A 56,378-nucleotide genomic window follows, 5' to 3' on the forward strand; every position below is an offset into this window, starting at 1 on the left:
TTCTGGATCGGATTGCCGGGCAACTTGGAAAAGCCGTAAGGCCGGGAAAGCGAGGCAGGCGGCGAAAAGAAAATAGTGCACTGTCACCGTAATTCCCGTCGCCAAGGCGGCGCGCGCCGGCGGCATAGAACTGATGCGCAAGCCGCTGAAGCCGGCGCAACTGCGCGCCCTGCTGGCGCATTTGCTGGCATAGCTTGATACCCTCCCACAACTGGGAATGTCAGCCTCAAAACCCTGCCTGATCCCGAAACAGCTCCGCATTGTCCAGCTTCGAAACCTCGATCACCGCTTGCGTCCGGCTGTAGACATTGAGCTTGCGCAGGATTTCCGAGACATGCGCCTTCACGGTGGTCTCCCCCACCTGCAGCTCGTAGGCGATCTGCTTGTTGAGCAGGCCCTGGCGCAGCATCTGCAGCACGCGCAGCTGTTGCGGCGTCAGCGTCGACAGGCGCTGCACCATGTCGGCGCGGTCGACGCTTTCGGCGTCGGGCGTGCGGCCTTCATAGGTTTCCGGCACATAGATCGCGCCTTCCATCACCGAGCGTATGGCGGCGGCCAGGTCGCTCTTGCGCGCCGATTTCGGAATGAAGCCGGCAGCGCCATAGGACAGCGCCTCGGAAATGATCTTCGGCTCCTCATGGCCCGAGACGATCACCACCGGCAGGCGCGGATAGCGGGTTCGCAGCTGCAGCAGTCCTTCGAAGCCGTGCACGTCGGGCATCGAGAGGTCGAGCAGCGCAAGGTCGAACGGCTTGGCGCCGGCTAGCAGATCGAGCGCCTCGGTGATCGAGCGCGCCTCCACTGTGTCGACTTCCGGATAGGCCATCTGCACCGCGCTGTGCAGCGCCTCGCGAAACAGCGGGTGGTCGTCGATGATCAGGAACCGGGCGCGATCGTGGATTGCGGTCATGGGGTTCATTTCAGTTCGTGGGCGATTAGAATAACCTCGCCACCATGGCCAGATTATTGCCAAATAGTATATCGCCATCTCCGGCGGAAAGTGCGGCCGGCACTTTCTCGACCAAATCGCCTTGTCCGGGCGCCCAAATCGGTCGAATGTTCCGGCAACCAAGCAGAGACCCACATGACAGACTTCGTCCTTCCCTCGCCCGCGATCGCATCGGTGGCCGTTGCGGGCTCGCCCGAGCGTTTCGCGGTGCGCCGCATCTTCTGCGTCGGCCGCAACTACGCGGCGCATGCCCGCGAATTCGGCAATGACGAGCGCGATCCGCCCTTCTTCTTCACCAAGCCGGCCGACGCGGTGGTCGATTCCGGCGCGACGATTCCCTACCCGCCGCTGACGGCCAATCTGCATCACGAGATCGAACTGGTCGCGGCGATCGGCAAGCCCGGTTTTCGCATTCCCCGCGACAAGGCGCTGGACCATGTCTGGGGTTATGGCGTCGGCATTGATCTCACCCGCCGCGATCTGCAGGACGAGGCCAAGAAGGCCGCCCGGCCGTGGGACTGGTCGAAGGCGTTCGACCGGTCCGCGCCTTGCGGCCCGCTGACCCCCGCGGCGAAATCCGGCCACCCGCAAAAGGGCCGCATCTGGCTCGCCGTCAATGGCCAGGTCAGGCAGGACGCCGACCTCGCCGAGCTGATCTGGCCGATATCCGATATCGTGTCGATCTGCAGCGAGGCGATGGAACTGGAAGCCGGCGACTTGATCTTCACCGGCACGCCGGCCGGTGTCGGTGCGGTTCGTGCCGGCGACACGATGACGGGCGGCGTCGACGGCATCGGCACGATCGAAGTGACCATCGGCCAACCGAAGTGAGCGCATGAGCGAACTCGTCCTGCACAACTACTATCGCTCCTCCACCTCCTATCGGGTGCGGATCGCGCTGGAGATGAAGGGGCTGAGCTATGACTATGTCCCGCATCATTTGCGCCATGGCGAGCATCTGGAACCAGCCTATCTCGCGGTCAATCCGCAAGGGCTGGTGCCGGCGCTGATCCTCGGCGACGGCACGCTGCTGACGCAATCGCTGGCGATCATCGAATTCCTCGACGAGACAAGACCGGAACCACCGCTGTTGCCGAAGGATGCGGCCGGCCGGGCACGGGTCAGAATGCTGGCGCAGATGATCGCCTGCGACATCCATCCGGTGAACAATCTGCGCGTGCTGACCTCGCTGCGCACCCTGTTCGGCGCCGGCGATCAGGACATCACCAACTGGTTCCGCCACTGGGTGAACGAAGGCTTTCAGCCGCTTGAAAAGATCCTGGCTTCGTCATCCGAGACCGGAACATTCTGCCATGGCGACGCGCCGGGGTTGGCTGACATCTGCCTGGCCGCGCAGATTGCCAGCAACGCCCGCTTCGGCGTCGACCTGACGCCCTACCCAACAATCGCGCGCATCAATGCTGCCTGCATGGCGCTGCCGGCCTTCCTTAAGGCGGCGCCTCAGAACCAAATCGATGCCGAGTAGGTTTCATCGGCCCACATGTGGCGTCGGCGCCGGAACAGCGTGGTTGGCGGAATCGATTTCCGCTTGAGCGGACAGGGAATCGGCTATCGTTTCCTCAGGTGCAGCAGGGTGGAGTGACCTATGAGAGCCGTCGTCTTCGAGAAATTCGGCGAAGCGCCGACAATCCAAACCGTTCCCGATCCGAAGCCGGCCGCCGACGGCGTCGTCATCAAGGTCGAGGCGACCGGCCTGTGCCGCAGCGACTGGCATGGCTGGATGGGTCATGACGACAGCATTACGCTGCCGCACGTGCCGGGCCACGAACTGGCCGGCATCGTGGTCGCCGCCGGCAGGCAGGTCACCCGCTGGAAGGCCGGCGAGCGCGTCACCGTGCCGTTCGCCGTCGGCTGTGGCCGCTGCTTCGAGTGCAATTCGGGCAATCACCAGGTCTGCGAGCACCAGACCCAGCCTGGCTTCACCGGCTGGGGCTCGTTTGCCGAATATGTCGCCATCGAACACGCCGACACCAATCTCGTGCGCTTGCCCGACGAGATGGAATTCGCCACCGCCGCCAGCCTCGGCTGCCGGTTCGTCACCTCGTTTCGCGCCATTGTCGATCAGGGCCGGGTGAAACCGGGCGAGTGGGTGGCGGTGCATGGTTGCGGCGGCGTCGGCCTGTCGGCGATCATGATCGCCAGTTCCATGGGTGCCAATGTCATCGCCATCGATCTCACCGACGAGAAGCTGGATTTCGCCAAAAAGATCGGTGCCGTCGCCACCATCAATGCGTCCAAGACGCCGAATGTGGTCAAAGCGGTCAAGCAGATCACCAATGGCGGCGCGCACATGTCGATGGACGCGCTCGGCCACCCCACTACCTCGTTCAACTCGATCGCTAATCTGCGCCGGCGCGGTCGTCACGTGCAGGTCGGCCTGATGCTGGGCGAGCATGCCCGGCCGCAGGTGCCGATGGACAAGGTGATCGCCTTCGAGCTCGAGATCCTCGGCAGCCACGGCATGCAGGCGTACCGCTACCAGGCGATGATGGACATGATCCGCAATGGCAAGCTCAAGCCCGAATTGCTCGTCGGCAAGAAGATCAGCCTCGACGAGGCGCCGGCGGCCTTGATGGCGATGGGCGGCTTCGAAGGCATCGGCATCGGGGTGGTGACGAAGTTTTAGCCGGGAGCCGGCCTCCGCCCGCTGGATCTACCGCGCAAACTTCTTCGCCCCGAACACGCACGCCACCACGCCGAGCGTGACGACGACCATGAGCGAGCTGACCTGCTCGTGCAGCAGCGTCGCCGCCAGGGCGAGGCCGAAGAACGGCTGCAGCAGCTGCAGTTGCCCGACTGCCGCAATACCGCCTTGCGCAAGGCCGCGGTACCAGAACACGAAGCCGATCAGCATGCTGAACAGCGAGACATAGGCAAGCCCGATCCATGCATTGGAGCCGACGCCGGCAAAGGACGACGGCTGCGTCGCAAAGGTCAGCACCAGCATGATCGGCAACGACAGTACCAGCGCCCAGCAGATCACCTGCCAGCCGCCGAGCCTACGCGACAGCGCGGCGCCCTCGGCGTAGCCCAGGCCGCAGGCGATGATGGCAGCCAGCATCAGACCATCGCCCACCGGCGAGGCGGTCACGCCCTGCGCCAGGGCAAAACCCGCGACCAGCGCGCTGCCTATGCATGAAAACAGCCAGAATGCCGGCCTTGGCCGGTCGCCGCCGCGCAATACGCCGAAGATCGCGGTCGCCAGCGGCAGCAGGCCGACAAAGATAATGGAATGGGCCGTGGTGACGTGTTTCAGCGCCAGAGCGGTCAGCAAGGGAAAGCCGACCACCACGCCCAGGGCAACGATCACCAGCGACAGCATATCGCCGCGCTCCGGGCGCTTCTGCCGGAACAGGAGCAGCAGCGCCAGGCCAAGCAGCCCGGCAATCGCCGCTCGGGCCGACGTCAGGAATGTCGGATCGAAATCCTTCACCGCCACACGCGTCGCCGGCAGCGAGCCACTGAAGATCAACACCCCGATGAACCCGTTCACCCAGCCGCTCGCGATCTTGTCCATTTTATGCTCCGTTTGTCGGCTCTGTATCGAGCGGAACCCGTTGGCGTCGCCAGAGACAATGCGGTACAGTTAGACAAAACTGTCATGGGCAAGCGAGCAGTACGGATGGACAAGCAGGTCCCTGGAAGCGAGAGCAGCGGAACGCTGGTCGAAGGCGTCATGGCGACGATCCGCCAGCGGATCGCGGCGCGCAGCCTGACGCCGGGAGCACGACTGCCCTCGATCCGCGCCTTCGCCAAATCCATGCAGGTGTCCAAATCCACCGTGGTCGAAGCCTATGAGCGGCTCGCCGCCGAAGGCGCGATCCGCTCGCGGCCGGGCTCCGGTTTCTATGCCGCCGGCTCGCTGGCGCCACTGTCGCTGGCGCAGATTGGGCCTCGCCTCGACCGCGCCGTCGATCCGCTCTGGATCTCGCGCCAGTCTCTGGAAGCCGGCGACGACATGCTGAAGCCCGGCTGCGGCTGGCTGCCGGCCCCGTGGATGCCTCAGACAGGATTGCGCCGGGCGCTGCGCACGGCGGCGCGTGCCGACGATATCGCGCTAGCCGACTATGGCACGCCGCTCGGGCTGCCGCCGCTGCGGCAATTGCTGGCGCGACGCATGGCTGGGCACGGCATCGAAGCCTCGCCCGAGCAGATCATACTGACGGAATCGGGCACGCAGGCCATCGACCTGTTGTGCCGGTTCCTGATCGAACCCGGCGATACGGTGCTGGTCGACGACCCCTGCTATTTCAATTTCCATGCTCTGCTGCGCGCCCACCGGGCCAAGGTCGTCAGCGTCCCCTACACGCCGTCGGGGCCGGATATCGAGCTGTTCGCGCAGGCGCTGGCCGAGCATCGGCCGCGCCTCTACATCACCAACTCCGCCATCCACAACCCGACCGGCGCGGTCCTGTCGCCGGTCACCGCGCACCGGCTGCTGAAACTCGCCGACCAATCGGAATTGACCATCGTCGAGGACGACATCTTCGCCGATTTCGAGCATGCGCCCGCCCCCAGGCTGGCGGCGTTCGATGGTCTCAACCGCGTCGTCCATATCGGCAGCTTCTCCAAGACGCTGTCGGCTTCGGTTCGCTGCGGCTTCATCGCGGCACCGCGCGACTGGATCGAGCCGCTGACCGACCTCAAGATCGCCACGACCTTCGGCGGCGGACGGCTGGCGGCCGAACTGGTGCTGACCCTGCTGAAGGACGGCAGCTACCGCAAGCATATGGATTTGCTGCGCGCGAAGCTTGCGCGCGCCATGGGCGAAACGAGCACCCGCCTGAAGGCAATCGGCGTCACGCCCTGGATCGACCAGCCGGCCGGCCTGTTCCTGTGGTGCAGCCTGCCGGACGGGGTGGATGCGGCCGAAGTGGCCCGCCGCGCGCTGGCCGACAACATCGTGCTGGCGCCCGGCAACGCATTCAGCCTGTCCGGAACGGCCAGCCGCTTCCTGCGCTTCAACGTTGCCCAATGCGCGGACGAGCGGATTTTCAAGGTGCTCGAGGCGGCGATGGCACGTTGATTTCCGGTCGCCGGGCCGCACAGACCTCTCGCACGCAGTCGCGCAGCCAGCATTGCGCCGGATCAGCATCGAGGCGCGGGTGCCACAGCATGGAGATGGTGACCTCCGCGGTGACGACCGGCAGGGGAAAACTGTGCATGCGGGCGCGTGCGCCTTCGGTATGCCGCTCGGGCACGCTGGCGATCAGGTCTGATGTGCGGGCCATGGCAAGGGCTGCCGAGAAACCGGAAACCATGCACACCACTGTCCGCTGCAGCCCCAGCCCGCTCAAAGCCTCGTCGATCGGCCCTTTCTCGCGGCCACGCCGTGAAACGCTGATGTGCCGGCCTGCCGCATAGCGCTCCGGCGTCACCGCGCCCCCACTCAAGGGATGGCCCGTTCGCACGGCGCCGATGAAACGGTCGCGAAGCAATGCCTGAATGCGCACCTCCGGTCCGGTCTCGCCAGCGACGCCTATGTCTAGGTCGATCGCCGCGTCGCGCAGCGACATGACATCCTTGTCGGACTTCGGTGCAAAGCGCAGCCGCACGCCGGGCGCATCGGCCTGGATACGGGCGACGAGACGAGGCGCGAATTCTTCGACGAAACTTTCATTGGTGCGCAGCGTGAAGACCCTGTCCAGGCTCCGGAGATCAAGCAGGGTGGCAGGACGCAGCAAAGCTTCCGCGTCCTGAACGACACGACCAACCTGCCGTCGCAGTTCTTCCGCACGCGGCGTCGCCACCAGGCCGCGACCGGCGCGAACCAGCAGCGGATCGCCCGTCGCCTCGCGCAGCCGCGCCAGCGTCCGGCTCATCGCCGAGGGACTGAGGCGCAGACGGCTGGCGGCGCGCGCCACGCTGCCTTCGGTCAGCAGGACGTCGAGAGCGAACAGCAAGTTGAGATCGGGCGATGTCATCGGCGGATCATGGCATGGTATGGCGCCAAACGCACGAATAAGATGCAAATGCTGCGCCTTCCGCCACGTCAGCCAAGGGGCTAGATCTCCGATAACTCCGGTTCTGGAGCCGATGGAAGGAGATCGCCGTGGCAATCACAGAGCAAAATCGGGACGGGCGCGCATCGGCGCTGCCACGGATGCAATCCGCCCGCTGGGCGCTGGCAAGCCTATCGCTCGCCACGCTGCTGTCGTCGCTTGGAACCAGCATTGCCAGCGTCGGCCTGCCGTCGCTGATGCAGAATTTCGGCGCGTCGTTCCAGTCCGTGCAATGGGTTGTGCTGGCCTATCTGCTCGCCATCACCACACTGATTGTCAGCGCCGGACGGCTGGCCGACATGTTCGGGCGCCGACCGCTGCTGCTTGGCGGCATCGCGCTGTTCACATCGGCATCGGTGCTCTGCGGCCTGGCGCCGACGCTCTGGCTGCTGATCGCCGCGCGGGCCGTGCAGGGACTTGGCGCGGCACTGATGATGGCGCTGACGCTGGCCTTTGTTGCGGAAACGGTGAGCAAGGACCGGACCGGCAGCGCCATGGGCCTGCTCGGCGCCATGTCCGCGATCGGCACGACGCTTGGTCCCTCGCTCGGCGGCCTGTTGATCGCCAGCTTCGGCTGGCGCGCGATCTTCCTCGTCAATGTCCCGCTGGGCGTGCTCACCTTCGCCCTCGCCTGGCGTGCCTTGCCGGCACGCAACAAAACCGCGCAGGTCGACCGAGGCACGTTCGATGTCATGGGCACTGCCCTGCTGGCCCTGACGCTGGCCGCCTATGCGCTGGCCATGACGCTTGGCAGAGGCAATTTCGGCGCACTCAACATCAGCCTGCTGGTCGCCGCAGGCATCGGCGTTTTTCTTTTCGCCGCCGTGCAGGCGAGAGTAAAAAACCCGTTGATCCAGCTAGCCAGCTTCCGTGATCTCCAGCTCAGCGCCAGCCTCGTCATGAGCCTGATCGTCGCCACGGTGATGATGGCGACCCTGGTGGTGGCCCCGTTCTACCTGTCCCGCGGGCTCGGGCTGGATGCCGCAATGGTTGGCGCAGTGCTGTCGACCGGGCCGCTTGTCTCGACCCTGTCGGCGCTGGTGGCCGGACGCCTGACCGATCGCTTCGGCGCCCACAGGATGGTGATCGCCGGCCTGCTCGGCCTTGCCACGGGCACGTTCCTGCTGTCGCTCGCCATGTTGAGGCTCGGCATTGCCGGCTATGTCGTTCCGATCACCGTCACATGCATCGGCTACGCGCTGTTCCAGACGTCGAACAATGCAGCCGTCATGACCGGTGTTGACGCCGGCCAGCGCGGCGTCGTTTCCGGCCTTCTCAATCTTGCGCGCAATCTCGGCCTCATCACCGGCGCATCGTTGATGGGCGCCATCTTCGCCGTTGCATCGGCCGAAGGGCACTTAGGCATTGGTCTTCTGAGTTCCGAGGCGGCCGCCCGGGGAATGCAGGTCACCTTTCAGACGGCGACCGTGCTGGCGCTGGTCGCGCTGCTCCTCGCACTGGTCTCGACCCGCGCCGTAGGCCGCGCAGAATCCAGGGTTTCGTGACGCGCCACCTGTTTGGCGGCAGGCGATCCTGTCGCACACCGCTTAGAGACTGTCTCGAAATTCGCTCTGGCGATTCATATGGTGGTGGTTTCGAGAACCGGAGCGGAGCGGACATTACGTCCGAGAGCACCGGAAGCGCAGAAAACGCCATCAGATGGCCGCCGGAGTAGAATTTCCAAATAGTCTCTCAGGCGCCTGCCCGCTTGCGACGTTCATAGAGCATGACCAGCGTTTCAGCCATCAGAGCAGGCTTTTCCTCGCCTTCGATCTCGACCGTGTTGGCCGCCTTCATCAGATACTGGCCGGGGCCCCTGTCCTCCATGGACAACAGCGTGGTGCGCAGCCTGATGCGCGCGCCGACCCTGACCGGCGCCAGGAAGCGCACCTTGTCGAAGCCATAGTTGAATGCGGCCTGCGTGTTCTCCGGCACGATTCCCATGCCGAGCGCCAGCGCACCGATGATCGACAGCGTCAGATAGCCATGCGCGATCGTCGTGCGGAACGGGCTTTGCCGCCGCGCCCTTTCAGGATCGACATGAATCCATTGATGGTCGCCGGTGCATTCGGCGAACTGGTCGATGCGGTTCTGGTCGACCGTCGTCCATTCCGACACACCGAGCTCTTGCCCGGCCATCGTCCTCAACTGGTCGAAGGTCGGCGGCGTTTTAGGCCGTATTTCAGTCATTCCTGCTTTCCCGATCGCTTGCAAAGCCTCCGGACCACGAACTGACGGCCTCTGTCAATTCGCCCTGCGCGAATCCGTTCCGCCGAATCCGGCCTCAATCGCGCCATGCCGCGACCGCAGTCGCAGGTTAAATCGGGATTTCCAGGCTTCAGCGCAGCCGGCAGCAAAGAGCTGGCCTCGGCCACATCTGCTACTTCTTCTCGTAGCCGGCGCGGATTTCCTCCATCGCCTCCTTGATGCGCGTGCGCAGGATGTCGACCGATTCGGTGCCCGATTTCTTGACCAGTTCAGCCACTTCGCCGGCATTCTTCAATGCGACTTCGAAGGACTTTCTGGCAAACTCCGTCTGTTTGGCCATCAGTTCCTGCGGATTGCCCGGCGCCCTGTAGCTTTGCGCCATCTCGGTGACCTCGCGCAGCGTGTCCTGCAGCATCTCGCGCTGCCTGGACAACAGCGAGGACGCGCCGGCCGCACCGGCCCGTGCCGATTTCTCCAGCGCTTCGAGGTTCTTGCGATGATGGGCGAGGATCGCCTCGACATCGACATTGGGCACCTTCAGGTCGCGGCCGAACCTGCCGAACATGTCCATGAAGGAATCGGATTCCGGTTGTTTTGCCATGCTCGTTTGCTCCCTTTGCCGCGGATGCGGGCGCCCTCGGCAGGAGAATAGCACTCGCGTGCCGTGAGTCCATTCGGACGCGGTGGAATGAGCGCCAGCCTCGCCAGGCCTCAATTCACGAGGAACAGCCGCTCAACCACATAGAGCACGATACCGGCAAGCCCCCCGATGATCATGCCGTTGAAGCGGATGTACTGCAGGTCCCGGCCGATATTCATCTCGATCAGCCGCGTCAGCTGCGCAAGGTCCCAGCGCTTGACCTGGTCGGCGATGAATGTCGACACGCCGCTCTTCTGGCTCTCCACGAAGGACGCGAGCGCCACCACGAACCCCTGGTTCATGTCGGCCCGGATCTGCGCATCGCCGGCAAGATGGCGGCCGACCTCGACGAACATGTTGGCAAGATGCGCGCGGATAACCGAATTCGGCGCCTTGGCGTCCTGCTCGATGAACTGGCTGAGGCTTGTCCACATGTCGCCGGCCAATCCCCTGACCTCCGGCCGAGCCAGGAAATCGCGCTTCAGCTTCTCGGCGCGTTTGGCATATTGCTTCGATGTCCTCAGCTTCTCGATGAAGCCTTGAGCAAAACGGTCGAACTCGGCGCGCATCGGGTGGTCAGGATCGGCCCTCACCTCATCGAGCAGCGAGCCGGCCGAGGCGACGATCTTCTTCAGGAGATAGGCGTCGGCTCTGAACAGGTTGAACAGCGACGGCAGTTCCTCGCGGATTTTCTCGCGCATCGTTGCCAGCGCCTGTTCGTCGTTGAGGAACCGTCCGATCACTTTGGTGAATTCGTCGAACAGTTTCTGGTGGCGGCGGTCGTCGGTCAGGGCTGAGAGCAGCTCGGCGGCCAGCGGCGCGAGCGGGACCTTTTCGATCTGTTCGAGCATGCGGCTGGTGACGAAGCCACGCAGGCCGGATTGCTCTATCGCCGCAAGTGTCTGCGGCACCAGCCGCACGACAAAGCGCGACAGGCCGGCGGCACGCTCGGTATCGGCCAGCCAGTCGGCGACCAGCGCCGAGAAATCGACCTCGGCAAGCTTTTCACGCACCGGTTCAGGGGCCAGGAAGTTGACCTCGATGAAGCGGCCGAGATTGTCGGCGATGCGGTTCTGGTTCTCGGGGATGATGCCGGTGTGCGGGATCGGCAGCCCCAGAGGTCGCCTGAACAGCGCCACCACCGCGTACCAGTCGGCCAGGCCGCCGATGGTCGCGGCCTCGGCAAAGGCAGCGACGAAGCCGAGCCACGGATAGCTGTGCTCGAACGACTTGGCCACGGCGAACACGAGAACGCACATCGCCAGCGCGGCTGTTGCCGCGAATTTGGTACGCCGCAGCGCCGAAAGCTTGGCGTCCGCATCGGTATCGATTCGCGAGGTCATGGCGTCGGCCGATTGTCCCAATGGTTGAGCTGCTCCTCGTCGGTCTTGCGGGCTAATCTAGTATCTCGCTTGCCCGAATGCCCGCGCCATCCCGCGCGGTCAGGTTTTCCCTGGCCTTGCACATAAAGTTGACGAGAATATTCACCTATTGTGTCGCGCTAGTCTGGAATTATTCCAAGGTATGGGCCATATTCGATTCAACCTATTGCTTTGCGAGGACAAAATGCGGTTAACGCGCCAGACCAATTATGCCATGCGCATCTTGATGTATTGCGCGGCAAACGACGACCGGTTGAGTCGCATCCCCGAGATCGCGGCTGCCTATTCGGTGTCGGAACTGTTCCTGTTCAAGATCCTGCAACCGCTGGTCGAGCACGGCCTTGTCCAGACCGTGCGTGGCAGGAATGGCGGCGTCAAGCTTGGCCGCGCGGCCGAAGCCATCAGCCTATTCGATGTCGTGCGCGTGACGGAAGAAAGCTTCGCAATGGCTGAGTGTTTCGAGAACGACGCCGCCGAGTGCCCGCTGATCGACAGTTGTGCGCTGAATTCGGCGTTGCGTGAGGCACTGAACGCGTTCTTCGCGGTGCTGGCTCGTTACACCATCGCCGATCTCGTGGCGGCACGCCCGAATGTGCGCAACTTGCTCGGCATCGACATGCTGATGGAGCGTCGCGCCCCGGCTGCCTGAACTTGGCCACGTCTTGGTCTGGCTAGACCTACTGCAATAACCTAAGCCGCTGACTGCGGCAGCACGAACGGCATGTTTCTGGCCGGCAGCACACCGACCCTGAGCCGGCAGTCGAACACTTTTTCGATCAGATCATCGCTCAGCACGTCCTGCGGCGACCCGGTTGCGGCCAGCTTGCCACGATGCATGACGAAGATCCGGTCGGCATACATGGCCGTCAGATTGAGGTCATGCAGGATGGCAACCACGCCGCCGCCCCTTCTGGCGAAGTCGCGGGCAATGTTCATGATGATCAGTTGGTGCTTGATGTCGAGGCTGGAAACCGGCTCATCGAGGAAGAGATAGCGCGGCTTGCCGTCGTGCACCGGTGCCCAGACCTGGCACAGCACGCGCGCAAGCTGGACGCGCTGTTGCTCGCCGCCCGAAAGCTCCTGGTAGAAACGTCCGGCAAAGCCGTCGAGATCGACGCGCGCCAGCGCCCGTTCCGGCAGCCGCGTATCATCGCCCGGCAAGACGCCCGAGCGGCCGCCGACAAGGCCAAGCTTGACCACTTCTCGCACCGTGAACGGGAACGACAGCGTCGTCGCCTGCGGCAGTACTGCCCTATGGACCGCGATCTCGGCCGGATTCATCGCCGAGAGATCGCGGCCGTTGAGCGCGACGCGCCCGGTGTAGGCGAGTTCGCCGGAAAGCGCCTTGAGGAAGGTCGTCTTGCCCGAACCATTGGGGCCGACGATGGCGGCGATCTCGCCGGGGCGTGCGTGGAAATCGACATCGGCGACAATAGGCTTGCCGGCAATATCAACCGAAACGTCCCTTGCCTCGATCATCCAGGCCTCACAGGTCGACTATGCCGCGTTTGCACAGCAGGATCCAAAGGAAGAACGGCGCGCCTGATATCGCGGTGACGATGCCGATCGGCAATTCGGCCGGCGCCACGATGGTGCGTGCGACCGCATCGGCCAGCAACAGCAGCGAGGCGCCGAGCAACGCCGACGCCGGCAGAAGATAGCGATTGTCCGGACCGATCAGCAGGCGCAGCAGATGCGGCACCACGATGCCGACGAAGCCGATGCCGCCACTGACGGCGACGGACGCGCCGACCGCCGCCGAGACGCCGATGATGGCCGTGTATTTCAGCCGCTGCACCGGAATGCCGAGATGGCCGGCGGTCGCCTCGCCCAGCGCCAGCGCGTTGAGGCCGCGTGCCAGGAACGGCATCGCCGCCAGCGCCAGCACGATGATCGGCCCGACGGAAGCAATCTTCGCCCAGGTCGCGCCACCGAGCGATCCGAGCTGCCAGAAGGTCAGGTCGCGCAACTGGCGATCATCGGCCATGAAGATGAGGATGCCGGTCAGCGCCATGGCGAGCGCGGCCAGCGCGATGCCGGCGAGGAGCATGATGGCAACCGAGGTTTGCCCCCGCCGCGTCGCAACCTGGTAAAGCACCAGCGTGGTGGCGAGCCCGCCACAGAAGGCCGCCAGCGGCAGTGCAAGCGTGCCGAGTGAGGCTGTCACCGGAGCCAATATTGTGGCGCCGAGCACGATAACGGCAACCGCGCCGAGGCTCGACCCGGCCGAAACGCCGATCAGGCCGGGGTCGGCCAGCGGATTGCGGAACAGCCCCTGCATGACCGCGCCGGAGACCGCGAGCGCCGCGCCGACCAGCATGCCGAGGATGATGCGCGGCAAACGGATGTCGTAGACGATCAGGCTGTCGCGGGCGCTCAACGCGGCGTTGTCAGGCACTGTGCCGAACAGCCAGCCGCCGATGACGTTGACGGTCGATGCGTCCGACGCCCCCGATGTCAGCGCCAGAAAAACGGCAGCCGCGAGCCCCAGGCACAGCAGAAGAATGACGATGCGGGCGCGGCCCGACCGGTCGCCCTCGGATGCGCTCGCCATCACCGGACCTGCGATCGATTGATCGATCATGATCTGCCTGCTCAGTCTGTGACCTGCCCGCCATAAAGCGAGACGGCGAGGTCGTGGATGGCATCAGCCGTGCGTGGCCCGAAGCCGAGCAGATAGCCACCATCGATGCGGATCAGCTTGCGCGCGCTTCCGGCCGGCGTCGAGGCGATCGACGGATTGCCGAACAATTCGTCGTCCGATACCGGAGGCCCGGCATTGCTCATCATCAGGATCACATCCGGCCTGGCGGTGATAACAGCCTCGTCGGACATTTGCTTGTAGCCAGAGAAGCCCTCGACTGCGTTGACGCCGCCAGCCAGCTTGACCATGCCGTCGGCGGCGGTCTCGCTGCCGGCCGCCAGGATCTTGCCGCCCTGTATCGACAGCACGAACAGGATGCGCTTGCGCTCCTTGATCGACGCCGTCTGCTGTTCGGCGGCCGTGAGCTTGGCATCGAGCTCCTTGGCCAGCACCTCGGCCTCGGCGTCGACGCCGAGCGCCTTGCCAACGATGCGGACCTTCTCGAGGATGCCTTCGTGGCTATAGTGCTCGGGCACCTCGATGAACGGGACGCTCGTCTTCTTCAAGACATCGACGGCTTCCTTGAGACCGCTGCCATGCAGCGCCAGGATGCCGGTCGGGTTGACCGAGAGCACGCCTTCCGGCGACAGCGCGCGCATGTAGCCGACATCAGGGAGCTCAAGCGCCGCCTTTGGGTACCGGCTGGTGGAATCGCGCGCCACCAGATGCTTCTCCTGGCCGAGCGCGTAGACGATCTCGGTGATCGAGCCGCCAATGGCGGCAATCTTCGAGGGATCGGCAAATACGGCCCTGTCTTCGGTGGCGCCAGCAGGTTGCAGCGCCACAAAAGCCAGGGAAAGACCGATCGCCGGCCTCATTGCCGCCCTTAGAACGGGCGCCAAGCTGAGGACAGGCGGCAGTCTCGAAAAAGAAACCATTTCTATAGTCCTCAGGCTGCTGTCGGGCTTGGGATGCGCGGCAGGTTTTCCGCCAGGAATCGCCAGTCGCCACGCTCGCTTTCGCCTTCATGACGCTTGCCGAAGAACTGGATGATCATCTTGCCGTCGACGTCATAGATCTCGAGCGAGGTGACATGACCGTCCTTGGTCGGCTTACGCACGGCCCATACCTCGTGGGTGTGGTCGGTTCGCAGGTGCAGGTGGAAGGTTTCGTCCAGCACGTTGATCCATGATCCCATCGACTTGATGGATTTGATCGGACCGGAATGGATCTGGATGCAGCCGCGGTTTCCCACAAAGCACATGATCGGCATCTCGCCCTCCGCGGCGTGATGGAACATGGCCCGGACGGCATCATTGTCGAGCAGCCAGGCATAGTCCTGGCCGACCATGCGCACCGCCTGCCGGCGGCTGAGCTTCAGCGTCTTCAGCATGCCGAAGAACTGGTGCACGTCGGTCAGCCGGCTCCAGCGGTCGCGCAGATCGTCGAGATTGGCGTTCGCTTCGTCACCATGGGTGTCGTCATCGGGGAGCGGCCCTGAAATGTCGACCGTCGGCTCCTGATTGGACGATTCGAGCGCGGCGACCAGCTTCTGATAGGCATAGAGACTGGAGGCCGGCCGCAGGTGCACCTTGTGCACGGCCTCGCCTGCCGCGTCGAAGAACTGCAGGCTGCGACGGATCTCTTCGCCTTCGCGCTTTTCCACGGCAAAGCCGTGTGCCCACACCTTCGGGAAGATGCGCAAATCGATGTTTTCGCCAAGCACCACGGCATTGTGGTTGCCGGTGACGACCTTGTCATAGACGCCGATCTTTTCGTGCACCGCGCTTTCATTGCGGGTCAGCGCCATGACCTCGCCGACGGCTTCGAGGCCGGTCAAAAGATCGTTGACGCGTGGCTCGATGCGGACGACGCCGTCGCCGCAATGCGCCGCGACCATCTCGGCCTCCGAAATGCCGAGCTGAGCAGCCAGATCACGCTCGCGCGTTTTCGGATTTTCTGCCCGTGCCCGCCGGATTTCATGCGGGGCGGGTTTTACGCGCTGGTCCATGTCTCGTCCCTCCTGCCTTGCCTTACTTGTTGAGAATGAGCTTGCCCTGGCGGGTGATCTTCAGCCGGTAGAGCGCGCCGTGATGCTCGATGCCGATCTCGTGCTCGCCCTGGAACAACGTGTTGCTGGACAGGGTCCGCACCGCCAGCGGAACCCGATCGAAACGGACGGAGGCATCGTCGGAACGGCGGACGCGATAGAGAAAATCGTTGGGATTGTGGGTGTTCATCTGGATCGATCCCTTTTCTGTGCCGGGCGTCTGGATAGGCGTTGCGTAATCCGATTCATTCTTGACTTGAATAATCATGTTTATTAGTCAGTGCAATACTGGATTAAATGAGTCAAGATTTAAGACGTCGGACACGATCAAAAATGCCAGCCAGCCCCGGGCCAGCCAGCATGAAACCTGGACTTTGGAGTTGGGGCATGGGGTTGGTGAATTGGGAATGGCGCGGCCGGTCGGCCGCGAACGGCGCGGCGGCTTTGCTGGCAACCGTGGCGGCGATCGCCTTGTCGGCGCAACTGGCCAACGCTCAGCAGGCGGCGGACCAGCAGACAGATCAAACGAAGAAGGCTGACGAAGAGAAGGCCGCACCAGCGGGCGCAACGCTGCTCGACAAGATCCTCGTCATCAGCCGCACCGGCGAGACGGCGATCGAATCGCTCGCCTCTGCCAGCCATGTCGATCAGGAACAGCTCGATCACCGCATGGCGACGACGCCGAACGAGATGCTGCTCGGCGTGCCCGGTGTCGCCGCGCAGGCCGACGCCAGGCGCGTCAGCACCAGCATCAACATCCGCGGTTTGCAGGATTTCGGTCGCGTCGCGGTCATCGTCGACGGCGCCCGTCAGAATTTCCAGCGTTCCGACCACGGCACCCAGTCGACCTTCTATCTCGACCCCGAGCTCGTCAAATCCGTCGACGTGATCCGCGGTCCTGTCGCCAACACCTACGGCTCGGGTGCCATCGGCGGCGTCGTCTTCTTCGACACCAAGGACGCCGAGGATTTCCTCAAGCCGAACGAGACATGGGCCGGTTCCGTCACGGGACGTTATGAGAGCAACGGCAAGGGCTGGACATCAAGCGCATCCGGCGCCTACCGCTTCAACGAGAACTGGGATGCGCTGGGCAACATCGTCTACCGCAACTACGACGACTACAAGGATGGCGGTGGCGACACGGTCAAGGGCACCGGCTTCGATGTGCTCAGCGGCCTGCTCAAGACCACCATCCGCCCAACTGACAACAGCGAACTGAAGCTCGGATGGGTCGGCTCAAGCGACGGTTGGAACGAGATCAGCGGCGGCGTGCCGGTCAATGACGTCGACCTGAAGTCGAACACCTTCACGGCCCGCTACAACATCACGGATGAGGACAAGAGCTGGCTCGATCTCCACATCAACACCTCTTACAACAAGACCAACCTCTATCTGGCCAGCCTCGTCCCTCTTAGCCGGTTCGATCCAACCACCGGCCTTCCGATCGTGCAGCCGGCAGGCTCGACGTCGACCTTCGACATCGGCACGACCAGCATCGACATCTGGAACACGTCCCGGTTCGAGACTGCCGGCATCGCGCACGAACTGACCTATGGCGGCGACTGGGTTGGCGACAACGTCAAGACCGGCGGCACCGCCGGCGGCGACAGCTTCTACACGCCGTCCGGCAAGCGCAACGTCTCCGGCGCCTATGTCCAGGACAAGCTCACCTGGGAGTGGCTCGAAGTCATCGCCGGGCTGCGCTACGACAATTACAGCCTCAAGGATGACACACACGAAACATCGGGCGACCGGTTGTCGCCGCGCATCACCGTCGGCGTCTCGCCGTTCGAATCGGCAGGCCTTGCCGGCCTTCAGTTCTACGGTACCTATGCGGAAGGCTATCGCTCGCCGTCGATTACCGAGACGCTGATCAGCGGCAATCACCCGGCAGGCGTGAGTTTCCCGTTCCTGCCCAATCCCAATCTGCGGCCTGAGACCGGCAAGACGACCGAATTCGGCTTCAACTACAAGCAGAACGACATTATCGAGGCTGGCGACGCGTTTCGTCTCAAAGCAGCGTATTTCAACAACGATGTCGACGACTATATCGAAGGCGTGACGCTGTCGGCATTCGATCCGACCAGCGGCTGCCCGTTCGGCCCAGGGATCCCGATCTGCTTCCAGTATCAGAACTTCGCCAAGGCCAAGATCAACGGCTTCGAAATGGAAGGCGTTTACGACGCGGCGTGGGGGTATGCCGGACTTTCGGCCTCCATCATCAATGGTCACACCATATCGTATGAAGGCGACCGCGCAGATCTCGCCACCATCCCCTCCTCCCAGGTCACGGCGCAGCTCGGCTTGCGCTTCCTCAAGGACAAACTGACTGTCGGCGGCGAAGTGCAGTACAACGGCAAGCCGAAGGGCAATGCGGTGGCCAAGGACTACACGCTGGTCAATGCCTTCGCGAGCTATCAGGCGACCGATAATCTCAAGATCGATTTCCGCGCCGAGAATCTGTTCGATGTCAAATACGCCAACCCGCTGAACGGCAGCACGACAGTTGCGGTCTATGAGCCGGGCACAACGCTCAAGCTGGCGGCAACGATGCGGTTTGGAGGCTGATGACCATGACGAGCTTGACGACATCCCTTCGTCTGCTGACCTCGACGCTGGCGATGTCGCTTGCGATGGTTCCGGCGTGGGCGCAAGAGTCCGCGCCGGTCCCCGCGCTCACCCTTGAACTCAACGGTGCGCAACCCTCAGACAAGGGTTGCCGGCTGACGTTCGTGGTCAACAACAATCTCGGCGCCGACCTGTCCAAGGCTGCATTCGAGATCGCCCTGTTCAACGAGGCCGGCGTCGTCGACCGGCTGACCGTGCTCGATTTCAAGGAATTGCCTGCAGGCAAGACCAAGGTGACGCGTTTCGATCTGGCCGGCACCGAATGTGCGAAAGTCAGCCGCGTGCTGATCAACAGCGCAACGGAGTGCGCCGGCACCGGCATCGAACCGAATGCCTGCATGCGCAAGCTGAAGACGGACACCAAAACCGGTATCGCTTTCGGCGCCTGAGGTGGGACTGCATCCCGCACTCCGGGAAAACTCCGTGGCGTGGCCGCCGGCCGGTTCTATGCGCTGTCGTTTGGACCAAGCGATCTTGATTTGACAATTCTGCTCTTGTCGCTGCAGGTCTCGCGGCGAGACATGCAGGATATCAACCCCCTCCCGGACGCCAGCGCCGAGCTGGCCATAGAACCAACCGAGCCGCTTGCGCTGCCGCGGCCGTCGGCCTGGAACCGCAAATGGACGGCAGCGATCGTCGTCTCCTGTCTGCTCCATGCCGCGGTGGCAGCGGCTTTTCTGATCTCGCCTTCAGGGACATCCAGTTTGGAGGATGCAATGCAGTCGGAAGGCAGTGATCAGTCGGGCACCAACGTGGTCGGCAGCGCGCTGGATAAGGATCCGGCAGCAATAAATGTTGCTCTGGTGCCGAACCCGCAACCGGCCAAACCACAGCCGGCAACGCCGCCCAAGCCGTCGCCGCCAATGGAGCCTTCTCAGCCAGCCGAGCAAGCGGCAAAGCCCCCGCTCATGCCTTTGCCGGAACCTGTCAGACAGCAGACGGTCACCCCAGACATATTGGTGGCCGGCGCGCCACGATCCGATGACCAGAGCGTGGCTCCCAAGAGCGAAACGCCGGCGCAGCCGACCGTTCAGGCCGAGAGCGCCGAAGTGCCTGTCGCCGTTCCAGAGCAGCCGCCGATCCCCAGCGCCAGGCCAATTCCGGCAGCTGCCCCTTCGAAGGCGGCGGATGAGAAACGCGGCACGGCGGATGGTCAGGACCGGTTGGCGCAGGCCGCCAGCAAGGGCAAAAAACAGAAAGAGGCAGGCAGTGCCGCGGAAGACAGCTACCGCGGCGACGTCATCAGAAAGCTCAGCCGTGTCAATCGCGCCGTCCCGCCTTCTGTGCAATTGACCGCCCGCAACAATGCCGTTGTGACATTCGTCATCGGCAGCCGTGGCGGTATCGATGAGCTGCGCATTCTGCAAAGCTCCGGATCGCCAGATTTCGATCAGGTCGTGCTCGGCATCGTGCGCAAGGCGGCACCCTTCCCACCCATTCCGCCAAAGGTCGGCGACAGTCTTGTCTTCACCGGCGCAATCGGTCCGTTTTAAGAACCTCGGCCGTCCAAGCCAACAATCAATCATAATTCATCAACGCTGAAAGGAACCACCATGTACATCGCCATGAACCGCTTCAAGGTGCAGACTGGCTCGGAGAGCGACTTCGAAGCCGTCTGGAAGAACCGCGACTCCAGCCTCGCGGGGATGAAAGGGTTCCGGGAATTCCACCTGCTGCGCGGCCCGGTCAACGAGACCGAAGGCTACACGCTGTTTGCGTCGCACACGGTGTGGGCGAGCCACGATGATTTCATCGCCTGGACCAAGTCGGAGAATTTCCGTGCCGCCCATAGAAATGTCGGCACGACAAAGGTCCACTATCTCGGCCACCCCCAGTTCGAGGGTTTTTCGGTTGTAGAAGGCGCCTGAAATGCCAACGCCGGCCGAGGACCCTGCGCGCAGCGTCCCGATCCTGCCCTCGCCCGACTTTACGGCGACACGCGATTTCTATCGCGATGAACTCGGCTTCGGTGTCGTCGGACCGGAGATGGACGACTATCTGATCGTGCGTCGCGGCGAGATCGAGATCCATTTCTGGAAGAGCGACGACCGCAAGCTGCCCGAGGTTTCATCCTGTTACATCAGGGGCGGCGAGGTTCCGTCGCTGCACGCCGAATTTTCCGCGCGCGGCGTCACGGCGCTCGGTCCGTTCACCGTCCGGCCCTGGAACATGAAGGAATTCTATATCCGGGATCCGCACGGCAATTCGCTGAAGTTCGGCTGCGCACCCGAAGAGGTGTGAAGACAACGCGAGTTCAGCGCAGGACGGACCCCGAGCTGCTGCTCCCCAACCCACAGGCGACGAAGGCCGACCAGAAGCGTCGCCGGCTGGCTGGCCGGCGACGCTTGCGCCATATCAGTTGTCCTGGAACTGGTTCTGTTCGGTGAATACCACCGTACGGTCGGTCACGCCCTGGAAGACCACTTGGTAGGCGTTGGACGAGGTGGCCGTGTCGATAACCTGGCCCTGAACGTACGAGCCGGCAATGATGTAGTAGGTCGGCTTCGGCGTGAACTGGTACAGCAGGTTGGGCAGCGCCTGCACAGCAATCGTCGGCTTGGCATTCATCGCGATACCGACATTGACGCTGACAGACTGGCTCGCCTGAACGATTGCCGTCGGGATTGTGGTATCCGACTGCACGCTGATCAGCCCCGCCTTGCCGTTCGTCGGGCCGACCGGAAAGGCCGGCGCACCATAGGGGAACGGTCCGAGATACGTAACGCCAATCGAATTCTGGGTGTTGATCATCACGTCGGCGTTGGACGCCGTAGTGAAGCGTCGGGGGTTGGTAGTTGTTCCCTGATCCTGGATGTAGCCAGTGTTGACCTGGTAGTTGATTTCCCAGGAAAATACTGACTGGCTCGGGTTGCTGATGCTGCCGGGCGCTGCCCCGCCGAGCATCCACGCCAAAGATACCGGATTGACCGAGGGACCGACGATGTCCGGGATCGTCTGGAAAAGGGCAAACTGCTGGAATTTGCTGTTCTGGTTAAGGACGGTCAGCGAATAAGGCTGTCCAGCCTCTACCTTGGCATTGACCATGGTGCCCATCAAGAATCTCATTCTGGTAGCTCCTCGTTGTTGGGTTTGACCGCGGTGTCACCGGTGGCCGATGCAGCCAGTCCGGTCACTTTGGGTGCAATCCGCCGCAATCAAAGATTGCGCAATATGGCCTGCACAAGAACAAGGTATTCAAATTTATATTATTTAGCTGTATCCTAGGTGACACCAAAATATTCTTTTTCAACACTAAAATTCCTATGTATATTTATGTTGTCTAAAGTTAAGTTTCGCTGACATAGGCCGAGCATACATGTCGAATAGTGCGAAGAATGCGGTTCGGATCTCAGGGCTTCTATCGGCCAATATCTTTGGGGACTTCAATCAGAGCCAGCTAACGGAAATCGCGCAAACGGCTCACGAATACCGCTATGAATCGGGCCAGGTGATTTTCCAGCCGGGCGACCCATGTAACCAGCTCTCGATCATCACATCCGGAAGCGTCAATGTTTCCTTCAATTCGGAAGACGGCAAGGAAGTGATAGTTGCCGAATTGCGGGTCGGCGACACGATCGGCGAAATGGAGTTGCTTTCGAATTCGAAGCGGCTGACCAACTGTGTTGCCAGCCGCAAGACGCATCTCCTTGCACTCGACAAGCCGATCTTCGAAGGGCTGCTGACCAATCCGGCCTTTACCAAGGGGCTTCTCGAAACGATCTGCCGCCGACTTCAGCAATCGCTGTTGTTCGCCGAGGGCCTGTCAATCCATTCCCTGGAGACGAGGCTCGCTCGCTTGCTGGTTTCCATGAGCGAAACACATGGCCGACGTGTCGGGGATGGCGTTGTCATCGACCGCGCTATATCTCAAAGCCTGATCGGTCAGATGATCAACGCCAGCCGGCCGAGGATCAACGTTCAACTTCAATCCTGGAAACACGAAAAGCTTATCCGGCTCAGCGGCAACCGTATCACCATTCTCGATGAAGGGGCGATACGAAACATTTCGCGATCGCCGCTGGCCGACAGCTAGAACCTCACTCAGTTGCACCCACCCTTCACGAAGGCGATCATCGCCTCTGTGGTCGCGGTAAGGGCCGGGCCAGTCATCGCCAGCGTCTTGCCCTGCATGATCTGCGCGGACACCACGCTGACGAGGCTGTTGTCAGGCGCGAACCATGCCCCGCCACTGGCCCCCGTTCCGAATTCAGTTGGCGCGGCTAGATAGGTGCCGCCAACCTGCGCTAGTTTCGTCGAGTCCTGCTTGTACATATACTTGCCGTCACCAAAATTGCCGGGGTACCCCATCATGCTGACGGCGGTGAAACTGCCATCCTGGCTGAGCACGAACTTTCCGGCATCTGAATTTGCCGTGGTGCGCAGCGCAGCATAGTCGAGAGCGCTTTTCTCCGCGCTTGGCGGATTGGGACTGACTGGAATCCAATCCGTCAGCACCGCGGCCTGGTCAACGATAAACCTCGTCCCGGCGCCATCTTCATAAGCAGGGTAAAACACGACGTTCACCGCATGCTTATCGCCGCGCCACATGCTGTGCGCCGCGGCCAGCAGAACGTTGTCTTCCGAGACGAATTGCGCGCTGGCCGTATAGTCGACTCCGTCGCGGGTGTAGAAGAGCTTGCCGCCATATTCATAAGGCGGCTGAGTCACGTCGACTCGTGCGGTGGCCGCAAGCCCCTCAGGCTTGGGTGCGGTCACGTTGCCGCCGTCGTTTTCGGAAACGGCCCGGTCACGCCGCTCCTTGGTCCAGTAGCCTTCACCCGCCTCATCGGCGGCCAAGACAGTCTTGTTGGGTTGCCAGCAAGCGAAATCGGCGGCGTCGGCGCCGCTGCAAGAAATCAGCCCGCTCAGCAACGCCAATGAGCCTGATACGATCGATCTTGAAGCCATCTTCGTCTCCTCGTCCTTGCCTCAATCGGATTGGCGCCACCACCACGATTTGGCGATGAGAAAACCCGGTTGGTGTCGGACCATCCGACATCGGCAAGACTACGTGGCACCGAGACGATCGGCAGTTCCGCAGGCTACAGTGGAAACGAATTTCTGATCTTGTGCCCGAATTCACCAAGCCGGCAACGCCTTACGTTTGCCGGCTTCTCCCCTTGCGGCGCCGAATACCCGCCAGCTCTCTAGGCAGCGGCCAGCAGGCTCGCATTGCCGCCAGCGGCCGTGGTGTCGACGCAGACAGCCCGTTCATGTGCATAGGCCGCCGGGTTCAGCACCTCGCTGACCAGCGGCACGATCGGGCCGGAGCGCTCAGCGATAACCTTGCGCACGATGCGCGCGGCCTCGGGCGTGCCCGAGAAGGCAACGACATCGACGCGCAGCGAGCGCGCTTCGACCGGATCCGGCCGGCCGTCTATGGCGGCCAGCGGTAGACCCTTGCCGGTGAGCGCCGAGAGTGCCGACGGCGCACCGGGCGCCACGGCCAGCACCGCATTGCCGGCGGCGAGTGCCTGGATCGTCTGCGCGAGCAGCGTGTCGCCATCAGGACCAAGGCACAGCACCCGTCCGCGCGGCGACAGCGACAGCGTGTTGGCCTCGCCGGTCGGCCCGGGCAGGTCGACCTGGCCGAAGTCGATGCCGGCGGCGGCGCCTATGGCCGCGGCACCCTTGCCGCGCAGATGCTTCCTCAGAATGGCGATCCGGTCCGGACGCGTCGACCAGCCGCCAAGTGTGGGATCAGGCAGATTGTCGGCAAGTTCGGTCGCCGTCACCTTATGGCCATCCTGCAAATGGGTACCGGCCTCCGGCCCCTTGCGGAAGCGCCTGAGATAGTGCGGACCGCCGGCCTTCGGTCCAGTGCCCGACAGCCCCTCGCCGCCAAAGGGCTGCGAACCAACGACGGCGCCGATCTGGTTGCGGTTGACATAGATGTTGCCGGCATGGATGCCGTCGACGAAATGCTGTACGCGGCCCTCGATGCGGGTGTGCAGGCCGAAGGTCAGGCCATAGCCCTTGCGGTTGATGGCGGCGATGACCGCATCGATCTCGTCGGCGTCGAAGGTGGCGACATGCAGCACCGGCCCGAACACTTCGCGCTCCATGTCCTCGATACCCTTGACCCGGAAGACGTGCGGCGCGACGAAGCGACCCTCCTTGGGTGCCTCGAGCTTGGCGATCAGCCGGCCCTGCAGGCCCATCTTCGTGCAGTACTCGCGGATCGAGCTTTGCGCCTCGTCGTCGATGACAGGGCCGACATCGGTCGAAATCCGCCAGGGATCACCAATGCTGAGCGCCTCCATGGCGCCTTTCAGCATCTCCAGCATCTTCTTCTCGACGTCCTTCTGCACGTAGAGCACGCGCAGCGCTGAGCAGCGTTGGCCGGCACTCTGGAAGGCCGAGGCCAGAATGTCGCGCACCGCCTGCTCGGGCAGCGCGGTGGAATCGACGATCATGGCGTTGAGGCCGCCGGTTTCGGCGATCAGCATGGCGTCGGGCGCGGCGGTCTCGGCCAGTTGTTTTTCGATCAGCTTGGCGACCTCGGTCGAGCCGGTGAAGCAGACGCCGGCAATGCGCGGATCGGCGGTGAGTGGCCCGCCGACCGATGGGCCGTCGCCAGGCAGCAACTGAATAACGTCTTCCGGCACGCCGGCCTCGCGCAGCAGTTCGACGGCGCGAAAGGCGATCAGCGGCGTCTGCTCGGCCGGCTTGGCGATGACCGAATTGCCGGTGACAAGTGCTGCCGCGATCTGGCCGGTGAAGATGGCGAGCGGGAAATTCCATGGCGAAATGCAGACGATGGCGCCGCGCGCTTGCGTGCCCGCCTCCGCATTGGCCGCCTCGGTGGCGTAGTAGCGCAGGAAGTCGACGGCTTCGCGCACCTCGGCCACACCGTCGGCCAGCGATTTGCCGGCCTCCCTTGTGGCCAGTGCAAAGAACTCGACGGCATTCGCCTCATACAGATCGGCGGCGCGGTTGAGGATGGCGGCGCGCTCGGCCACGGGACGCTTCGCCCAGGCCGGTTGCGCTTCCACCGCGATGCGCACGGCGGTCGCGACTTGCTTGGCAGCGGCCTCGCTGACCGTGCCGACCACTTCGGAAGGCTTTGCCGGATTGACGATCGGGCGCTGCTTGCCGTAGCCGGCGGCACGGGTGATCGGCTTGGCATGCCAGCGATCCGGCCCGGCGAAAGCGGCCTTGGCCTTGTCGATCGCCGCCAGCGTCACCGTGTCGGTGATATCAAAACCCTTCGAGTTGCGACGGCCGGCGCCAAAAATCTGGGAAGGCCGGGCAATCGCCGGATTGGCGGCCGGACCCTGGCTCTCGACGGTTTCGAGCGGATCGCGGGCGATGTCCTCCGGCTCGACGTCCTCGTCGGTCAGTTGGTGCACGAAAGAGGAGTTGGCGCCGTTCTCCAGCAACCGGCGGACCAGATAGGCAAGCAGATCGGAATGCGCTCCGACCGGTGCATAGATGCGGCAGCGTGTGCCTTCGGCCTGGCGCACCGTCTCGTGCAGGGCCTCGCCCATGCCGTGCAAGCGCTGGAACTCGAAGGCATCGCGATTCGTCGCCATCGACAGGATCGCGGCGACGGTATGCGCGTTGTGAGTGGCGAACTGCGGATAGATGCGGTCGGTCATGCCAAGCAGCTTCTTGGCGCAGGCCATGTAGGAGACGTCGGTGTTGGCCTTGCGGGTGAAGACGGGATAGCCTGACAGTCCCAGCGTTTGCGCCCGCTTGATCTCGGTGTCCCAATAAGCGCCCTTGACCAGCCGCACCATGATGTTGCGGTCGTATCTCTTGGCCAGCGCGTAGAGCCAGTCGATGGCGAAGGCCGCGCGTGGCCCATACGCTTGCACCACGACACCAAAGCCGTTCCAGCCGGCAAGCTCCGGCTCGGCCAGCACCCGCTCGATCACGTCGAGCGACAGATCGAGGCGGTCAGCCTCCTCGGCGTCGATGTTGAGGCCCATGCGCGAATGGCGCGCGGCCAGCGCCAGCGACAGCAACCGCTCGGCCATGACAGGCAGCATCTCGTCCCTCTGCGCCACCTCATAACGCGGGTGCAGCGCCGAAAGCTTGACCGAGATGCCGTGGTTCTGCCTGATATCAGGGCCGTTGGAGCCGGCATCGAGCGACGAAATCGCGTCGGCATAGGCCTTGTGATAGCGCAAGGCGTCGGCCTCGGTGCGGGCTGCTTCGCCCAGCATGTCGAAGGAATAGAGATAGCCCTTCTGCGTCATCGGTCGGCCGCGCTTGACAGCCTCGGCGATGGTGCGGCCGAGCACGAACTGCTCGCCCATCTCGCGCATGGCGGCTGCCACCGCCTTGCGGATGACCGGCTCGCCCAGCCGGCGCACCATCGAGCGCAGCGTGCCCTCGATGCCGCCCTCGCCCTCATCGAGAACGCGGCCGGTCAGCATCAGCGCCCAGGTCGAGGCGTTGACGAAGATGGAGCTCGAGCCGCCGGAATGCGCCGACCAGTCGTGCGGCGCGATCTTGTCGGCGATGAGGTCGTCCATCGTCTCGGTGTCAGGCACGCGCAGCAGCGCCTCGGCCAGGCACATCAGCGCCACGCCTTCCTTGGTGGAGAGGCCGTAGGCCGAGAGGAAGACTTCCATCAGCCGAGGATCCGACGAGCCGCGTACCGCCCGCACCAGATCGGCGGCCCGGGCCGAGATCGCCTTGCGGTCTTTCACTGAAAGGCCCGTCGCCTCGGCAAGCCGCTGCACGGCCTCGTCTTCATCGGGCAGGTAGTTGGCGCGGATCTGCTGGCGGATGGCATCAAGCGCTGGCATGGCGGTCCCATGGATCGAGCAAAGGGGATCGGGCCGGCGGTCACCGGACCGAATGGCGCAAGCTAGCACAGGTGCGAAATTTCGACCGGTCCAAAGAAATCGACATCACAGGTCATTCGGTCTATCTTGGTATGCAAAAATTATCATACGGACTGTAGACTCGATGACAGAAGACCAATTGGACCGCATCCACAGGAATATCCTCGCCGCGCTGGCAAGCGATGGCCGGCTTTCCATGTCAGAACTGGCGGCAAAGGTCGGCCTGTCGAAGACGCCGGTGCAGGCGCGGGTGAAGCGGCTGGAGAAGGACGGCTACATCAGGGGCTACCAGGCGATCATCGACCGCGAGCGCATGGGCGAAGGCCATGTCGCCTTCGTCCAGGTGAAATTGTCCGACACCCGATCCGCCGCGCTCGACGCCTTCAACCGGTCCGTACAGGCCGTGCCCGAGATCGAACAGTGCCACATGATGGCATCGAGCTTCGATTATCTGCTGAAAGTCCGCACAAGGGATATCGCCGCCTACCGCCGCGTCCTGGGCGAGCGCATCTCGGCGCTCCCCCACGTCGCCCAGACCTCGACCTTCGTGGCGATGGAGACGGTCAAGGATCGGTAATTCACTCCGCCAACGTCTTCAGGAACGCCACCAGCGCCGCACGCTCTCGGTCTGAAAGCTCCAGCGGGTGAACCTCTGACACCCCTTCGACGCTGGGAGCAGCCTTGGCGTAGTGCGCCACCACCTCGTCGAGCGACGAAAACTGGCCGGCATGCATATAGGGCGGCCGCGTTGCCGCTCCGCGCAGCGACGGCGTCTTGTAGGCGCGGATCAGTTGCGGCGCATCCTTGACCATGAAGCGGAACTCGCCGCAGGCGCCGGCGTCGCCATCGCGGAAGGCACCAAGGCAGTTGAATGGGTCGGCCTCGACTTGGCGCACGGCATCGATGCGGCCGCGATCCAGCGGCAGAACCGCAACGGGCGGCACACCGGTGTTGTGAAAACCGTTGTCGGTGAAGCGGGGGCCGTCGTGGCAGGTCACGCAATTGGCCTTGCCGATGAACAGTTTCAGCCCAAGGATTTCCTCCTTGGAAAAGACCGCATCGCCTTTCGGCTCGGCGCCGGTGGCGAGATCCAGCGCAAAGCGATCGAAGCGCGTCGGCGCCGGCTCGATCGACCGTTCGAACGCGGCGATCGCCTTGCCGATATTGGCAAAGACGCCGTTGATGGCGTCGCGCTGCGCACCGCTCATCGCGTTCCAGGCAGCCTTCTCGGCATCTGTTCCAAGTGGGCTGGCATTCAACGGCATGTCGGAGAAGTCGGGCAGCGGCCCGAAGATGCGCTCATAGCGCTCGCCGAAGCGCGCCTTGATGTAATGCGCGTAGGCGGCGCGGTTTCCCGCCTGCTCCAGCGGATTTTCGAGCGGCGTCAGCGCTTGCGCCCACAGGCTGTCGCGGCGGCCGTCCCAGAAGAACCAGGGATCGCGCGCCACGCCGGCCAACGGCATGGTGCGCCGGTTGGTGTGGCCGACACCGACCGCTTGCGGCAGGTCGTCCTGGAATTGCCGGTCGATCTTGTGGCAGGTCGAGCACGACACCGTGCCGTCGCGGCTCATGCCCAGATCGAAGAACAGCGTCGAGCCGAGTGCGGCGGCGGCCGGCACGTCGGCAAAGCGGTTGGTGGTGTCGGGCTTCAGCGCCGGCAACCTCGACAGCGCCAGCGAGGCGATGGTCTTCTTCTCGGCGTCGGAAAAATCCGGCTTGCCGCAGCCGACGAGGCTGACGGCGACCACCAGCGCCAGAAAGCAGAAAAGGCGCTTCATCGATCGCTCACAGCACCACGTTGAACAGTACTGTGTCGGAGCCGGCGCCGGACGAGATGGCGAAACGAAGTTGCCACCAGCCGCTCATGGTGAATTTCAGCCCCTCGACGCGGTAACGGCCTTCGCCCAGGTAATCGGTGACCTGCGGGCTGGTCGGCAGGCCGTGATTGTGTTGCGGCATGCCGCCGGAGATGGCGATCGCGGCGCGCTCCACCGAAGCCCCTGTCTTTGTTTTCAGGGTCAGCAGCCAGGATTCCAGTTCGCCCTGCCGCACCACGCCCCGTTCCGGCACGAAGCTCGCCATGTACAGCCCGTTGTCGCTTTTCTTCGTCCGCGCGACATCCGGGCCGGCAGGCTGCGCCGACCGCGGCGCCGTCAGATAGACGACCGCGAGAATGCCGACCAGCAAGGCGGCCAGACCAAGACCTGCTAAGAGATAACGCCATAGTGATGCCAAACCGGTTCCTCTTGTGCAGACAACGCTCTGCCGAACGGATCGCATCCCGCCAGCCTGTGGGAAAACGCTGTGGCGGAAAAAACCCTGCTTGCCAAGCATGGCGCTGCCGATGGCAAAAAGCTACAGCACCGAGATCACAGGAGGACTGTACATGGCGGGAACCGGCGTCGCCTCGATCGGCGAATGCATGCTCGAACTGTCGGGCCAGACGGGACCGAACTGGCGCATGGGCTTTGCCGGCGACACGTTCAACATGCTGTGGGCGCTGCATGCGTTAAGTGCAGACCGGCCGGCAACCTATGTCTCGGCCTTCGGCGACGATCCCTTCTCGCAAGGCCAGATCGATTTCTTCGCCGAGAACGGCATCGGCATCGGCTCCAGCCCGGTCATAGCGGGCGCACGGCCCGGCCTCTATGCCATCACGCTGACCGGGGCCGAGCGTTCCTTCACCTACTGGCGTTCCGACGCTGCTGCCCGGCAGCTCGCCTCGAATCCGGCCGCGCTGTCGAAAAACCTGGAAAACCAAGCGCTTGTATACTTTTCCGGAATCACTTTGGCAATTCTGGACGAGGCCGCGCGCGCCACGTTGCTGGCGGCCGTCGCCAAGGCGCGCTCGGCTGGTTCACTTGTCGCCTTCGACCCCAACTACCGGCCACGGCTCTGGCGCAATCGCGTGGAGGCGCAGGTAGCGATCGTCGAAGCCCTTGCCGTCACCGACATCGCATTGCCGACCTTCCCCGACGAGCAGATGCTGTTTGGCGATGCAACACCGCAAGCGACCGCGGAGCGGCTCGGGCAACTCGTCGGCGAGATCGTCGTCAAGAATGGCGAAGCGCCGGCGCTGATTGCCCAAGGAGGAACACGGCGCGAAGTCCCGGCGATCCATGTCGCCGCTCCCGCCGACACGACCGGCGCAGGCGATTCCTTCAACGGCGGCTATCTTGCGGCCCGTCTTGCCAGCCATGACCCGCTGGAAGCAGCGCGCCGTGCCCATCGTGTCGCCGCCGCCGTGGTGCAGGTGCGCGGCGCGCTGGCGCCGTTCGACACGCTGCGAGCGGCATTCGCCGGATAACGTTAAGGCAGGCGGAAGCGGTATTCCGTGACGTGGTGGTAGATCGCGCCCGGCCACAGCGTTGCCTGCGGGAAATAGGGCCGGTTCGGCGCATCCGGCCACACCTGCGGCTCGAGGCAGAAACCGCAAAAGGCCTTGTAGTTCCGCCCCTCCAGCCCGGTGCGCGGCGTCACATACTGGCCGGTATAAAGCTGAACGCCGGGCTCGGTTGTCCAGACCTCCATCTCGACGCCGGAACTGGCGCCTTGCGTCCATGCCGCCTGCTTGAGCGGCCCGCGTGTCGAAGCAAGGCAGAAATTCTGGTCGTAGGGCAGCTGCTCACCCTCGGTCTCCATGCGCAGCGGCCGCGCCTGGCGGAAATCGAACGGCGTGCCGTCTACCGGCTTGACCACCCCGGTCGGGATCATGTCGCCATCGACCGGCAGATAGGCGCCGGCATTCAGCATCATCCTGTGGTCGAGAATGTCGCCGGCGCCGCCATCATCCAGGTTGAAATAGGAATGCTGGGTGAGATTGCACAGCGTCGGCTCCTCGCAGGTGGCGGTCAGCTCGACGCTGAGCGTGCCGGGGATCTTCAGCCGGTAGGTGCAGGTGACGTCAAGCGCCCCGGGAAAACCCATTGTGCCGTCGGGATCGTGCAGCGTCAGCGTGACGAAATCCCTGCCATGCAGGAAAACCGTCCACGGCCGGCGGGAGTAACCTTGCGAGCCGCCATGCAGCGTATGCTTGTCGAGGAAGTTTTGCTCGGTCTGGTAGCGGTTGCCGCCAATGGTGAAGCGGCCATCGCGGATGCGGTTGGCATAGCGGCCGACGACCGCGCCGAAGAAGCCCGTATCCGTCTCGTAGCCTTCCAGACGATCATAGCCGAGCACCAGCGGCGCATCGTGCCCGGTCAGGCGCAAATCCTGGATGATTGCGCCCAGACCGATGATGTTGGCGGTGATACCGCCGCCCCTGATCGTGAAGCGACGCACTGGTTCGCCTGCCTGAGTCGTACCGAAAACCTCGCCGTCCTTCATCGCCATGCCCGTAAATGCCAGTTGATCCAGAAGACTTCGGCTGGTTTTCCCATGAGAGATGGGCAGGCCATTGGCCTCCCCTTCTCAGAGATAGCCTATCAGAGGCCGAGGCCGCCGATGCAGACATATTTGGTGTCGAGATAGTCCTCGATCCCCTGATGCCCGCCTTCCTTGCCGAGACCCGATTCCTTGACGCCGCCGAACGGCGCCTCCGGCGTGGTGATGAGGCCTTCATTGACACCGACCATGCCGTATTTCAGCCCTTCCATGACGCGGAAGGCACGGCCGAGATCGCCTGTGTAGAAATAGCAGGCGAGGCCGAATTCAGTGTCGTTGGCGAGCGCGACGGCTTCCTCTTCGGTCTCGAACTTGAACACGGGTGCGACCGGGCCAAAGATCTCTTCCTTCATGAAGCGCATCTTGGGTGTCGCGTTGGCGATGACCGTCGGCTGGAAGAACGAACCGCCGAGCGCATGGCGCTTGCCGCCGGCGACGATCTTGCCGCCCTTGGCGGTGGCGTCGGCGATCAGTTCCTCGACCTTCTCGACCGCCTTCTCGTCGATCAGCGGTCCCTGCTGCACGCCGTCCTCGAGGCCGGAACCGACCTTCAGCCCGTTGCTCGCCGCAGCGAGCTTCTCGACGAACTTGTCATAGACACCAGCCTGGACAAGGAAGCGGTTGGTGCAGACGCAGGTCTGGCCGGAATTGCGATACTTGGCGGTGATAGCGCCGGCGACGGCACGCTCGAGGTCGGCGTCGTCGAAGACGATGAACGGCGCGTTGCCGCCGAGCTCCATCGACACCTTCTTGACGGTGACCGACGACTTCTGGATGAGAAGCTTGCCGACCTCCGTCGATCCGGTGAAGGTGATCTTCGACACCAGCGGATTGGCGCAGATCTCGTCGCCGATCTCGCTGGCTGAACCGGTCAGGATGTTGACGACGCCCTTGGGAAAACCGACTTCCTCGGCAAGCGCGCCCCAGGCGAGGCCGGAGTAAGGCGTCTGCGAGGCCGGCTTGACGACCGCGGTGCAGCCGGCGGCAAGCGCCGGGCCGAGCTTGCGGGCCAGCATCGAGGATGGGAAATTCCACGGCGTGATGGCGGCAATGACGCCGACCGGCTCCTTGGTCACCAGGATGCGGCGGTCCGCCCATGGCGAGGGCACGACGTCACCATAGGTGCGGCGGCCTTCCTCGGCGAACCACAGGATGTAGGCCGCGGCAGAGCCGATCTCGCCCTTCGATTCGAACAGCGACTTGCCCTGCTCGATGGTCAGCAGTTCGGCCAGCACGTCCTGATTGTCCATCATCGCGTCGTGCAGCTTGCGCAGCAGCTTCGAGCGCTCGAGCGCGGTCGTCTTGCGCCACGACTTGAAGGCGGCGGCGGCGGCCTCGATGGCGCGGCGGGTCTCGGCCTTGCCCGACTTCGGCACGGTGCCGATCTTGAGACCGGTGGCCGGGTTGTTGACGTCGACCGTCTGGCCGCTGTCGGCCTGCACCCATTCGCCATTGATGAGATTGGCCTGCCGCATGAAATGGCTGGTTTTCTGAAGCATGGTCTATCCTCCGTTCGGCGCGCTGACGGGCCGGTCTGTGAAGTCTTCGGTGAGCGTGCGCCATGGACTGAAGCCGGCACGCCGGAGCCACTGCTCTTTACCTAGCGCAAGGCCCGCAAGCAATCGCAAGATGGCATATAGGGGTTGGACCAGCCCGCGGCGAGAGCAGGCCGACTATGACACCCCCATCGCGGGCCGGCATCATCTGAATATCGACATACCCCATCAGAAAACGTGCAGCACCACCGTCAGCCAGAACGCGGTGGTGAGGGCGGAGCAGGCCGTGGCGATGGTCATCTGGTTCGACGCCAACGCCTGGCCGGTGTTGAAGTGGACCGCGATCAGATAGGAATTGACGCCGGATGGCATCGCGGCCACCATCACCGCCACCTTGGCCGTCAAGGGCGGCAGGCCGAGCAGCCAGACGAAGGCCAGAACCAGCGCCGGCATCAGCAATAGCTTCAGCACCGAAAGCACCAGCGCCGGCCTAACATTGCCCGAAATGCCGAAGCGGCGCAGGCTGAGTCCCATGGCAAACAGCGCCACAGGACCGGCCGTATCGGCCAGAGCATCGACCAGGCGTATGGCGACATCCGGCAGCGGCGCACCGGTGACGCGCCATGCGAGACCCGCCAGAATGCCGATGATCAGCGGATTGATGAACAGCCGCCTCAGGAACCTACGGATGATGCGCAAGGGATGCACGGGTTCGCCGCCGCTCCGGCCGAACATCTCAAACAACACGATCGAAGCCATAAGCATGATCGGCAGATGCACCGACACCAGCAAGGACAGCACCTCGAAACCATCCGCTCCGAATATGCCGAGGATAAAGGGAGCCCCGAGCAGCACGATATTGGAAAAGGCAGACGAAACCCCGCCGACGACGCCGGCGCGTGCATCCCGTCCGAAGATCCGGGTGGTGACGAGATGGCCGGCGGCCCAGGTGATCGCCACGGCCGCGAAATAGGCGCCCCACAGCGGCCAGGGTGCCACGCCGTGGAAATCGGCATTCACCATGGTTCGGAACAGCAGCAGCGGCATCGCCACTGAGACCGCGAAGTCGGCTATCCCCTCGCCGCTCGCCGGCTTCAAATAGCCGGTCAACCCGGCGAGGTAGCCGAGCGCGACAAGGCTGAAGACGAAAAGGACGGTTTCGGTGAGCGGAGACATTTTTACCGTGACGGGCGAGTTTCCCGTGATAGGCGAGCCACGGCCGCGACGCAATCGCGCCCGAATTTGATCATCGTCGGCTGGCAGCGTTATAGAGGGTTTGGATCATCAGGGCGGGCACGAACGACAAATGGCCTTTGTCGAAGCCACGAAGCGTACTCTTTTGCGGCAGGCGTGGCTGACGGCTTTCGTCGCCGCACTGATTTGTCTTGCCGCGACCGCGCTTGCAGTTGCCGAGACGAAAAGCCTCAAGGGCGTGGCGCTGATCATCGGCCAGTCGAAATACGAACACATCGCCGCCCTCCCCAACCCCGCCAACGACGCCCGCGACATGGCCAAGATGCTGACCGACCTCGGCTTCGATGCGCGCAGCGTCACCGATCGCGACGCCACCAAGCTGAAGCGCGACCTCGAGCGTTTCACGGAAGATGCCGAAGGCGCCGATGTCGCCTTCATCTATTATTCCGGTCACGGCATCGAGGCCGGCGGCGAGAACTATCTGGTTCCGGTCGATGCCGACGTGTCGTCATTGAAAGATGCCGACCAAGCGCTGGTGCCGATATCCGCCGTCATGGATGCTTTAAAAGCGACCGTGCCGGTGACGATCGTGCTGCTCGACGCCTGCCGCACCAATCCGTTCCCGCAGGATGCCGTGGTGCGACGCGCACCGACCGCTTCCGCCTCGCCGATTGGGGCCGGCGGGCTGGAACCGGTGCGCGGCGCCAAGGCGCTCGGCAATGCGCCGGCGGCCGACGCGAGCCTGGGCACGGTGGTCGGCTTTGCCGCCGAACCGGGTCGTCCCGCGCTCGATGGCGCCGCTGGCGAAAACAGCCCTTACGCGTCCGCCCTGCTGCGCCACCTCGCGGCGATGAAGGGCACCGAGTTCGGCTCGGTCATGCGCATGGTGACCGAAGAAGTCTACCTCGACACCAAGGCAAGGCAGCGCCCCTGGGTCAATGAAAGCCTGCGCCGGCTGCTCTATTTCGGCGTCGCACCAGCGGAGCCGACCGGCGACGACGGGCTGATCACCGGCGAGCGGCGTCAGCTCCTGCTGACGATTTCCGACCTGCCCGACCCGAAACGGGCGCAGGTGGAACTGGCCTCACTGCAGGAAGGCGTGCCGCTCGATGCGCTCTATGGCGTGCTGAAGGCGCTCGGAACGGACAAGATCCCCGAGGATCCGTCCGACCTGCAAAAGGTGCTCGACGCCCAGGCCGAGCGCCTGAAGAAAATGATGTCCGAACGTGCCGCGCTGCGCACCGACGATCCGGAGATCAAACGCCTGGTCGCCTCCGCCGACAAGGCGATCGGCCAGGGCGCCATCGTGACGGCGCGCAAATTCCTCGACGATGCGGTCGGCCGGGTCGAACAGAGCAGCGATGCGGTCGATGAGGCCGAGGATCTCGTCAAGCAGAAGCGCCTTGCCGATGCCGCGATCTACGCCAGACGCGCCGATGCCTCGGGGCTGGTGTTCGATTACAAGTCCGCCGCCGGCGACTACGCCAAGGCGTTTTCGCTGGCCGAAAAATGGGACGACAAGCTACGCTGGAACTACAAGAACCAGGAAGCCGAGGCGCTGAACGCTTACGGCTACGCCACCGGCGATCTGGATGCGCTGCAGCACTCCATCGACGCCTATCGCACCATCCTGAACTTCATCCCCAATGGCGAACAGAATCGCGACTGGGCGATCACCCGCAACAACATGGCGGTGGTGCTGCAGACCATCGGCGAGCGCGAGACGGAGACCGCGCACCTCGAAGAAGCGGCTCAGATCTTTGGCGATTCCCTTGTCGTGTTCGAGCGCGAGAAGGACGATCTCAACTGGGCCGCCGCGCAGAACAATCTGGCCAATGTGCTGTTGAAGATCGGTGAACGCCAGAGCGACCCGAAGCGCCTGAACGAGGCGGTGGTGGCAATGCGCGCGACGTTGAAGAAGCGCCCGCGTGAAAAAGTGCCGCTCGACTGGGCCGCTTCGCAGAACAATCTCGGCCTGGCGCTCTATGCGCTGTCCGAGCGCGAGGCCGCCGGCGAACATCTGACGCAAGCCGAGGCGGCCTACCGGCTGGCACTTGAGGAATACACGCGCGAAAAGGCGCCGGTTGAATGGGCGATGGTTGAGAACAATCTCGGCAACACGCTGGTGTCGCTTGGCATTCAGCTCAACAACAAGGCGAAGATAAACGAGGCGGCCGACGCGTTCCGTGCCGCACTCGAGGTGCGAACCCGTGAAACCTTCCCGGTCTCGTGGGCAACCAGCCGGCTCAACCTCGGCAACGCGCTGAGCGGTGTCGCCCGCTTCGATATGGGCACCGGCGCGCTCGAAGAGGCAGCTGCAGCCTATGACGATGCGCTGACGGTGTTTACCCGGCTGCGTTTCCCGATGGACTGGGCCTCAGTGCAGAACAATCTCGGTTCGATCTACCAGACGCTTGGCCAGCGCACCCGCGACGCGGCCAAGCTGGAGCAGTCGGCCGCGGCGTTCCAGGCCGCCCGGCAGGTCTATGTCAGACGGAAATTCCCGCAGGACTGGGCAATGAGCCACTACAATCTCGGCAACACGCTGCAGCTTCTGGGCGGCGTCACCGACAAGCCGGAACATTACGGTGAGGCCATTGCCGCCTACCGCGATGCATTGCGCGAGTACAAGCGCGAGACGAACCCGCGCCAATGGGCGCTGGCCCAGGCCGGCCTCGGCTCGACGCTGCACTGGCTGAGCATGAGCAATGCCGACCCCAGGACCTTGCTAGAGTCCGTCGCAGCCCGCAGGGCAGCCCTCGAAGTGCTGACCATCGACGCGGCACCGGTCGACTGGGCCAACGCCCAGAACGGCATCGGCATGAGCCTGCTCAACCTCGGCAATCTCGAACGCACCGACAGATATCTCGGCGATGCCGAGGCCGCCTTCACGGCGACACTGAAGGTGTTCACCAGGGAAAGCCTGCCCATGCAATGGGCCTTCGCGCAGAACAATCTCGGCGACGTCCACTGGAACAGAGCCAGCTATGGCGGCGGCAAGGCCGAATATCAAAAGGCGATCAAATTCTTCGAGAACGCCAAGCAGGGCTTTACCGAAGCCGGCTACACGATCCCCATCCCGCTCACCGACCAGAAGATCGATCTGGTGAAGAAGCAGATGGCGAAGAAGTAGTGCTCCACCCTACCGCGCCTTGTCTTTCGGCTGGCTTTGCCGTCCCTATATGTCCCGTCACCGGAACCCATTGCCGGGAACCGGAGAAGGATAGCGGATGATTCGATTTGCCTTGGCGTTGTTCCTGCTTGTTGTTCCCGGCGTGGCTCACGCCACGGATGCAGGCTGGGCGCTGCTGCGCGATGGCGGCCATGTCGTGCTGCTTCGCCATGCCATGGTCACCGGCACGACCGACCCGGCCAATTTCGACGTCGACAGCTGCGCCACCCAGATGAACCTGTCAGCGCGCGGCAAGCAGCAGGCGAGCAAGATCGGTGCTCTGTTTGCCGCCCGGGCGGCACCGATCGAGCGCGTGCTGTCCAGCCGCTATTGCCGCTGCCTCGACACCGCCCGCATCGCCTTCGAGGCCGAGCCGGAACTGTTTGCACCGCTGGATCTCCTGAAGGGCGACGAGACGCAGAAGGCCGCGCAGATCGCCGCGATCATGAAGGAGATCCGCGCCTATTCCGGCTCCGACAATCTGGTCATGGTCACCCATCTGGAAGACATCGTGGCGCTGACCGGTGTTTCGCCGCGCGAAGGCGAGGCTGTGGTCGTCGAACCGCAGGGTGACGGCCTGCGCGTGCTCGGCCGCGTCACCTTTTAGGCGTGGCGATGTCCGGCTGACGCGCCGGTGAGCAGCCACGCATCGATGCGGACTTTCCATGCTTCGATCATGTGCGCGAACGCATCCTGCGTCAGTCCGGACAGATACGACCTTCCCGCCGCGTTCAAGGCCGTGAACGTATAGGCAATCGACGCTTCCGTGCCGCCGTCGGTCGCCTGGCGGCAGGCGACCTCGACAAATCCGAAACACGTATCCGGTGTGACCCTGACATAGCGGACACGATGCCCGGCAGGATCCCAGTCGGCGCAGGCCCAGAGTGTCTTCTCATCACCGTGGACGGTCCGGAAGACCATGCCTTGCTGCGTTTCTCCGCTTTGCGGATGCAAGAACTCCGGCTCCCAGCCATCCACCCACAAGGTCTCGCCAATCGGCGTGAACAGCGGGAAGACGCGATCGATCGGCCCGGAAAGGACAATGCTATGGCTGCGTTCAAGATGGCTCGTCATCCGCCTTCCTTCTCAGTCAGACGGTGGCTGTCCGCCGCACCGAGCTCCAGCCCGTAGATGCGCTTCAACTGGCTGATCGTTTCCAGGGTCGCTGGTGAAAACGGCGTCTGCCCTTCGAAAGCATGCAGCACGATGCCTTCGATTAGATCGCCGAGGCTCATGTCGCGATGCTCGGCCAAGGCCTTGAGCACTTTCACCAGTCGTTTTTCCAGGCGGACCCCGGTCTGCACGCGTTCGATGGTCATAACCTATTGGTATCATGGTACATTGGTACCATCAAGTGTTGCTGAAATGCCGCCATTGAAAGCAGCCGCAAATGGCGGAAAACCCGGTGATGCTGCGGTTGAAGGAGCTCGAGGCTCTGGAAACCATCGCCGGCAAGGTCGAGCGGCTGACCGTCCACAACGGAACGGGCGGGCTGCTGAACGACCTGGTCAAGCTCCGCGACAGCTGATGCATGTCGCCCAAAAGTGGTTCCGGTTTTGGGAAAACGACATGCATCGAAACAAAGACTGACGTAACGGTAACGGGAAGGGCCGCCGGGTTGACCGGCGGCCCTTCTTGCGTTTCCTAGGCACGCTTCCCATCTGCGCCCGGCGTATCAGGCCTTTTCCTGTCGGGAAAAACCGATTAGACAGCGCCCAAACAAGATGCGGACAGATTCCGCCCGCAACCGAAGGAAAAGCCCTTGTCCACCACGTTCGACAAAGTCGCCAAGATCATTGCCGATACCAGCGAGATCGATATCGACACCATCACGCCCGAAAGCCACACGATCGACGATCTCGGCATCGACAGCCTCGATTTCCTCGACATCGTCTTCGCCATCGACAAGGAATTCGGCATCAAGGTGCCGCTGGAAAAGTGGACCCAGGAGGTCAACGACGGCAAGGCTTCGACCGACGATTACTTCGTCATGAAGAACCTGTGCGCCAAGATCGACGCACTGGTCGCCGCCAAGACCGCCTGATGTCAGTTGAGCGCACGATCTTGACGCGCTCTGCCGCCTGACCCACAAAGCCGCCCATGAGCAGCCCCCGCGACGTCGTCATCACTGGTATCGGCCTTGTCTCCTCGCTGGGGGAAGGTCCGGACGCCCATTGGCAGAAGCTCGCGCAGCCAAGCCTGCAGCCGGTGCTCGAAGCGGCGCGGTTTGCACCCTATACCGTCCATCCTCTGCCTGAAATCGACTGGAACCTGCAGATCGCCAAGCGCGGCGACCAGCGCCAGATGGAAACCTGGCAGAGGCTCGGCACCTATGCTGCCGGCCTTGCACTGGACGACGCAGGCATCAAGGGCAACGACGAACTCTGCGCGACCATGGACATGGTGGTGGCCGCCGGCGGTGGCGAGCGCGACGAGGCGGTCGATGCCGCCATTCTCGCCGCTTCGGAAAGCCGCAATGACCGCGATGTGCTGCTCAACGAGAAATTGACCACCGAATTGCGGCCGACACTGTTCCTGGCCCAGTTGTCCAACTTGCTCGCCGGCAACATCTCCATCGTCCACAAGGTCACCGGCTCGTCCAGAACCTTCATGGGCGAGGAAGGTGCCGGCGTCGCCGCCGTCGAGACGGCCGCCGCGCGTATCCGCTCGGGCCAGTCGACTCACATCCTGGTCGGCGGTGCCTTCCAGACCGAACATTCCGACATGCTGCTCGGCTATGAGCTTGCCGGCTATTTGCATCGCGGCCCGTGGAAGCCGGTCTGGCAAAGACAGGGTGCTGAGGGCGGCGGCGTCGTGACCGGATCCGGCGGCGCCTTCCTGGTGCTGGAGCAACGCGAGCATGCGATAAGCCGGGGTCGGAAAATCTATGCCGAACTTGGGCTGGTCGTCTCCGGCCGCGCCAGGCGGTCACGGGGAGAACTCGACGCCGAGATCGCCGCATTGCTCGGCCAGGCTGCATTGCCAAGCGGCAAATTGCTGGCCCTGTCGGGCGCATCGGGGGCGCATGCGGCGACATCAGCCGAGAAGGCAGCGCTCGATGCCAATCCGGCGATAGCCGCGCGCGGTTTCTCGACGCTGACCGGGCACATGAAGGAAGCGCAGTTTCCGTTCGCCGTGGCGCTCGCCGCACTGGCCGTCGACCGCAAGGCCGCCTACCCTGTCTTTGATGCCACAGCCGAGACACCGTTCGAAGGCATTCCCGCAGCAGTCCTTGCAACGGCGATCGGCTATCACCAATTCGAGGGAATGGCGCTGGTCAACGCCGCGTAAGGTGGGCGCTGACCGATCCATGCTGCAACGATAAACGCTCGAGGGCTCCCGGATGGCCAATCTGAACGATCATATGGGCAGGCCGATCGTGGCCGTCACCGGCATCGGCGTGGTGACCTCGCTTGGCGTCGGCAAATCAGACAATTGGGCCGCGCTGACCTCGGGCAAGTCGGGTATTCACCCGATCACCCGCTTTCCCATCGATCAACTGAACACCCGCATCTCCGGCATGGTCGATTTCCTGCCGTCGAGTTCGAAAGGTGCCAGCCCACTCACCTATGAGCTAGCCGAGCTTGCGGGCCTCGAAGCGGTGACCGAAGCCGGTCTTGATTCCAGCGATTTCGGCGGACCGCTCTTCCTCGCATCGCCGCCGGTCGAACTCGACTGGGCCGAACGCTTCTCGCTCTACAATTCTGACAAGGACAACGATGACACCGCCGCCGAAAGACTGCTTCGGGTCGCGCGTAGCTTGAAAGAGCTGGATATTTTCGAGACCACCCAGTTCGGTTCGATCGCCGACCGCCTGGCCGACCGCCTCGGCACACGTGGTCTGCCGATCACGCTGTCGACGGCTTGCGCTTCAGGTGCCACTGCGATCCAGCTCGGTGTCGAGGCGATCCGACGCGGCGAATGCGACCGTGCGCTATCGATCGGCGCGGACGGTTCCGCGACCGCCGAGGCATTGATCCGTTTCTCACTGCTTTCGGCGCTCTCCACGCACAACGACATTCCCGAAAAGGCATCGAAGCCTTTCTCCAGGGATCGCGACGGCTTCGTGTTGGCCGAGGGATCCGGGGCGCTGGTCTTGGAATCGCTTGAGACGGCATTGGCTCGCGGCGCGACTATTCTCGGCGTCCTGGGCGGTTGCGGCGAGAAGGCCGACGACTTCCACCGCACCCGCTCGAAGCCGGACGCTTCGCCGGCCATCGCCGCGGTTCGCGCCGCCCTTGCCGATGCCGGCCTGAGTGAAGACGAGATCGACTATGTCAACGCCCACGGCACGTCGACTCCGGAGAACGACAAGATGGAACATCTGGCGCTGTCGACCGTGTTCGGCGAACGGATCAGCTCGATGCCGGTTTCGTCGAACAAGTCGATGATTGGCCACACGCTGTCGGCGGCGGGCGCGGTCGAGGCGGCGTTCTCGCTGATGACAATGCGTGAAAGCGTCATTCCGCCGACCATCAACTACGACAACCCCGATCCGGCGATCGTGCTCGATGTGGTGCCGAACAAGAAGCGCAATGCCGAGGTTCGCACCGTTCTGTCGAACTCCTTCGGCTTCGGCGGCCAGAACACTTGCCTTGTCATGGCGCGGGAACCGGTCTAAGCGACCTTTTTCAGCCAGACTGAACCGACAGGCCCCATGCGCGCATTGCAACTTATCGAGGACCGCCGTCTAGAGACGGTGGACCTGCCGCCTCCCCCACCGCCGGCACTCGGCGAAGTCACGCTACGCATCAAGGCAGTGGCGCTGAACCACATCGACGTCTGGGGCTGGCGCGGTATGGCCTTCGCCAAGCGCAAGCTGCCGCTGGTCGTCGGCGCCGAAGCCTCCGGCGAGGTCGAGGCGGTTGGCCCCGGCGTTTCCAGCCTGCTGCCCGGACAATTGGTGTCGATCTACGGCGCGCGCACCTGCGGCCTTTGCCGCGCCTGCCGCGAAGGCCGCGACAATCTCTGCGAACATGTTTCGGGCGTTCACGGCTTCCATCTCGACGGCTTTGCGCAGGAAAAGATCAACCTGCCGGCCCGCCTGCTGGTTCCTGCCCCGCCCGGCGTGACCGACATCGGTGCGGCGGTGGCGCCCGTTACCTTCGGCACCGTCGAGCATATGCTGTTCGACAACGCCAGGCTGCAGCCCGGCGAAACCATTCTCATCCATGCCGGCGGATCCGGCATCGGCTCGGCCGCCATCCAGCTGGCCAAGCGAATGGGTTGCACGATCATCACCACGGTCGGCTCCAACGACAAGATTGACAAGGCCAAGGCGCTCGGCGCCGACCATGTCATCAACTATCGCGACGATCGTTTCGAGGGCGTCGTGCGCAAGCTGACCAAGAAGAAGGGCGTCGATGTCGTCTTCGAACATGTCGGCGCCGACACCTTTGCCGCCTCGATGCTGTGCCTGAAGCGTGGCGGCCGCCTGGTGACGTGCGGTTCGACCTCTGGCGTATCGACACAGATCAACCTGATGCAGCTGTTCCAGCAGCAATTGAAACTGCTCGGTTCCTTCGGCTGCCGCATGGAGAACATGGCCAACGCCATGCAGAAAATGGCGGCGGGACAGGTCGCACCGGTCATCGACACCGAAGTCGGCTTCGACGGCATCGATGCGGCACTGAAGCGCATGGAAGGCCGCGACGTGTTCGGCAAGATCATCCTGCGCGTCGGCTAGGGCCTTGACCTCTGTGTTCAAGAAGTTCCGCCGGGACCTCAAATTTCGTTACGGCAGGCAGCTGCGCCAGTTGAACTACTGGCTGGTGGCGCGCGCGGCTATGATGATCATCTCAGTTCTGCGTCTGCTGCCGGCCGACAGTGCGCTGAACTTTGCCGACCGCGTCGCGCGCCGCGTTGGCCCCTGGGTGGGACGCCATCAGGTCGCTGTCGACAATTTGCGCAAGGCCTATCCGGAAAAGAGCGAAGCCGAAATCCAGGCTATCGCCTCCGACATGTGGGGCAACATGGCCCGCCTTGCCGCCGAATACATCTTTCTCGACGCCCTGTTCGACTATGACCCCGCCGCCACCAAGCCCGGCCGCGTCGAGGTCAAGGGAGTAGAGCACTTCACCGAAATCGCGGCCGAAAAGCAGCCGCATATCGTCTTCACCGGCCATCTCGGCAATTTCGAACTGCTGCCGGTCGCGGCGGCGACCTTCGGCATGAACATCACGGCGCTGTTTCGACCGCCCAACAACCCCTACCTTGCCGACTATATCCTGTCGACGCGCCGCTCGACCATGGGCTCGTTGCTGCCGTCGATGGCCGGCGCCTCATTCGCGTTGGCGGGGGTGCTGGAAAACGGCGGCAACATCGGCGTCCTTGTCGACCAGAAATTCTCCAATGGCCTGGACACGACATTCTTCGGCCGTCCCTGCCAGAGCAACCGGGTGCTGGCTACCCTTGCCCGTCACTACGACTGCGACGTCTATCCGGCGCGCTGTGTCAGGCTGCCCTGCAACCGCTTCCGGCTCGAGATCGAGGACAAGTTGACCTTGCCGCGCAACGCTGACGGCAGCGTCGATGTCCACGCCACCACCCAGTTGCTCTGCGACGTGGTCGAACGCTGGGTACGCGAAGACCCCGGCCAGTGGATGTGGTTCCACAAAAGGTGGGAGATCGGCGGCGGGCGGAGAAAGCGGCCCCCACAGGCAAAAGCACCTGCCATCAGCGCCTGAGCTCGTCCATTGGCGAGCGCCCCTGCGCTGACCGCAACTCATGGGTCAGCAATGGCTGGCGACCTTCGAGCAGACAAAACCTTCGCCGGATCCTTTCGCGATCAATTGGAGACAAGGAATAGCCGCAAGGATCGCTCCTCGCGGCTAGGGCAATCGATCTTTCTGTCAGGCCCGGAAAAGCCCGCCAGCGCTACAAAGCCGGCAATGGCAGGATGAAATTGGGCCGATAGGTGTCCATCGTGGCGCCGTTGCGGTCTTCCTCGAGCAGCGTGTTCGAACCGAAGCTCGCCCGCAGGCCGATCACGTATTTGTGGATGTTCAGATCGGTGCTCTCAACCGACATATGATCCAGCTGATAGCGTCCAAACACCGAGAACGGCGTGCCGGAGAACCGGTAGTTGGCCTGCAGCGCCGCGGTAATGGTGTCGAGATGATCGCCGAACCCTGACAGTCTCGCAAAGCCAAGCTCGCCGTCGAAGCGAAGATTATCTTGGGCGAAGTAGCGCACCACGGCGCGCCCGCCCCATTGGTCATAGTGCTCGGATTCGCCGTTGGCCCGCAGCTGGCCGTAGTAGGCCTGGCCGTAGACGGTCACGTTGCCGAAATAGGCCTGGGCTTCGGGGCCAACCGTGAAATTGTAAATCTTCGGACCGCCAATGTCCCCACCGTAGCGTGTGAAGGTCGCGAACCCGCCGAGCGCATGGCTGCTCGGGTCACGCCAGTAGCCGTGGATCGCGCCACCATAACCATAAATGTTGCTGCCCTCGACCCAAAGCGAATCTATGTTCGCATCGGTTTGGATGTTCCAGCGTGCGTCGATCGGGAAATTGACCCGACCGGCACCGCCAGCTGTCGTCGCAGAGAGATGTCCACCATCTGCCGACAGATACAATCCGCCAAGATAAGCTTCGACATAGCCGGAAATATGCGGCTGTGCGAGTTCCTGATCCATGACAATCGGCTCAACCGCATCGGCGGCGAAGGCCGAAGTAGCGGTGACGGCAATCGCCGCCCCAAGAAGAAGTCTGTACATTAAAGCCCCTCGCAAGTTATCTGCTTGAAAGCTAACATAATCGCGTTTTGGCAGAAACCATTCGCCGGGCCCAAGTGACGCTACGACACCGTTTCCCAAGCCAATGCGCTATTCCTGCAACATTTTTAAAGCAAAGCGCCCGAGATTCAGGCAATTGCAGCCGATCCCGCCGCAAAAAACCACGGTGGAATCGACAGCCGGTCTAAGCCCTAATTGGTGACGACAATCCGCGTGTTGCCGAACCCCACTTCCCGCACCATCGAGTAGAAGGCAGCGGCATTTGCCGTATGAAGGCGCACGCAGCCATGCGACGCCGGGCGGCCGAGCTGCCTGACCGCGCCTGTTCCGTGGATGGCATAGCCGCCATGGAAGAACACGGAATAGGGCATCGGCGACATGTCGTATTTGCGCGAATACCACATCCGCGCCGTCCGTTGAGGCCGATAGCTGCCGCGCGGCGTAATGTAGCCTTTGCGCGCGGTGGAGACGCTCCAGCGGTAAACCGCCGCACCATATCTGACCGTCATCGTCTGCGACGACACGTCTATGTTTGCAACGAGGCTGGCTGCCCAGCCCTGCCCCGAAGCACCGAACAGCATCGTGACAAACACGGCTGCCATGAGAACTATCTTTTTCATGCGATCAAACCCCTTTGATTGCCCCTTACTTGCCTGCCATCACGTTGTTTTTCATCTTTTTAATGGCAGGTGAATGAGGTAGCACACACTCCTTGACCAATTCGCCAATCCAAAGCAGCGAATTTGAACGATTTCCCGCGATAGTTGCCGCAACGACACGCCGCACGGGCTTGATCACCAGCGGGCTTGCAAAACCAAGTCAATCGCTGCTCAACTCCGCGCATGAACGAGCGACTCCTCCAGGCAATCGATGACAGGCGCGACGATGTCGTCGCGCTGACCGCCGAGCTGATCCGTTTTCCGACCATCAATCCACCCGGCGAGGCCTACCGGCCATGCGCCGAATATCTCGGCGCGCGGCTGAAGAAGAGCGGTTTCGAGACCGAATTCATCCGCGCCGAAGGCACGCCCGGCGACACCGATCGCTACCCGCGTGTCAATGTCGTTGCTCGTTTCGACGGAAAGTCGCCCGGCGCCTGCGTCCACTTCAACTCGCATATCGACGTGGTCGAAGCCGGTGACGGATGGACCGTCGATCCCTTTGCCGGCATCGTCAGGGACGGCAAGGTCTATGGCCGCGGCGCCTGCGACATGAAGGGCGGTCTTGCTGCCTCGATCATCGCCGCCGAAGCCTTCTTGGAAGTGTTTCCCGACTTTCCCGGCGCTATCGAAATATCTGGCACCGTCGACGAGGAGTCCGGCGGCTTCGGCGGCGTCGCCCATCTGGCCGGGCTCGGCTATTTCTCGAAACCCAGGGTCGACCACGTCATCATTCCCGAGCCGCTGAACAAGGACCGCATCTGTCTCGGTCATCGCGGCGTGTGGTGGGCGGAAATCGAGACCAAGGGCGAGATCGCTCATGGCTCGATGCCGTTCCTCGGCGACAATGCGGTGCGCCATATGGGTGCCGTGCTGCGGGCTTTCGAGGACGAACTGTTCCCCGCACTCGACCGCAAGATGACGCGCATGCCGGTCGTGCCCGAAGGAGCAAAACGCTCGACCATGAACATCAATTCGATCCATGGCGGCCAAACCGAGGATTTCCGGCCCGGCCTGCCCTCGCCCAACGTGCCCGACTCCTGCCGGCTGACCATCGACCGCCGTTTCCTGCTCGAGGAAGATCTCGACACCGTCAAAGGTGAGGTGACCGGCATTCTCGACCGGTTGAAGCGCGAGCGCAAAAAATTCGACTATGAAATCCGCGACCTGATGGAAGTGCTGCCGTTGATGACCGAGCGCAACGCCCCAGTGGTCAAGGCGGTTGCGCAAGGCATCATGGCGATCTTCGACCGCGAACCCGACTACGTCATTTCGCCGGGCACCTATGACCAGAAGCACATTGCCCGCATCGGCCATATCTATGACTGCATCGCCTATGGCCCTGGCATTCTCGACCTCGCCCACCGGCCGGACGAATGGGTCGGGATATCGGACATGGTGGAATCGGCCAAGGTGATGGCGATCGGGCTCAGCGTGCTGCTGCGCGGCACAGCCACCGGATAAGGCACGCACTGCGACAAGCTTCGACCTGCTGATGAGGCCGCCAGGACAAAAACATTCCCGGCCACGCTGACGGGCAGAACGAAACGCAATTTACTCCGCGGCGAAATCACGCTTCTATCGCTCGGGTTTGAGCACGTGTCTGAAACGCATGGGGAGTTGCACGATGAGATTGTGGAAAACCATCCTGGCCGCCGCAGTGCTGTCACTGGCCGCCGGCACCTCCGCGTTTGCCGCGCGAACCGACCTGGTCATCGGCATTCCCCTCGAACCCCCGCATCTCGATCCGACCGCCGGTGCCGCCGCGGCGATCGACGAGGTTCTCTACGCCAATGTGTTCGAGGGCCTGACGCGCATCGGGCCGAATGGCGAGGTGCTGCCAGATCTGGCCGTAAGCTGGACCATTTCCGATGACGGCAAGGTCTACACCTTCAAGCTGCACACCGGCGTGAAATTCCACGACGGCACCGATTTCAACGCGGACGACGTGAAATTCTCACTCGATCGCGCTCGCGCCGACAATTCCGTCAACGCGCAAAAGGGCCTGTTCGCCGGTATCGACAAGGTCGAGGTTGTCGATCCGGCGACCGTGAAGGTCACGCTGAAGAACCCGCAAGGCTCCTTCCTCTACAATATGGGCTGGGGCGACGCGGTGATCGTGGCGCCTGAATCGGCCGACACCAACAAGGAAAAGCCAATCGGGACCGGTCCGTTCAAGTTCCAGAGCTGGGCAAAGGGGTCGTCGATCACGCTGGTGAAATCCGACCATTACTGGGGCACGCCGGCGTCTCTCGACAAGGCCGAATTCCGCATCGTGCCCGATGCTGCGGCCGCCGTGCCGGCGCTGCTCTCCGGCGATATCCAGGCCTTTCCCTTCTTTGATCCCGACAGCGTCGCGCAGGTCAAGGACGACCCACGCTTCAAGGTGGTGATCGGCTCGACCGAGGGCGAGACCATCCTGTCGATCAACAACAAGAAGCCGCCCTTCGACAAGCTGCAGGTGAGGCAGGCGATTTCCTACGCGCTCGACCGCAAGGCGATCATCGACGGCGCTTCGGCGGGCCTCGGCCTGCCAATCGGCTCCCACATCTCCCCGGCCAGCAAGGACTATGTCGACCTCACCGGCCGCTATCCGCATGATGTCGCCAAGGCCAAGGAACTGTTGAAGGAAGCGGGCTTGGAGAACGGCTTCAAGGCAACACTGAAGCTGCCGCCGCCGTCCTATGCACGGCTTGGCGGCGAGATCATCGCTTCGCAACTTCGTGACGTCGGCATCGATCTGGAAATCATTCCGGTCGAATGGGCACAGTGGCTGGATCAGGTGTTCACCAAGAAGGATTACGACCTCACCATCGTCTCCCACACCGAACCCAACGACATCGATATCTATTCGCGCAAGGATTATTACTTCAACTACGACAACCCGGCCTTCGACAAGGTGATCGCCGACCTCAACCTCACCTCCGACGAAGCCAAGCGCAAGGAATTGCTGGGACAGGCGCAGAAGATCCTGGCCGACGATGCCGTGGTCGGCTTCCTCTACGAATTGCCGAAGGTCGGCGTCTGGGGCGCCAAGTTGCAAGGGCTCTGGGAAAACGCGCCGATCCAGGCCAATGACCTGACCAAGGTGAAGTGGAGCGAGTGATCCCCCGCCTTCCATGACAGCCTATCTCCTAAAACGCCTCGCCATCGCCATCGCCACGCTGGTGCTGGCTTCGATGGTGGTGTTCGCCGTCCTGGAGATCCTGCCCGGCGACCCGGCGCGGCTGATGCTGGGCATGAACGCCAGTGCCGATCAGGTTGAATTGCTGCGCAACCAGATGGGCCTCAACGCGCCGCTGGCTTGGCGCTATCTGCACTGGGCCGGCGGTCTGCTCAGTCTCGATTTGGGCCGCTCCTACACCTATTCCGTGCCGGTCATCGATCTGGTGCGCGAGCGGCTGGCCGTCTCGCTGCCGCTGGCGCTGATTGCGCTTGCGCTCTCCACCATCATCGCGATTCCCGTCGGCCTGTTTTCCGCCAGCCGGCGTGGACGGGTTGGTGATACGATTTCCATGGGCGCCGCACAGCTTGGCGTCGCCGTGCCCAATTTCTGGTTCGCGCTGATGCTGATCTATGTCTTCGCCGTCTGGCTGCGGCTGGTTCCGGCCGGTGGCTTTCCCGGCTGGAGTGCCGGTATCTGGCCAGCCTTGAAATCGCTGCTGCTGCCCGCCGTGGCGCTTGCCTTGCCGCAAGCGGCGATCCTGGCGCGCGTCACCCGCTCGGCGCTGATCGAGGTGCTGAACGAAGACTATATCCGCACCGCCCGCGCCAAGGGCTTGCCCTATCGCGCCGTGCTGTGGCGGCACGCGCTGCGCAACGCCATGATCCCGGTGCTGACCATTCTGGGCCTGCAGTTCGCCTTCCTGCTTGCCGGCACCATCATCATCGAGAATGTCTTTTATCTGCCCGGCCTCGGCCGGCTGGTGTTCCAGGCAATCACCCAGCGCGACCTGATCGTCGTCGAAAGCGTCGTCATGCTGCTGGTCGCGGCCGTCATCGCCGTCAACCTCCTCGTCGACCTCTCCTATGCGATCGTCGATCCGCGCCTGAGAAGCCGGCAATGACGCTGCACGTCGACATCCCCGAGGAGACGTTCAGCAGCATCCTGGCCAAGGCATTCAGGAACACCGCCTTCGTTGCCGGTTTCGTCATCACCTTGCTGATCCTGGCCATGGCGATCGTCTCCTATGCCTGGACGCCTTACGACGTCACGAAACTGGTGATATCGGACAAGACACAAGCCCCCTCGCTGGCGCACTGGTTCGGCACCGACCATTTCGGCCGCGACATACTGTCGATGGTCATGGTCGGCGCCCGCAATTCGATTGCCGTGGCGCTGGTCGCGGTCGGCATCGGCATGGGGGTCGGCGTGCCGCTCGGCACCTTTGCCGCCGCACGCGGCGGCCTCGTCGACGAGATGCTGATGCGGCTGAACGACCTCGTCTTCGCCTTCCCGGCTTTGCTGTCGGCGATCATGATCACCGCCATCTTCGGGCCGGGCGCCGTCAACGCCATCATCGCCATCGGCATCTTCAACATCCCGGTCTTTGCCCGTGTCGCCCGGGCCGGCGCGCTGGCGATCTGGCCGCGCGAGTTCATTCTAGCCGCGCGCGCCGCCGGCAAGAACAGCACGCAGATATCAATCGAACATGTGCTGCCCAACATCGCCACCCTGCTTCTGGTGCAAGGCACCATCCAGTTCGCGCTGGGCATCCTGGCCGAGGCCGGGCTGTCCTATCTGGGCCTCGGCGCCCAGCCGCCGATGCCGAGTTGGGGCCGCATGCTGTTCGACGCGCAGACCCGCATGGTGGTGGCGCCATGGATGGCGATCTTTCCCGGCATGGCGATCGTTGTCGCCGTGCTCGGCTTGAACCTACTGGGCGACGGCATCGCCGACATCCTCGATCCGAAATCGCGGCGGCAGCGATGAGCCTGCTCGACATCCAGAACCTGTCACTGGCCATCGGCGACACGCAGATCCTCAGGGATGTGGAGCTTTCCGTCGCGCCCGGCGAGGTGATGGGGCTGGTCGGCGAATCCGGTTCGGGCAAGTCGATGACCGCGCTGACGGTGATGCGGCTTCTGCCCTATGCCGCGCGCGCCACCGGGCGCGTTGCTTTCGACGGCATCGACATCCTGGCAGCAACCGAGGACCAGATGTGTGCGCTGCGCGGCGACGACATCGGCATGGTGTTCCAGGAGCCGATGACGGCGCTCAATCCGGTCAAGACCATCGGCGAACAGGTCGCCGAAGGCATACGCTGGCACACCAAGGCCAGCCGCGCCGAGGCCGAAGACCGGGCGCGAAAAATGCTCGACCGTGTCGGCTTGCCCGAAGCGAAATTCCCAATGTCGCGCTATCCGCACGAACTGTCCGGCGGCCAGCGCCAGCGCGTCGTCATCGCCATCGCTTGCGCGCTGAAGCCGAAGCTGCTGATCGCCGACGAACCGACGACGGCGCTTGATGTGGTGCTGCAGGCACAGATCCTCGACCTCTTGCGCGACCTCGTCGCCGAAAGCCGCATGGGCCTGCTCCTGATCTCGCACGACCTCGCCGTGGTGACCGAGATGGCGGACCGCATCACCATCCTGCGCCGCGGCGAGGTGATGGAGGCCGGGGACACGGCGCGCACGCTGTCCGAACAGTTCCATCCCTACACGCGCCAGCTGGCGCAGGCCTCGATGCATGTGCCGGCGCGCGCCAGGCCGCATGGCGTCGAGACGGGCCATCCCTTGCTTCGGGTCGAGGGCGTGACCCGCGACTATCCCGGCCGGCGCATGTCGCTGTTCAGGCGCGCGCTTGGTATCCGCGCCGTCGACGATGTCTCGCTGTCGATGGCGCCGGGTCAGTCTGTGGCGCTAGTCGGCCGCTCCGGTTGCGGCAAGTCAACGCTCGCCCGCATGATCCTGGCGCTGGATCGGCCGACATCGGGCACGATCCGGTTTCGCGGCGAGACCATCACCGGCAAGAGCGAAGCCGAGCTGAAGCCGGCGCGGCGTGACATGCAGGTCGTTTTTCAAGATCCCTACGGATCCTTCGATCCTCGCCAGAAGGTTGAAAAACTGGTCGCCGAACCCCTGCATGTACTGGAGAGAAAGCCGACGCGCGCCGGGCGCCGCGAGATGGTGGCGCATGCCCTGCACGAAGTCGGCCTCGACCAGCGCGACATGGACAAATACCCGCACGAATTTTCAGGCGGCCAGCGTCAGCGCCTGTCGATCGCCCGCGCCATCATCACGCGCCCCAAGCTGGTCGTCGCCGACGAGCCGGTCTCGGCGCTCGATGTCTCGATCCGCGCCCAGATCCTCGATTTGTTCGCGGAGCTCAACCAGAAGCTCGGCATCGCCTACCTCTTCATCACCCACGACCTGACCGTCGCCCGCGCCATCACGGACGAGGTGCTGGTCATGCATGACGGCAAGATCGTCGAACGCGGCAAAACCAGCGAGGTGCTCGACCACCCGCAGTCCGAGGCAGCCAAGGCGCTTGTCACCGCCGCCCCTGATTTGCACCGGGCAATCGCTCGGCGAATGCAGGAACAAGGGTGAGCGACCGGTTCGCGAAGCGAATCCGTCGTGCCAGTGGCACGATGGAAGGTCGCGAACGCCGGGGAGTTGCCGCAGGCAGCGGGCCCCGGCCGGCAGCCCGTTATCCTACTTTTCCGGCTCCACCATATCGACCGGGCTGATGTCGAGCAGGTCGAGCGTGCGGCGCAGCAGGCGCACCTCGCTCTCGGCCAGTTGCGAATCCGCCTTGGCGATTTCCGCCATATGGCGGGCCAATTGCTTACGGCGTTCGATGTCGAGATCGCGGAACAATGCAATCGCCTGCGAGCCATTTGTCTCGTAGCCGAACTCGTTGAGATATTCGATGACGCTATCGATGCTGGTTTCGGCAATGCCGAAGGCGTCCTTGCAGATGCGCCGGAAGGCAACCATCTCGCTCTCGCTGACCGAACCGTCGGCCAGGATCATGCGAAACAGCATCAGCAATTCCGCCGACAAGACAGGATCGTCCGCCACCTTGCGCACGCCCGGGTCGCCGTCGAAGATCTGACGTATCTGGTCCAGCAATGCGAATGCCATCAGGAGCCTCTTTTCGGGTTAACGACACACAAACACAAATCCAAGCGCGATGCGCTTGGATAGAGGTAGCGCGGAATCGACCTTGCGCAAACAGGGCGGTCGTGGTCGAACGCCCGTTGTCTCAGCCGGCCGGACTCCTCCATACATCAGATGATCGACCTTAGCATCCAGACCGTCGCCATGCTCGCCTTCGCCGCCTTTGCGGCGGGCTTTGTCGATTCGATCGCCGGCGGCGGCGGGCTGATCACCGTGCCGGCGCTGCTGCTTGCCGGCTTCACGCCGGTCCAGGCGCTCGCCACCAACAAATTGCAAGGCATGTTCGGCTCGGGCTCGGCGACCATCCACTACGCGTCGAAGGGTCATGTCGACCTGCGCCGACAATTGCCGTCGGCGCTTTTGGCCCTTGTCGGCAGCGCCATCGGCGCCTTGCTGGCGACGATCGTGCCGGGTGACATTCTGCGGGCCGCCCTGCCCATCGTGCTGATCGCCACCGCGCTCTACTTCGCGTTCAAGCCGAACATGAACGATGTCGACCGCGCCGAGCGCCTGTCGCCGTTCCTGTTCGGACTGACCCTGGTGCCCGCCATCGGCTTCTATGATGGCCTGTTCGGACCAGGTGCGGGCTCCTTCTACATGCTGGCCTTCGTGGCACTGGCCGGCTACGGCGTGCTCAAGGCGACGGCGCATACCAAACTGCTCAACTTCGCCTCCAACATCGGCGGCTTCATCGTCTTCGCGGGCTTCGGCGTCGTCTACTGGAAGATCGGCCTGATGATGGGCGTTGCCCAGTTCCTCGGCGCCCGTGTCGGCGCCAGCCTGGCCATGCGCGTCGGCGCAAAACTGATCAAGCCGCTGCTGGTGATTGTCTGCCTGGCGCTGGCGGTGAAGCTGCTGGCGGACCCGGCGAACCCGCTGCGGGCCTTGATTGGTGTGTGATCGCGCGCCCTGATAGAATGCCGCTGTTCGAATCATGTTGGAGGAGCCACACATGAATCTTAGCGCACCTACCCAGATCGTTTTTATCATCTCCGTTGTCATCGCCATCATCGGCGTTCTCGCCGCGCTTGGCGTACTTGCGTTCATTCCACTCGCATCGGTGTGGATCGTGCTTATTGCTTTCATCGTGCTTGCCGGCGGCTGCTTGATGCGCGGCGCCTGACCATTTCACTTGAAGTGGGGACGAGGAGCGCCCGGCCAAAAGCCGGGCGCTTTTGATTCCGGCCCCGGGTCTGCTAGATTTGACTTGGCGCAAGGATGGCCGATGCCAGTCACGATGCAACCCCAGCAAGAGCAAGACCGATCCGTCGCCGGGCGGTTCGAGATGCGCCGGCGCCTGCCCGATCCTCGACTTCAGGGCATTGTGTCGGACATTTGCGGCTACCGCGAAACAGCGCCCGGCCATCTGCGCAACGTCGAATACGCGTCGCTCACCGTACCGCTGGTCATCAGCTTCGCCGAACCCTTCGCCATCGGCCTCGGCAAGGCGCCTGATGACAATGACCGCTTCGCCAGTTTCGCCGCCGGCCTCTATGCCGGACCGGTGGTGATCGAATCCTTCGGCGGCGCCTGCTGCGTCCAGGTCAACTTCACGCCGCTTGGCGCACGCCGTTTCTTCCACCTGCCGATGAGCGAACTGGCCGACAGCATGGTCGTCCTAGACGACGTGCTTGGCGCGCAAGGCTTGGCGCTGCGTGAACGGCTCGGCAACGCGCCGGACTGGGCAACGCGTTTCGACATGGCCGAAGCCTTCGTCGCCGCCCGTCTCGAGAACGCCGCGGAGACGCCGCTCGAAATCGCCTGGGCCTATGACCGCATCATCACGTCTGGCGGCAGAACCCGCATTGCATCGATCGCCGAAAGACTGGGCTGGAGCCGCAAACATCTCGCCGGCAGTTTTTCCAACGCCATCGGCATCGGCCCCAAGACGCTGTCGCGCATCGTCCGCTTCAACCGCGCGCTCGGCCTGTCGAGGCAGCAAACCGTCGACTGGGCGGATATCGCCGCCGATTGCGGCTATGCCGACCAGGCGCATCTGGTGCGCGAGTTCCGCGACCTTGCCGGCGAGACGCCGACCGCGCTTTTAGTCAGGTAACATTTCTTCAAGACGCCGGAACGGCCTTCGAACAGAGTGGGTTATCGACCAACTCAATGAAGGAGGTTTCCATGCCCACCACCACTGAAGCGCCCCGCCTCTACCCGGCTTTGCGCTACAAGAACGCGGCAAAAATGATCGACTGGCTGGGCGAGGCTTTCGGCTTCAGCGTCCGGGCCCGCTATGGTGAAGGCGATGTCGTACACCATGCCGAATTGGTCTTCGGCTCCTCGATGATCATGCTTGGCACGGTCCGCGACGACGACTACGGCAAGATGGTCGGCGAACCCGGCTCAGGCGGCGGCAAGTCGATCTACATTGCCGTCGATGATGCCGATGCCGCCTATGCCAAGGCCAGGAAGGCCGAAGCCACGATCATCCAGGAATTGACCAACCGTGACTACGGGAGCCGCGAGTTCATCTGCCGCGACCCGGAAGGCAATGTCTGGTCGTTTGGCACCTACTGGCCGGAGGCCGGCGAAAAGGCGTGAACTGGACTTTTAGCGCGCCAAACCAAAGATCGCGTCGCAGTCGAGATGGGTCTCCAACTCGGCTGCGACCTCGTCCAGCGCCCGCTCGACCTCGGCCCGGTAGTCGATGCCCCCGCCCTTGATGCCGAGGCTTTCGAGGAATTTCCCGCGAAAGCCGTCGGCGCCAAACAGGCCGTGCATATAGGTGCCGATCACCTTGCCATCGGCCGATATCGCCCCGTCATCGATACCATTGATGACGGCGGAAGGCCGCAGTGTATCCGGCCCGGTGGTGCGGCCGAGATGGATTTCGTACCCTTCGAGTGGCAGGTCGAACGGCACCGAACGGGCACTGACATTGCGCACGGTCTTTTCCGGTTCCATCACCGTTTCGATGTCGAGAAGGCCAAGCCCTTCGGCCTCGGTGACGCTGCCTTCGATGCCGTCGGGATCGCGCACGATACGACCAAGCATCTGGAAACCGCCGCAAATGCCGACGACATGGCCACCGCGCTTGCGATGGGCCTGCAAGTCGCGATCCCAGCAGTTTTCGCGGAATTTCAGGAGATCGCCAATCGTCGACTTCGAGCCTGGAATGACCACCAGCCCGGCATCGGCGGGCAGCGGCTTTCCCGGCGGCACGAACACCACCTCGACCCGCGGTTCGGCCTTGAGCGGGTCGAGATCGTCGAAATTGGCGATGCGGCCAAGCACCGGCACCGCCACCTTCAGCGCGCGCGCTTCGCCGGACGCCAGCCGTTCCAGCACCACCGAATCTTCCGAAGGCAGACGTGCCGCCGCCTTCAGCCACGGTACGACACCGA

The 56,378-nt window shown here is 63.3% G+C and carries 55 protein-coding genes and 1 pseudogene (1 of these 56 running past the window's edge); 31 read left to right on the plus strand and 25 right to left on the minus strand.

Annotated features, from left to right (window positions below; translation table 11 throughout):
- Nucleotides 1–226: 226 nt before the first annotated feature.
- Nucleotides 227–910 carry a response regulator gene (locus tag ASD99_RS16900; RefSeq protein WP_056596065.1) on the minus strand — a complete coding sequence of 228 codons (684 nt, stop codon included), beginning with the start codon at nt 908–910 and terminating at the stop codon, nt 227–229.
- Between the two features lie 174 nt (nt 911–1,084).
- Here ASD99_RS16900 and ASD99_RS16905 point away from each other — a divergent pair, with 174 nt between their 5' ends.
- From ASD99_RS16905 to ASD99_RS16915, 3 genes are all read left to right on the plus strand, one after another.
- On the plus strand, nt 1,085–1,780 hold the full coding sequence (locus ASD99_RS16905; protein ID WP_057144335.1) for a fumarylacetoacetate hydrolase family protein: 696 nt from the start codon (nt 1,085–1,087) through the stop codon (nt 1,778–1,780).
- A gap of 4 nt (nt 1,781–1,784) precedes the next feature.
- Entirely contained in the window at nt 1,785–2,435 is a 651-nt protein-coding gene (gene maiA, locus ASD99_RS16910) for a maleylacetoacetate isomerase (RefSeq protein ID WP_056596070.1), read from the plus strand.
- Nucleotides 2,436–2,555: 120 nt separating this feature from the next.
- Nucleotides 2,556–3,596, plus strand: coding sequence for a zinc-dependent alcohol dehydrogenase family protein (locus ASD99_RS16915; protein ID WP_057144336.1), 1,041 nt, complete (start codon nt 2,556–2,558; stop codon nt 3,594–3,596).
- A 27-nt stretch (nt 3,597–3,623) separates the two neighbouring features.
- Here ASD99_RS16915 and ASD99_RS16920 read toward each other — a convergent pair whose 3' ends face one another.
- Nucleotides 3,624–4,487, minus strand: coding sequence for a DMT family transporter (locus ASD99_RS16920; RefSeq protein WP_056596076.1), 864 nt, complete (start codon nt 4,485–4,487; stop codon nt 3,624–3,626).
- A gap of 105 nt (nt 4,488–4,592) precedes the next feature.
- On the opposite strand from ASD99_RS16920, the gene ASD99_RS16925 reads away from it, so the two are divergent.
- On the plus strand, nt 4,593–5,996 hold the full coding sequence (locus ASD99_RS16925) for a PLP-dependent aminotransferase family protein (protein ID WP_057144337.1): 1,404 nt from the start codon (nt 4,593–4,595) through the stop codon (nt 5,994–5,996).
- On the opposite strand, the gene ASD99_RS16930 is transcribed toward ASD99_RS16925, so the two are convergent.
- Nucleotides 5,965–6,894 (minus strand): LysR family transcriptional regulator, encoded by a 930-nt coding sequence (locus ASD99_RS16930; RefSeq protein ID WP_057144338.1) that lies wholly within the window; start codon nt 6,892–6,894, stop codon nt 5,965–5,967. The two genes, ASD99_RS16925 and ASD99_RS16930, sit on opposite strands and share 32 nt — an antisense overlap.
- Nucleotides 6,895–7,022: 128 nt before the next feature.
- Between ASD99_RS16930 and ASD99_RS16935 the strand changes: the two genes are divergently transcribed.
- Nucleotides 7,023–8,477: an MFS transporter gene (locus ASD99_RS16935; protein WP_057144339.1), complete on the plus strand. Its 1,455-nt coding sequence runs from the start codon at nt 7,023–7,025 to the stop codon at nt 8,475–8,477.
- A 187-nt stretch (nt 8,478–8,664) separates the two neighbouring features.
- On the opposite strand, the gene ASD99_RS16940 is transcribed toward ASD99_RS16935, so the two are convergent.
- The 3 genes from ASD99_RS16940 to ASD99_RS16950 form a co-directional block, all read right to left on the minus strand.
- Complete coding sequence (locus tag ASD99_RS16940) at nt 8,665–9,162, minus strand: MaoC family dehydratase (protein ID WP_056596087.1); 498 nt, start codon at nt 9,160–9,162, stop codon at nt 8,665–8,667.
- A 190-nt stretch (nt 9,163–9,352) separates the two neighbouring features.
- A complete protein-coding gene (locus tag ASD99_RS16945; protein ID WP_056596091.1) occupies nt 9,353–9,781 on the minus strand; it encodes a phasin family protein in 429 nt (142 codons plus the stop codon).
- Between the two features lie 110 nt (nt 9,782–9,891).
- A complete protein-coding gene (locus tag ASD99_RS16950; protein WP_162256707.1) occupies nt 9,892–11,163 on the minus strand; it encodes a DUF445 domain-containing protein in 1,272 nt (423 codons plus the stop codon).
- 223 nt (nt 11,164–11,386) lie between these two features.
- On the opposite strand from ASD99_RS16950, the gene rirA reads away from it, so the two are divergent.
- Nucleotides 11,387–11,851, plus strand: coding sequence for an iron-responsive transcriptional regulator RirA (rirA, locus tag ASD99_RS16955; RefSeq protein ID WP_056596097.1), 465 nt, complete (start codon nt 11,387–11,389; stop codon nt 11,849–11,851).
- 41 nt (nt 11,852–11,892) lie between these two features.
- On the opposite strand, the gene ASD99_RS16960 is transcribed toward rirA, so the two are convergent.
- From ASD99_RS16960 to hemP, 5 genes are all read right to left on the minus strand, one after another.
- The gene (locus ASD99_RS16960; protein WP_057144341.1) at nt 11,893–12,681 is read right to left on the minus strand and encodes a heme ABC transporter ATP-binding protein; all 789 of its coding nucleotides are present in this window, start codon (nt 12,679–12,681) and stop codon (nt 11,893–11,895) included.
- Between the two features lie 7 nt (nt 12,682–12,688).
- Nucleotides 12,689–13,786 carry a FecCD family ABC transporter permease gene (locus tag ASD99_RS16965; RefSeq protein WP_057144342.1) on the minus strand — a complete coding sequence of 366 codons (1,098 nt, stop codon included), beginning with the start codon at nt 13,784–13,786 and terminating at the stop codon, nt 12,689–12,691.
- A gap of 11 nt (nt 13,787–13,797) precedes the next feature.
- Nucleotides 13,798–14,664: a heme/hemin ABC transporter substrate-binding protein gene (locus ASD99_RS16970; RefSeq protein ID WP_156389005.1), complete on the minus strand. Its 867-nt coding sequence runs from the start codon at nt 14,662–14,664 to the stop codon at nt 13,798–13,800.
- Nucleotides 14,665–14,735: 71 nt separating this feature from the next.
- Nucleotides 14,736–15,797, minus strand: coding sequence for a hemin-degrading factor (locus tag ASD99_RS16975; protein WP_057144344.1), 1,062 nt, complete (start codon nt 15,795–15,797; stop codon nt 14,736–14,738).
- Nucleotides 15,798–15,819: 22 nt separating this feature from the next.
- Entirely contained in the window at nt 15,820–16,026 is a 207-nt protein-coding gene (hemP, locus tag ASD99_RS16980; protein ID WP_057144370.1) for a hemin uptake protein HemP, read from the minus strand.
- 197 nt (nt 16,027–16,223) lie between these two features.
- Between hemP and ASD99_RS16985 the strand changes: the two genes are divergently transcribed.
- From ASD99_RS16985 to ASD99_RS17005, 5 genes are all read left to right on the plus strand, one after another.
- Nucleotides 16,224–18,404 carry a TonB-dependent hemoglobin/transferrin/lactoferrin family receptor gene (locus ASD99_RS16985; protein WP_082583318.1) on the plus strand — a complete coding sequence of 727 codons (2,181 nt, stop codon included), beginning with the start codon at nt 16,224–16,226 and terminating at the stop codon, nt 18,402–18,404.
- Nucleotides 18,405–18,409: 5 nt separating this feature from the next.
- A complete protein-coding gene (locus ASD99_RS16990; protein ID WP_057144371.1) occupies nt 18,410–18,853 on the plus strand; it encodes a hypothetical protein in 444 nt (147 codons plus the stop codon).
- Nucleotides 18,854–18,943: 90 nt separating this feature from the next.
- Nucleotides 18,944–19,957, plus strand: a complete 1,014-nt coding sequence (locus ASD99_RS16995) for an energy transducer TonB (protein WP_244483029.1) — start codon at nt 18,944–18,946, stop codon at nt 19,955–19,957.
- 60 nt (nt 19,958–20,017) lie between these two features.
- Nucleotides 20,018–20,332, plus strand: a complete 315-nt coding sequence (locus tag ASD99_RS17000; RefSeq protein WP_057144346.1) for an antibiotic biosynthesis monooxygenase family protein — start codon at nt 20,018–20,020, stop codon at nt 20,330–20,332.
- Between the two features lies 1 nt (nt 20,333).
- Entirely contained in the window at nt 20,334–20,705 is a 372-nt protein-coding gene (locus tag ASD99_RS17005) for a bleomycin resistance protein (RefSeq protein ID WP_057144347.1), read from the plus strand.
- Nucleotides 20,706–20,819: 114 nt separating this feature from the next.
- Here the strand turns inward: ASD99_RS17005 and ASD99_RS17010 are convergent, their stop codons facing one another.
- Nucleotides 20,820–21,518: a hypothetical protein gene (locus tag ASD99_RS17010; protein WP_056596127.1), complete on the minus strand. Its 699-nt coding sequence runs from the start codon at nt 21,516–21,518 to the stop codon at nt 20,820–20,822.
- A gap of 262 nt (nt 21,519–21,780) precedes the next feature.
- Here ASD99_RS17010 and ASD99_RS17015 point away from each other — a divergent pair, with 262 nt between their 5' ends.
- On the plus strand, nt 21,781–22,497 hold the full coding sequence (locus tag ASD99_RS17015) for a Crp/Fnr family transcriptional regulator (protein WP_056596135.1): 717 nt from the start codon (nt 21,781–21,783) through the stop codon (nt 22,495–22,497).
- An 8-nt stretch (nt 22,498–22,505) separates the two neighbouring features.
- On the opposite strand, the gene ASD99_RS17020 is transcribed toward ASD99_RS17015, so the two are convergent.
- Nucleotides 22,506–23,372, minus strand: a complete 867-nt coding sequence (locus ASD99_RS17020) for a hypothetical protein (RefSeq protein ID WP_156389006.1) — start codon at nt 23,370–23,372, stop codon at nt 22,506–22,508.
- A 239-nt stretch (nt 23,373–23,611) separates the two neighbouring features.
- Nucleotides 23,612–27,223: a bifunctional proline dehydrogenase/L-glutamate gamma-semialdehyde dehydrogenase PutA gene (gene putA / locus ASD99_RS17025; protein WP_057144349.1), complete on the minus strand. Its 3,612-nt coding sequence runs from the start codon at nt 27,221–27,223 to the stop codon at nt 23,612–23,614.
- 163 nt (nt 27,224–27,386) lie between these two features.
- Here putA and ASD99_RS17030 point away from each other — a divergent pair, with 163 nt between their 5' ends.
- On the plus strand, nt 27,387–27,839 hold the full coding sequence (locus ASD99_RS17030) for an Lrp/AsnC family transcriptional regulator (protein WP_057144350.1): 453 nt from the start codon (nt 27,387–27,389) through the stop codon (nt 27,837–27,839).
- Between the two features lies 1 nt (nt 27,840).
- On the opposite strand, the gene ASD99_RS17035 is transcribed toward ASD99_RS17030, so the two are convergent.
- Together ASD99_RS17035 and ASD99_RS17040 are read right to left on the minus strand one after the other, a co-directional pair.
- Nucleotides 27,841–29,040, minus strand: a complete 1,200-nt coding sequence (locus ASD99_RS17035; protein WP_057144351.1) for a cytochrome-c peroxidase — start codon at nt 29,038–29,040, stop codon at nt 27,841–27,843.
- Between the two features lie 7 nt (nt 29,041–29,047).
- Nucleotides 29,048–29,497: a FixH family protein gene (locus ASD99_RS17040; protein ID WP_056596152.1), complete on the minus strand. Its 450-nt coding sequence runs from the start codon at nt 29,495–29,497 to the stop codon at nt 29,048–29,050.
- Between the two features lie 151 nt (nt 29,498–29,648).
- Here ASD99_RS17040 and ASD99_RS17045 point away from each other — a divergent pair, with 151 nt between their 5' ends.
- Nucleotides 29,649–30,569, plus strand: coding sequence for a sugar kinase (locus ASD99_RS17045; RefSeq protein ID WP_057144372.1), 921 nt, complete (start codon nt 29,649–29,651; stop codon nt 30,567–30,569).
- 2 nt (nt 30,570–30,571) lie between these two features.
- On the opposite strand, the gene ASD99_RS17050 is transcribed toward ASD99_RS17045, so the two are convergent.
- The 3 genes from ASD99_RS17050 to ASD99_RS17060 form a co-directional block, all read right to left on the minus strand.
- A complete protein-coding gene (locus ASD99_RS17050) occupies nt 30,572–31,594 on the minus strand; it encodes an aldose epimerase family protein (RefSeq protein WP_057144352.1) in 1,023 nt (340 codons plus the stop codon).
- 92 nt (nt 31,595–31,686) lie between these two features.
- Nucleotides 31,687–33,144: an NAD-dependent succinate-semialdehyde dehydrogenase gene (locus ASD99_RS17055; protein WP_056596159.1), complete on the minus strand. Its 1,458-nt coding sequence runs from the start codon at nt 33,142–33,144 to the stop codon at nt 31,687–31,689.
- A gap of 225 nt (nt 33,145–33,369) precedes the next feature.
- Nucleotides 33,370–34,317, minus strand: a complete 948-nt coding sequence (locus ASD99_RS17060; protein WP_056596162.1) for an AEC family transporter — start codon at nt 34,315–34,317, stop codon at nt 33,370–33,372.
- A 130-nt stretch (nt 34,318–34,447) separates the two neighbouring features.
- Here ASD99_RS17060 and ASD99_RS17065 point away from each other — a divergent pair, with 130 nt between their 5' ends.
- Both ASD99_RS17065 and ASD99_RS17070 read left to right on the plus strand, forming a co-directional pair.
- Nucleotides 34,448–37,468, plus strand: a complete 3,021-nt coding sequence (locus tag ASD99_RS17065) for a caspase family protein (protein ID WP_057144353.1) — start codon at nt 34,448–34,450, stop codon at nt 37,466–37,468.
- 97 nt (nt 37,469–37,565) lie between these two features.
- Nucleotides 37,566–38,114: a histidine phosphatase family protein gene (locus ASD99_RS17070; RefSeq protein ID WP_056596175.1), complete on the plus strand. Its 549-nt coding sequence runs from the start codon at nt 37,566–37,568 to the stop codon at nt 38,112–38,114.
- On the opposite strand, the gene ASD99_RS17075 is transcribed toward ASD99_RS17070, so the two are convergent.
- Nucleotides 38,111–38,581: a hypothetical protein gene (locus tag ASD99_RS17075; protein WP_056596178.1), complete on the minus strand. Its 471-nt coding sequence runs from the start codon at nt 38,579–38,581 to the stop codon at nt 38,111–38,113. The genes ASD99_RS17070 and ASD99_RS17075 overlap by 4 nt on opposite strands.
- Nucleotides 38,578–38,826 carry a hypothetical protein gene (locus tag ASD99_RS17080; protein ID WP_056596181.1) on the minus strand — a complete coding sequence of 83 codons (249 nt, stop codon included), beginning with the start codon at nt 38,824–38,826 and terminating at the stop codon, nt 38,578–38,580. The genes ASD99_RS17075 and ASD99_RS17080 overlap by 4 nt, the downstream gene beginning before the upstream one ends.
- A 71-nt stretch (nt 38,827–38,897) precedes the next feature.
- Here ASD99_RS17080 and ASD99_RS33400 point away from each other — a divergent pair.
- From ASD99_RS33400 to ASD99_RS17105, 6 genes and pseudogenes are all read left to right on the plus strand, one after another.
- Nucleotides 38,898–39,035, plus strand: a pseudogene (locus ASD99_RS33400) (slipin family protein); the annotation flags it as partial.
- A gap of 234 nt (nt 39,036–39,269) precedes the next feature.
- The gene (locus ASD99_RS17085; RefSeq protein WP_010909964.1) at nt 39,270–39,551 is read left to right on the plus strand and encodes an acyl carrier protein; all 282 of its coding nucleotides are present in this window, start codon (nt 39,270–39,272) and stop codon (nt 39,549–39,551) included.
- Nucleotides 39,552–39,607: 56 nt separating this feature from the next.
- On the plus strand, nt 39,608–40,798 hold the full coding sequence (locus ASD99_RS17090) for a beta-ketoacyl-ACP synthase (RefSeq protein WP_057144354.1): 1,191 nt from the start codon (nt 39,608–39,610) through the stop codon (nt 40,796–40,798).
- 52 nt (nt 40,799–40,850) lie between these two features.
- On the plus strand, nt 40,851–42,128 hold the full coding sequence (locus ASD99_RS17095; protein WP_057144355.1) for a beta-ketoacyl-ACP synthase: 1,278 nt from the start codon (nt 40,851–40,853) through the stop codon (nt 42,126–42,128).
- A gap of 36 nt (nt 42,129–42,164) precedes the next feature.
- A complete protein-coding gene (locus ASD99_RS17100; RefSeq protein ID WP_013531222.1) occupies nt 42,165–43,193 on the plus strand; it encodes a zinc-binding dehydrogenase in 1,029 nt (342 codons plus the stop codon).
- Between the two features lie 13 nt (nt 43,194–43,206).
- Nucleotides 43,207–44,193, plus strand: coding sequence for a lipid A biosynthesis lauroyl acyltransferase (locus tag ASD99_RS17105; protein ID WP_057144356.1), 987 nt, complete (start codon nt 43,207–43,209; stop codon nt 44,191–44,193).
- A 190-nt stretch (nt 44,194–44,383) separates the two neighbouring features.
- Here ASD99_RS17105 and ASD99_RS17110 read toward each other — a convergent pair whose 3' ends face one another.
- Nucleotides 44,384–45,325, minus strand: coding sequence for a hypothetical protein (locus tag ASD99_RS17110; RefSeq protein ID WP_156389007.1), 942 nt, complete (start codon nt 45,323–45,325; stop codon nt 44,384–44,386).
- A gap of 110 nt (nt 45,326–45,435) precedes the next feature.
- Nucleotides 45,436–45,864, minus strand: a complete 429-nt coding sequence (locus tag ASD99_RS17115; protein WP_056596199.1) for a L,D-transpeptidase — start codon at nt 45,862–45,864, stop codon at nt 45,436–45,438.
- 222 nt (nt 45,865–46,086) lie between these two features.
- On the opposite strand from ASD99_RS17115, the gene ASD99_RS17120 reads away from it, so the two are divergent.
- The 5 genes from ASD99_RS17120 to ASD99_RS17140 all read left to right on the plus strand — a co-directional run bounded on the left by ASD99_RS17120 (nt 46,087) and on the right by ASD99_RS17140 (nt 52,455).
- Complete coding sequence (locus tag ASD99_RS17120) at nt 46,087–47,367, plus strand: acetylornithine deacetylase/succinyl-diaminopimelate desuccinylase family protein (RefSeq protein WP_057144357.1); 1,281 nt, start codon at nt 46,087–46,089, stop codon at nt 47,365–47,367.
- Between the two features lie 163 nt (nt 47,368–47,530).
- Nucleotides 47,531–49,009 carry an ABC transporter substrate-binding protein gene (locus ASD99_RS17125; protein ID WP_057144358.1) on the plus strand — a complete coding sequence of 493 codons (1,479 nt, stop codon included), beginning with the start codon at nt 47,531–47,533 and terminating at the stop codon, nt 49,007–49,009.
- Nucleotides 49,010–49,022: 13 nt separating this feature from the next.
- The gene (locus ASD99_RS17130) at nt 49,023–49,970 is read left to right on the plus strand and encodes an ABC transporter permease (protein WP_056596209.1); all 948 of its coding nucleotides are present in this window, start codon (nt 49,023–49,025) and stop codon (nt 49,968–49,970) included.
- Nucleotides 49,967–50,836, plus strand: a complete 870-nt coding sequence (locus tag ASD99_RS17135; RefSeq protein ID WP_056596212.1) for an ABC transporter permease — start codon at nt 49,967–49,969, stop codon at nt 50,834–50,836. The genes ASD99_RS17130 and ASD99_RS17135 overlap by 4 nt, the downstream gene beginning before the upstream one ends.
- On the plus strand, nt 50,833–52,455 hold the full coding sequence (locus ASD99_RS17140; protein WP_057144359.1) for an ABC transporter ATP-binding protein: 1,623 nt from the start codon (nt 50,833–50,835) through the stop codon (nt 52,453–52,455). The genes ASD99_RS17135 and ASD99_RS17140 overlap by 4 nt, the downstream gene beginning before the upstream one ends.
- A 105-nt stretch (nt 52,456–52,560) precedes the next feature.
- Here ASD99_RS17140 and ASD99_RS17145 read toward each other — a convergent pair whose 3' ends face one another.
- Nucleotides 52,561–52,992, minus strand: coding sequence for a TerB family tellurite resistance protein (locus tag ASD99_RS17145; RefSeq protein WP_056596218.1), 432 nt, complete (start codon nt 52,990–52,992; stop codon nt 52,561–52,563).
- A 150-nt stretch (nt 52,993–53,142) separates the two neighbouring features.
- On the opposite strand from ASD99_RS17145, the gene ASD99_RS17150 reads away from it, so the two are divergent.
- From ASD99_RS17150 to ASD99_RS17160, 4 genes are all read left to right on the plus strand, one after another.
- Nucleotides 53,143–53,928 carry a TSUP family transporter gene (locus tag ASD99_RS17150; protein ID WP_057144360.1) on the plus strand — a complete coding sequence of 262 codons (786 nt, stop codon included), beginning with the start codon at nt 53,143–53,145 and terminating at the stop codon, nt 53,926–53,928.
- 52 nt (nt 53,929–53,980) lie between these two features.
- Complete coding sequence (locus ASD99_RS32305; protein ID WP_023812274.1) at nt 53,981–54,151, plus strand: hypothetical protein; 171 nt, start codon at nt 53,981–53,983, stop codon at nt 54,149–54,151.
- A 102-nt stretch (nt 54,152–54,253) separates the two neighbouring features.
- On the plus strand, nt 54,254–55,084 hold the full coding sequence (locus tag ASD99_RS17155) for a helix-turn-helix domain-containing protein (protein WP_057144361.1): 831 nt from the start codon (nt 54,254–54,256) through the stop codon (nt 55,082–55,084).
- Nucleotides 55,085–55,155: 71 nt separating this feature from the next.
- Nucleotides 55,156–55,575: a VOC family protein gene (locus tag ASD99_RS17160; RefSeq protein WP_057144373.1), complete on the plus strand. Its 420-nt coding sequence runs from the start codon at nt 55,156–55,158 to the stop codon at nt 55,573–55,575.
- 9 nt (nt 55,576–55,584) lie between these two features.
- Here ASD99_RS17160 and ASD99_RS17165 read toward each other — a convergent pair whose 3' ends face one another.
- Nucleotides 55,585–56,378, minus strand: the 3' portion of a protein-coding gene (locus ASD99_RS17165; RefSeq protein ID WP_057144362.1) for a cobyric acid synthase. 682 nt of this gene lie beyond the right edge of the window; 794 of the gene's 1,476 nt are visible here — the last part of the coding sequence; its start codon lies off the right edge, out of view — the gene reads right to left on this strand; its stop codon occupies nt 55,585–55,587.

This window comes from Mesorhizobium sp. Root695, assembly GCF_001428185.1.
Classification (GTDB): domain Bacteria; phylum Pseudomonadota; class Alphaproteobacteria; order Rhizobiales; family Rhizobiaceae; genus Mesorhizobium.

Coding starts and splice junctions, on each gene's coding strand:
- ASD99_RS16900 (WP_056596065.1), bottom strand. CDS start 910: ATGACCGCAATCCACGATCGCGCCCGGTTCCTGATCATCGACGACCAC.
- ASD99_RS16905 (WP_057144335.1), top strand. CDS start 1,085: ATGACAGACTTCGTCCTTCCCTCGCCCGCGATCGCATCGGTGGCCGTT.
- maiA (WP_056596070.1), top strand. CDS start 1,785: ATGAGCGAACTCGTCCTGCACAACTACTATCGCTCCTCCACCTCCTAT.
- ASD99_RS16915 (WP_057144336.1), top strand. CDS start 2,556: ATGAGAGCCGTCGTCTTCGAGAAATTCGGCGAAGCGCCGACAATCCAA.
- ASD99_RS16920 (WP_056596076.1), bottom strand. CDS start 4,487: ATGGACAAGATCGCGAGCGGCTGGGTGAACGGGTTCATCGGGGTGTTG.
- ASD99_RS16925 (WP_057144337.1), top strand. CDS start 4,593: ATGGACAAGCAGGTCCCTGGAAGCGAGAGCAGCGGAACGCTGGTCGAA.
- ASD99_RS16930 (WP_057144338.1), bottom strand. CDS start 6,894: ATGACATCGCCCGATCTCAACTTGCTGTTCGCTCTCGACGTCCTGCTG.
- ASD99_RS16940 (WP_056596087.1), bottom strand. CDS start 9,162: ATGACTGAAATACGGCCTAAAACGCCGCCGACCTTCGACCAGTTGAGG.
- ASD99_RS16945 (WP_056596091.1), bottom strand. CDS start 9,781: ATGGCAAAACAACCGGAATCCGATTCCTTCATGGACATGTTCGGCAGG.
- ASD99_RS16950 (WP_162256707.1), bottom strand. CDS start 11,163: ATGACCTCGCGAATCGATACCGATGCGGACGCCAAGCTTTCGGCGCTG.
- rirA (WP_056596097.1), top strand. CDS start 11,387: ATGCGGTTAACGCGCCAGACCAATTATGCCATGCGCATCTTGATGTAT.
- ASD99_RS16960 (WP_057144341.1), bottom strand. CDS start 12,681: ATGATCGAGGCAAGGGACGTTTCGGTTGATATTGCCGGCAAGCCTATT.
- ASD99_RS16965 (WP_057144342.1), bottom strand. CDS start 13,786: ATGATCGATCAATCGATCGCAGGTCCGGTGATGGCGAGCGCATCCGAG.
- ASD99_RS16970 (WP_156389005.1), bottom strand. CDS start 14,664: ATGAGGCCGGCGATCGGTCTTTCCCTGGCTTTTGTGGCGCTGCAACCT.
- ASD99_RS16975 (WP_057144344.1), bottom strand. CDS start 15,797: ATGGACCAGCGCGTAAAACCCGCCCCGCATGAAATCCGGCGGGCACGG.
- hemP (WP_057144370.1), bottom strand. CDS start 16,026: ATGAACACCCACAATCCCAACGATTTTCTCTATCGCGTCCGCCGTTCC.
- ASD99_RS16985 (WP_082583318.1), top strand. CDS start 16,224: ATGGGGTTGGTGAATTGGGAATGGCGCGGCCGGTCGGCCGCGAACGGC.
- ASD99_RS16990 (WP_057144371.1), top strand. CDS start 18,410: ATGACGAGCTTGACGACATCCCTTCGTCTGCTGACCTCGACGCTGGCG.
- ASD99_RS17000 (WP_057144346.1), top strand. CDS start 20,018: ATGTACATCGCCATGAACCGCTTCAAGGTGCAGACTGGCTCGGAGAGC.
- ASD99_RS17005 (WP_057144347.1), top strand. CDS start 20,334: ATGCCAACGCCGGCCGAGGACCCTGCGCGCAGCGTCCCGATCCTGCCC.
- ASD99_RS17010 (WP_056596127.1), bottom strand. CDS start 21,518: ATGGGCACCATGGTCAATGCCAAGGTAGAGGCTGGACAGCCTTATTCG.
- ASD99_RS17015 (WP_056596135.1), top strand. CDS start 21,781: ATGTCGAATAGTGCGAAGAATGCGGTTCGGATCTCAGGGCTTCTATCG.
- ASD99_RS17020 (WP_156389006.1), bottom strand. CDS start 23,372: ATGGCTTCAAGATCGATCGTATCAGGCTCATTGGCGTTGCTGAGCGGG.
- putA (WP_057144349.1), bottom strand. CDS start 27,223: ATGCCAGCGCTTGATGCCATCCGCCAGCAGATCCGCGCCAACTACCTG.
- ASD99_RS17030 (WP_057144350.1), top strand. CDS start 27,387: ATGACAGAAGACCAATTGGACCGCATCCACAGGAATATCCTCGCCGCG.
- ASD99_RS17035 (WP_057144351.1), bottom strand. CDS start 29,040: ATGAAGCGCCTTTTCTGCTTTCTGGCGCTGGTGGTCGCCGTCAGCCTC.
- ASD99_RS17045 (WP_057144372.1), top strand. CDS start 29,649: ATGGCGGGAACCGGCGTCGCCTCGATCGGCGAATGCATGCTCGAACTG.
- ASD99_RS17050 (WP_057144352.1), bottom strand. CDS start 31,594: ATGGCGATGAAGGACGGCGAGGTTTTCGGTACGACTCAGGCAGGCGAA.
- ASD99_RS17055 (WP_056596159.1), bottom strand. CDS start 33,144: ATGCTTCAGAAAACCAGCCATTTCATGCGGCAGGCCAATCTCATCAAT.
- ASD99_RS17060 (WP_056596162.1), bottom strand. CDS start 34,317: ATGTCTCCGCTCACCGAAACCGTCCTTTTCGTCTTCAGCCTTGTCGCG.
- ASD99_RS17065 (WP_057144353.1), top strand. CDS start 34,448: ATGGCCTTTGTCGAAGCCACGAAGCGTACTCTTTTGCGGCAGGCGTGG.
- ASD99_RS17070 (WP_056596175.1), top strand. CDS start 37,566: ATGATTCGATTTGCCTTGGCGTTGTTCCTGCTTGTTGTTCCCGGCGTG.
- ASD99_RS17075 (WP_056596178.1), bottom strand. CDS start 38,581: ATGACGAGCCATCTTGAACGCAGCCATAGCATTGTCCTTTCCGGGCCG.
- ASD99_RS17080 (WP_056596181.1), bottom strand. CDS start 38,826: ATGACCATCGAACGCGTGCAGACCGGGGTCCGCCTGGAAAAACGACTG.
- ASD99_RS17090 (WP_057144354.1), top strand. CDS start 39,608: ATGAGCAGCCCCCGCGACGTCGTCATCACTGGTATCGGCCTTGTCTCC.
- ASD99_RS17095 (WP_057144355.1), top strand. CDS start 40,851: ATGGCCAATCTGAACGATCATATGGGCAGGCCGATCGTGGCCGTCACC.
- ASD99_RS17100 (WP_013531222.1), top strand. CDS start 42,165: ATGCGCGCATTGCAACTTATCGAGGACCGCCGTCTAGAGACGGTGGAC.
- ASD99_RS17115 (WP_056596199.1), bottom strand. CDS start 45,864: ATGAAAAAGATAGTTCTCATGGCAGCCGTGTTTGTCACGATGCTGTTC.
- ASD99_RS17120 (WP_057144357.1), top strand. CDS start 46,087: ATGAACGAGCGACTCCTCCAGGCAATCGATGACAGGCGCGACGATGTC.
- ASD99_RS17125 (WP_057144358.1), top strand. CDS start 47,531: ATGAGATTGTGGAAAACCATCCTGGCCGCCGCAGTGCTGTCACTGGCC.
- ASD99_RS17130 (WP_056596209.1), top strand. CDS start 49,023: ATGACAGCCTATCTCCTAAAACGCCTCGCCATCGCCATCGCCACGCTG.
- ASD99_RS17135 (WP_056596212.1), top strand. CDS start 49,967: ATGACGCTGCACGTCGACATCCCCGAGGAGACGTTCAGCAGCATCCTG.
- ASD99_RS17140 (WP_057144359.1), top strand. CDS start 50,833: ATGAGCCTGCTCGACATCCAGAACCTGTCACTGGCCATCGGCGACACG.
- ASD99_RS17145 (WP_056596218.1), bottom strand. CDS start 52,992: ATGGCATTCGCATTGCTGGACCAGATACGTCAGATCTTCGACGGCGAC.
- ASD99_RS17150 (WP_057144360.1), top strand. CDS start 53,143: ATGATCGACCTTAGCATCCAGACCGTCGCCATGCTCGCCTTCGCCGCC.
- ASD99_RS32305 (WP_023812274.1), top strand. CDS start 53,981: ATGAATCTTAGCGCACCTACCCAGATCGTTTTTATCATCTCCGTTGTC.
- ASD99_RS17155 (WP_057144361.1), top strand. CDS start 54,254: ATGCCAGTCACGATGCAACCCCAGCAAGAGCAAGACCGATCCGTCGCC.
- ASD99_RS17160 (WP_057144373.1), top strand. CDS start 55,156: ATGCCCACCACCACTGAAGCGCCCCGCCTCTACCCGGCTTTGCGCTAC.